We start from the raw sequence: 55,732 nt of genomic DNA on the forward strand, positions 1-55,732 counted from the left end.
CCAGAGCCGCCTCCTGGAGGAGCGTGCTCGCTCGCTGAGGTCGCTGGGCCTCTTCGACCGGATGGCGAAGGAGGACCGGGAGTCGGGCGACTCCAATCTGGCCGCCTACACCGACCACATGGCGGACCAGGGCACCGAGGCGATGGAGCGCGAGAAGGCCGCGCTGTTCGCAACCAAGGAAGGCCGCTATCTCTACCGGATCGAGGACGCGCTTCGCCGACTCTACTCGGATCCGGAGAATTTCGGTCGCTGTCAGGCCACGGGAAAGCCGATCAACTTCCGGCGGCTGGACGCACTGCCGCACGCCCGGTACTGCATCGAGTACAAGCGCGAACTGGAGGCCCGGGGCGAATAGCGAACGCCGGATCCCGGCCGTTCGCCCTCAGGAGGATTCCTCTTCCTCGTCCGTGTCGTGTATCGGGCTGGTGATGCGCCAGAGCCGCTCGATCTCGCTCCGGATCTCCCGAATGCGCCCTTCCAGGGGCTGGTCACTCAAGTGATATCTGGCTGCGCTGAGAGACCGGTAACAGCGCCATAGAGCGGACGATGCGGGAGTCTGCTCGTGGCTGCGACGCCTCTTCCCCTTGAGACGCGCCAGAAGCCATTCCGTCATGTTCTCGTCGAGGAGCATGAGGTTGCCCTCGCCGGACGATTCCTCGCTCAGGTATTTGGCGAGTTTCTTCTTGAAGCTCTTGGGTACTCCGGCGACCACGTAGACGGAGAGATCGTCTCTTTCGAGTAGTTCCGACGTCATCACATCCCCGGCAGAACGAAGCAAGCGTTGGGAAGCACCTGCGCCTCCGGAATCTTGCGATTGTCAGCCATCATTATAGCCGAAATCAGGCGCTTTTCGCCAGTGCGGTCCCACAGACTGGATGCTCAGGCACGCAGAATATCGAGGGCCAGCTGGCCGAGCACCTCGACTTGCCAGGCGCGCACCTGGGGCACCCGGGCGAGCTCCTCCGGTGAAGCCGGATTGGCGCGCACGATCTCCACGATGGTCTTGTTGGGAAGCAGGAGACCCGGGTCCAGTCCGAGTTCGCGGGCCCTTCGGACACGGGCGGCGCGCAGCTCCCGGGCCCGTTCTTCGCCTTCCGGCGCAAGCCGCGGGAGGGATCCTTCACGGCGTCTCCGCCCCGGGGCGATGCGCGCCTCCGGGATGGATTCCGCCCGATCCAGGTGCTCGAAGAGTCTCCCGCCGTCGGCGCGGGCCAGGATGGGCGACACACCGGGCCGGCGAGCGAGTTCCCGGGTCGAGCGGGGCGGGGCCTCGGCCAGCTTCAGCAGGACATCATCGGCGGCCACCCGGAAGGGCGCCCTGTCCTTGCGGCGGGCGACCTCGTCCCTCCAGGTCCACAGCGCACGCAGCCGCTGCAGCGCACGCGGGGCCAGATGGCGCGCGTTCTTCAGTTTCGTCGCCGGATCGGGGTCGGGATCTTCCGGATTGGAGGCGGCTCGCTCGAGCCAGCGGAACTCCTCGCTTGCCCACGCGAGGCGCTCCCTTTCCTCCAGCCGGGCTCGCAGGATGTCCGCGAGGGTCGCCAGGTAGCGCGTGTCGGCAGCGGCGTACTCGAGCATTTCCGCGGGAAGCGGCCGCATCGCCCAGTCGGCCCGCTGGTATTTCTTGGGCAGGCGCACGCCAAGGAAGCGTTCGAGCAGCGGGGACAGTCCCAGCGCGGCTTCCCCGAGCAGCGCGGCCGCTACCTGCGTGTCGAAGATGCCCCGCACCCGGATGCCCAGATCCCGCGACAGCAGGCGCAGATCGAAGCTGGCTCCATGCATGACGATCTCGCGACCCGGATCTTCCAGCGGCGACCTGAGCATCCCGCTTGCGTCGAGGGCCAGGGTATCGATGAGCCAGGTATCCCCTGGTGCGGAGAGCTGCACAAGGCAGAGCCGGTCGGAATAGCGGTGATAGCCGGCCGCCTCGCAGTCGAGGGCAAGCGGCGAGCGGGAATCCAGCTTCTCCGCCACGGAGCGTGCTGCATGCGCGTCGGCGATGTGGTGTAGCTTCATGGGCGCGAAAGGTGGCCCATCTTCCGGTCCTGCGCGAGAGCCCGGCGGTCTGAGGGCCCGGACGCCCCCGCGGCGTGCGCGGACCCCGGATGGGGACCGGTCACTGTGATTTCGGGCGAACCAGACTAGAATAACGGCGCTCCATACATCGAGAACGGCTAATTGGGCGCCGGCCTGCCGGTGCTACAGCGGGGGGAAGTGGGAATCCGATGCTGAGAACCAAGTTGGTGTGCACGATGGGCCCGGCCACGTTTTCGGCCGGGGTGGTCCGCGATCTGGTCGATTCGGGCATGACCATGGCGCGCCTGAACATGTCCCACGGCCTCCGTGAGGATCACCTGGAGGCGGTAGCCCTGATCCGGCGCGCGGCCGAGGAGGCGGGCACGCCGGTATCGATTCTCGTGGACCTGGGGGGCCCCAAGATCCGCGTGGGCAGGCTTGAGTCGCCACTCTTTCTGGCGGAGGGCCAGGAGGTGGTCATCGCCCCGGAGGAGACGGTAGAGGCCGGGGAGATCCCGACGACCTACCGGCACCTTGCCGACGACGTGGTGATCGGCGACCGGGTTCTTCTGGACGATGGCCTGCTTGAGATGCGGTGCGTAGGCAAGGAGGGCGGCAAGGCCCGCTTCGTGGTGGAAACCGGCGGCCAGCTGAAGAGCTTCAAGGGCATGAACGTGCCCGGCGCCAACCTCAGTACTCCCTCGCTCACCGAGCGGGATCTGGACGACCTCGACTTTGCCCTGGAGGCCGGCGTCGAATACGTGGGCCTGTCGTTCGTCCGGGGAAGCGCGGACATCGAGGAGTTGAAGGAGAGGGTCGCGGGCCGCGCGCTCGTGGTGGCCAAGGTCGAACTGGTGCGCGCCCTGGCGTCGATCGAGGAGATCGTGAAGGCAACGGACGCGGTCATGGTCGCGCGCGGAGACCTCGGGGTGGAGGTGCCCTTCGAGCAGGTGCCGCTCGCACAGAAGCGCATCGTCCAGCTGGCCAACTACTCGGGCCGGCCGGTCATCATCGCGACCCAGATGCTCGATTCGATGATCCAGAGCCCGCGGCCGACGCGCGCCGAAGCCTCCGACGTCGCCAACGCGGTGCTGGACGGCACCGACGCCGTGATGCTGTCCGGCGAAACCGCGGTCGGAGAGTACCCGCTTCACGCCGCGCGGGCGATGGTGCGCATCATCCGCGAGATCGAGGGTTCCGGCGTGCTGGCCCAGGGTCCGCGCTACCTCCCGCGCCCCGACAACTGGCAGCGGGGGGGCGCGACCCGCCGCGAACACGCGGTCGCGTCTTGTACGGTGGACGCCGTGCGACAGCTGGATGCTCCCGCGCTGATCGTGATCACCAGCAGCGGCTTCTCCGCGCGCCTGGTCTCATCATACCGCCCCCCGGTCCCGATCTTCGCCGTGTGCACCGAGCCGCGCACCTTCCGCCAGCTCGCGCCTGTCTGGGGCGTGTGGCCCACGCTCGCCACCGACGTGCCGGTCAGCTACTCCGCGCTCTCCGCCTACGGCAAGGAAGCGGTTGTGCGCGCGGGAGTCGGGAGGCCGGGAGATTCGGTCGTGGTGACCGCGGGATATCCCTTCCATGAGAGGGGGTCGACCAACACCATGCTCGTGGAGCAGCTCTAGGAGCCCCATGTCGTTCTCGCTGACCTTCCTGGGCACCGGCACCTCCTACGGCGTGCCGGTCATCGGATGTCGATGCGACACCTGTACCTCGAGCGATCCCCGCGACAAGCGCACGCGGCACGGAGCCCTGCTTCGCTTCGGGAACCGCCGTCTGCTCGTCGACACACCCCCGGAGCTCAGACTCCAGCTTCTCCGCGAGGACGTATCCTCCGTGGACGCGGTGTGGTTCACGCACGCGCACGCCGATCACATCCACGGCATCGACGATCTGCGGGTGTTCACGGCGCTCCACGGTGCGAGGATCAGCGCCTGGATGCACCGGTCGGTCGCCCGCCAGCTGCGGCGCCGCTTTCCGTACATCTTCGACGCGCGACCCCGGGCCTCGGACGGGGTGTTCCTCCCGGAACTCGATGTCTTCACCTTCCGGGAGGGACGGCCGGTAGACATCCTGGACCGCGTGTTTCTCCCGCTCGGAGTACCCCACGGCGGGGTCCGCTCCTACGGCTTCCGCGTCGGGGGCCTCGGGTATGTGACCGATGCCAAACAACTTCCGCGGGCGACGCTGGAAGGGCTCAGGGGCGCGGATCTGCTGGTGCTCAACGCGCTGTGGTACGGGGATCCCCATCCCACCCATTTCAACATCGAGGAAGCCGTCGCCGCGGCGCGGGCGGTCGGCGCCCGGAGGACCTATCTCACCCATCTCACTCACCGCGTGCGGCACGACGACCTGTGCAGGCGCCTCCCGGAGGACATCCGGCCCGCCTTCGACGGCCTCACCCTGAAGGTGGAAGACGGATGTGCGGAGCCCCGGCGGTCTCCGTCGTCGGCGGAACGCGCATGAGCGCTCTCACCGTCGACTACCGGAACCTCCTCGCCATCGACGAAGACGAGGATGGCGTCGATCCCGAACGGCTCACCGGCGACCTGGGTTCGCGCTTCCGCGTGGCGCACCGGGATGTCGAGCGGGCGCGCCGGAGCGGGAGCATGGGCTTCCTCGACCTGCCGCGCGCCGCGCAGTCCGCGGCCCACATCCGTCGCGTGGCAGCCGGGCTGCGGGGACGCTTCGACGACTTCGTGGTCCTCGGCATCGGCGGGTCGGCGCTGGGGACCCGCACCCTGCGGGACGCACTCGCCGCCGGGGACCCCAACAGCGGTGCGAGTGGCGCCGGAGGGCCCCACCCGCGTCTCCACGTGGCGGACAACATCGATCCGCACTCGATCGGCTCCTTGCTGGACCGCCTCGACATGCGCAGGACGTTCTTCAACGTGGTCAGCAAATCGGGCTCGACGACCGAGACGCTGGCCCAGTATCTGGTGGTGGCCGAGCGACTCGCGCGCGAAGTCGGCCAGGATCGGACGCGGGAGCATCTTCTCTTCACCACGGATCCCGGGCGGGGGCCGCTCCGCGCTCTGGCAGAGGCCGCAGGCATCCCCACCCTTCCGGTCCCGGGCAACGTGGGGGGCCGTTTTTCGGTGCTGTCGGCCGTCGGCCTGTTCCCCGCCGCGGCGGCCGGCCTGGACGTGACGGCGGTGCTTCGGGGCGCCGCGCGCATGGAGAGACGCTGCCGGACGGATGAGCTGACCCGGAATCCGGCGGGCGTGGTCGCGACCCTTCTGTACCGCGCCGATGTCGAGTGCGGGCAGCGCGTGCACGTGTTCATGCCCTACTGCGATAGGCTCCGCTCCTTCGCCCTCTGGGTGCAGCAGCTGTGGGGCGAGTCGCTCGGCAAGGCCGCGGGACTCGACGGCGGGCCCGCGGGCACCGGCCCCACCCCGCTCCCGGCAGCCGGGGCAACCGACCAGCACTCGCTCCTGCAGCTCTTCATGGAGGGGCCTGCGGACAAGGTGGTGTGCTTCGTCACCGTCGGCGCGGCCGCGGGTCCGCTTCCGATCGGCAAGGCGTCCGCTTCGCTGCCCGCCCTCGAGTTCCCCGAGGGTCACACGCTCAACCATCTGATCGCCGTCGAGCACGCCGCGACGGCGGCCGCGCTTCGAATGGCCGGGCGGCCCAACCTGACCGTGCGGCTGGCGAGGCTCGACGCCGACGCGCTGGGTGAACTCATCCTGCTCTTCCAGGCCGCGACCGTGTACGCCGGATACCTCTACGGCGTGGACCCACTCACCCAGCCGGGCGTGGAGTTGGGCAAACGGTATGTGAACGGGCTTCTGGGCCGTCCGGGCTACCATCCTCCCCGCATGGAGGAAGCCAATCACCCCTGGCAGGTGTAGAAAGACAGGGGACCGGGGCGGGGACGCCGGTGCAGGGTAGGCATCCCCCCCGGGAAACCCTAGTTTGTATCAGGATGGAACAGTTGCAGCCGGCTGCGGCGGCTGCCGCGTATATCATGGGGGAGCGGGATGGCTCAGGGAGAAGACGGACCGCTCGTCGTAATCGAGCGCGACGGCGGATCGAACACGGGTGCCTTTCTGCTCGGTGCCGTCGTCGGTGCCGGACTCGCGCTGCTGTTAGCGCCCCGCTCCGGCAAGGAGACCCAGGAGCAGCTGAAGGCCCGGGCGCTTGAGTTCAGGGATGTCGCACAGGAGCGGGTGCGCGCGGCCCAGGAGGGCCTCGAGGAGAGGCTCGGGCGAGCCGGCGAACAAGTCCGGGAGCAGATCGAGTCGGTGAAGGGGGCGGTGGACGCGGGTCGGCAGGCGGCGCTGGACGCGCGCGCGGAGTTGCAGGACAGGATCGAGACCTCCAAGGCTGCCTATCGGGCTGCGAGCGATGCCGCTCGGCAAGTCGTCCACGACGCCGGAGCGCAGGAAAACGGGGAACACGATGACGATGCCCGGGACGAGCTGGCGCCACCCTTGGACTGACAGCGCCGCCGCGGCGTGGCTGCGGGGCGCGGTGCTGCTGATCGGTGTCCTCGCGCCCGCGGCGGCGCGGGGCCAGGCACTCGACGGCTACCCGCTGGTTACGGACCGTTCGAGGATGCTGGCGCGCGACGTGGCCGTGGGAACGTCGTTCCTTCCCTCCCATGAGCGCTACGTCGTCGTTCACCTTGTCGAGAATCGGCTCTTCGTCATGGAGGGGGAGCGCGCGATCTGGTCGGCGCCCGTCGGCACCGGGACCGGGTTCAACCTGAACGCCGCCGGCCAGAAGTGGCACTTCTCCACGCCCCGCGGGATCATGAGGGTCCGGTACAAGGAAAAGAACCCGGTCTGGATCGCTCCCGACTGGCACTTCGTCGAGAGGGGAGTTCCGGTTCCCCCGCGGCAGCATCCTTCCCGTTCCATCCCGGGGGCGCTGGGCACCACTGCCATCTACCTGGGTGACGGCATTGCGATTCACGGCACCCACCGGCCCGAGCTGGTGCTCGACCCCGACCCGGAGCGGCGGCGCATCTCCCACGGGTGCATTCGCCTGACCAACGAGGCGGCCCGCGAACTCTACTACCTGATCGACGTTGGCACGCCGGTCCTTATCTACTAGCCTGGCGCGCGATACGTGGTGGGGGCAGGCGACGCGGGGCCTCCGGGCCGACTCCTGATCTCCCGCAACCGAAAGGCCCGGCACGAATACGAGGTGATCGAGACGCTCGAAGCCGGGCTGGTGCTCAAGGGACCGGAAGTCAAATCCGTGCGCGCCGGAAAGGTGGGGTTCAAGGACGCCTTTGCCCGTCTGGAGGGCACCGAAGTGTGGCTCCACAACCTGCACATCAGCCCCTACGAGCCGGCGACTCACTGGAATGCCGACCCGGAGCGCCCACGCAAGCTCCTCCTGAAGCGCGCGGAGATCCGGCGTCTGATCGGCAGGGTCGAGGAGAAGGGGCTGACGCTGATTCCCCTGGACCTCTACATGCGCCGGGGGTACGCGAAGTTGACGCTGGCCCTCGCGCGGGGCCGCAAGCTCTACGACAAGAGGGAAAAGCTGCGGCGCCGGACCCAGGAGCGGGAGGCCCGGCGAGCGATGAGGAGGGGCCGGTGAGGGGGAGCGCGCCCCGGACGACGCCGGCTGCCGGGGCCGCGATTCTGTGCGTGTCCCTGTTGGTCGGCTGTGCGTATTTCAACGCGCTCTACAATGCGCGGCGCGCCTTCGAGGATGCCCAGGCCGCCCGCCTGCGTGACCAGCCGCTCGAGGCTGCTTCGTCGTATCAGGAGGCCATCGACAAGGCCGCTCGCAGCTATCGGTCGGACGAATCCGGACGCTGGGCCGACGACGCCCTCTACATCATGGGCCGCGCCTACTTCCACAGCGGGGACTGGGCACGTTCGCGGGCGGCACTGGAGCGCCTGCTGGCGACTTCGAGCGACTCGAGCCTGCACGCGGGTGCCCGCGTGTACCTCGGCGGCGTGGCGCTGGCCACGGGACGGCGCGACCTCGGAATGCGCCTTCTCGACGAAGCCCTCGAAGAGGTGCCGGACGCGATGCTGCGCGCGGAGGCGCATCTCTGGCGGGCCCGGGCCGCATTCGACGCCGGACGGGCGCAGGAGGGATGGGCGGGCCTGGACCGGTCCGAGGCAGCCTCACGGGAACTGAGGGTCCCGGTTGCTCTGGAGCGCCTGGTGCGCGGGCTGGACAGCGACCACTTCGAGCACGCTCGGGCGGGTGCGACGACTGTGCTCGAGCAGGCGTCCGGAGAGGCTTGGGCCGATACCGTTCTCGCTGCTGCGGAGCGAGCCTCCATGCTCTGGGGGGCGGGATCCGCGGCCGCCATGCTGGCCGCGGCCGAACGCAGCGAGTGGGCGCCTGTGGCGCGTGGCCGGGTCCGCCTCGAGCGGGCACGCCTGCTCGCGCGCGCCGGCGATTCGGTCGCGGCCGGTGAAATGGCCGGGGAATTGGCCCGCGGTGACGACAGAACCGCGCGCGAGGCGCGCATCGCCCTCGCCCGCTGGCGGCTGAACTCCGTCGATCGTCTCGAGCAGCTCGAGGAAGTCCGGGCGATCCTGCTCCCGGCCATCGCCCTCGCCGAAGCAGTGCGGCTGATCGACTACATGGAGTACGTTGGGCTCTTCGTCGAAAGAGCGGCGCTGGCGGCGGACCACCTCGCGCTCTTCGCCGGGGCCGAGCTGGCGCGCGACAGCCTCGGATCACCGCGCCTGGCCCTTCAGCTCTTTACCCTGTACGCCGACCGGGACCGCGGCTCGGCCTGGGAGGCCAAGGCGTTGATGGCGGCGCTCGAGCTGACCGGCGATGCGGAGGAGCGGCAACCGCTCGCCGCCCGCCTGAATCAGCTGGACGACAACATCTACGTCCGGGCGTCCGCCGGAACGGAGGCGCGGCCGTCGGACTACGCCATGGTGGAGGGCCGCCTCGGCACTTCTCTGGCGATCCTGCATCAGCGCGTCGCCGTGGAGGCCGCCAACCGGGACGTCGCGGTACGGGAAGCCGCGCGCACGCTCGACAGCATCCGGGCCGCCGAGGAGCTGGTGCGGCGAATCGCCGCGGGGGACTCGCTGCTGCTCGACTCGCTGAGGCTGGACTCGCTCAGGCTCGACTCGCTGAGGACCGACTCGCTTCGCAGGGACGCCCCGGGCGCGACCTCGACCGACGCATTCTTCGCCCCCGACACCGTCCCGCGGACCGACTCGATCCTCCCGGCCGACTCCGTCCTCCGCAGGGACACGATCCCCCGCAGGGACACTCTGGGACGCGCCCAACCATCGCGTGGACCGAGGCGGCCCGCATCGGAGAGCGAAGCCGGTGCAGCTTGAACAGGAGCTGTTCGGGGCGAGGTTCCAGAATCCGGTGTTGCTCGCGTCCGGCACCTGCGGCTTCGGCAGGGAGCTGGCGGGAGTCATGGAACTCGACCGGCTGGGCGGACTGGTCACCAAGTCCGTGACCCTGGAACCGCGCGCCGGAAACCCGAGACCCAGGGTCAGCGAGGGCGCTGGCCTGATGGTCAACTCGATCGGACTCGCCAATCCCGGGGTGGAGCGGGTCAAGGCCGAGAAGCTGCCCTGGCTTGCGTCGCGGCTGCGGCGCGCGCAGGTCTTCGTCAGCGTGGCGGGACATGCGGTCGATGACTACTGCGAGATCGTCGAACATCTTGAACCGGAGGGCGGATTCCTGGGATTCGAACTGAATCTCTCATGTCCCAACGTCCCGCTGGGCGGCGTGCCGTTCGCGCTCGACACCGGGATGCTGGCCAAGGTGGTTGGCCGCGTGCGCGGGATCACCGGCCGGCCGCTCCTGGTAAAGCTGGCTCCCAATTCGCCCGATGTCGGCGCGGCCGCTGAAGCCGCGGTGGCTGCCGGCGGCGACGGAGTCACCCTGGTGAACACCATGCCCGGAATGGTGATCGATCCGGAGACGCGGCGCCCCCGGCTGGGGGCCGGCGGCGGTGGGCTCAGCGGTCCGGCCCTGCTCCCGGTCGGCGTACACGCCGTGTGGCAGGCGAGCCGTCGGGTCCGGGCCCCGCTGGTCGGCGTCGGAGGTGTCCGCGGGCACCGCGATTGCCTACAGTATCTGCTCGCCGGGGCGTCGCTGGTTCAGGTGGGCACCGCCACCTTCGCCGATCCTCGGAGCGCGGAGCGCGTCGTGCACGGACTGAGTGCCTACGGCCGCCGGAGAAACATCGGCGCGGTCGCGGAGCTGGTGGGCGCGGTCAGGTCGCCCGAGGGACCGGTTCCCTTCGCGAGGCGGGAGGCGTGCGTGTTGTGAGCGGCATCATCCTTGCCTTGGACTATCCCTCGGCCGGCCGGGCGCTCGAACTGGTCGATCTGCTGGCGGGGCGAGTCAACTTCTACAAGGTCGGGCTGGAACTCTTCGCACGCGAGGGTCCCGCGGTCGTCCATCATCTCCGGAACCGCAAGAAACGGGTGTTCCTTGACCTCAAGCTGCACGACATTCCGCGCACCGTGGCGGGCGCCGTGGCCGCCGCCTCGGACATCGGGGCGCGCCTGGTGACCGTGCACACTGCGGGAGGAGCGCACATGATGGAGGCCGCGGCCGAGGCCGCGAAGGACGGGACCCGGCTTCTGGGGGTGACGATGCTTACCTCCCTGGGGACATCGTCGCTTCCGCGCCGCGCCGATGGCGCGCGCGTGACGCTCGAGGACCACGTCCTGCAGCTCGCCGGCGGGGCGCGCGCGGCCGGTCTGGACGGCGTGGTGGCGTCGCCGCTGGAGGCCGCAGCCCTGAGGCGCCGCTTCGGGAACGAACTCCTCGTCGTCACTCCCGGGATCCGCCTCCCGCAGCAGTCTCTCCACGACCAGCGCCGCGTCGCGACGCCCCGCCGCGCCCGCGAGGCCGGAGCCGACTACCTGGTCATCGGGCGGGCAGTTACCGGCGCCCCGGATCCCCGCGCCGCTCTCGACGCCGTCGAGCGCGACCTGGCCCCGGCCCTCCGCGACTCATGATGAAGGCCGGGGGGTTGAAGCGGGCAAACCCTGCGGGCGTCCTGGCCCTGCTGGTCGCCGTGCTCGGTGCCTCCACCCCTGGATCGTCGCCGACTCCGGCGTCCCAGGCGTCCCTGGAAGGGGCCGCAACCAATCTCGCGCGCATGTGGGAGCGCGGCTCCATCGACGTCTTCGTGCAGGTTCTGGTGGCCAGCGGCATCCGCCTGCGGGTGGGAGGCGAAGACCACGTTTCTCTTTCGAGACGGCAGGCGGTCGCCGTGCTGCGCGACTATCTGGCCGGGCACCGGACCGAGTCGACCCGACTCGAGCGGGTTGCCGAAGTCGGGGGATCTCCGCTTCAGGGCTACGCGGCACTCCGCTGGACGGTCGTCCACGAAGGGGCCTCCCAGTTGGTAGAACACAGTATCTACGTCGGCTTCGTGCGCGAGGACGAAGTCTGGCGCGTCTTCGAAGTCCGCGTGCTGCAGTGAGCGCCGGCAGTCCCGTGCGCGACCCTGCCGCGATCCCGTTCCTCTCACGCAACCCGGCATGAGCCTTCACCTCCACGACACGCTGACGCGCTCGCTGCGCCGCTTCACACCGCTCCGGCCGGGGCGGGTGGGCATCTACGGCTGTGGCCCCACGGTGTACGGGCGCGCCCACATCGGCAATTTCCGCGCCTTTGTCGTCTACGATCTGCTCCATCGCTACCTGGAGTGGCTGGGCTACGAAGTCCGTTTCGTGGTGAACCTTACCGACGTCGACGACCGCATCGTCGAGCTCGCCGCCGAGACCGGGCAGTCGATCCGGGAGTTCGCCGCGCCGCATGTTCGGTCCTTCCTCGCCGACGCCGACACCCTGGGCATGCGGCCGTTCGACAGCCACCCCCGGGCCACGGAATACGTCCCCGAGATGACCGCCTTCGTGTCCCGGCTGTTGGAGCGGGGGCTCGCCTACGCCACATCGGACGGCTCGGTCTATTTCCGGATTTCGGGGTTTCCGGAATACGGCAGGCTCTCGCGCATCGATCCGGACGCCCTGCGCCCCGGCGAGCGCGTTGCCGACGACAAGTACGAGAAGGACGACATCCGCGACTTTGCGCTCTGGAAGGCGGCCAGGCCGGAGGACGAGTACGCGGACGCCGCCTGGGAGTCCCCGTGGGGCCGGGGCCGGCCGGGATGGCATCTCGAGTGCTCGGTCATGGCGCTGAGCGAGATCGGCGACACCGTGGACATTCACCTGGGCGGCGAAGACCTGGTGTTTCCTCATCACGAGGACGAGATCGCGCAGTCCGAGGGCGCGACCGGCGAGACGTTCGCTCGCCACTGGGTTCACGTGAAGCATCTTCTGGTGGAGGGCCGGAAGATGTCCAAGTCGCTCGGCAACACCTACACCGTCCCGCAGTTGACCGAGAGATCCGAGCCCGCGGCGATACGGCACCTGCTGCTGTCCGCCCAGTACCGCAGCGAGCTCAACTTCACCTTCGGGGGACTGGAGGCGTCGCGCCGGGCCGTGCAGCGCCTGCTCGATTTCCGCGACCGCCTCGCGCGCACACCGGGCCGTCCCGGCGCTCCGCCCGCGGGAATCGAGGGACTCGCCGGGGAGGCCCTGGCGCGCTTCCGCGAGGCGATGGACGACGATCTCAACACCGCCGGCGCCCTGGCGGCGCTCTTCGTGTTCGTCAAGGAGGCCAACACCGCCCTGGACAGGGCAGCGGGTGCGATCAGCGAGGGCGACAGGGAATCGGCGGAAGCGGCTCTCTCCTCCATGGACGAGGTGCTCGGGGTGCTTGAGCTGGCGCTGGCCGGGCGCGAGGTCGACGAGCCCGAGCGGGAGCGCATCGAGGTCCTTGTCGCGAAGCGCGACCTGGCCCGGTCTCGCCGCGACTTCGCGCAGGCGGACGCCATCCGCGACCAGCTGGCCGGTGAAGGAATCGTGCTCGAGGACTCGCCTGACGGAACCCGCTGGAAGCACGCGAGGTCGAGAGCCGGTTCCACGGCGGCCCGCTGACCGTTGACTTCCGGGGCGAAGCCGGGTAGCAGTAGTCGCGCGCTGGCGTAGCTCAACAGGTAGAGCAGCTGATTTGTAATCAGCAGGTTGGGGGTTCGAGTCCCTTCGCCAGCTTGCCGGCGGACGACCCGGAGCGGCCCCGGTTCGTGCGGGTCGGACGGGTCCCCCGGCGGCGACACCCCCCTGCCGCCGAATCGTCTGGACTACCCTTTACCTCTCGTGATCGAGGAGTTACCTTTCGAGGCTTGATCGTAAAGGCCCGCCTCAGGTGCCCGAGGGCATCCTTGCTCCGCAGCCGGAGGCGCGGAGGGGCGCTCCGAACACAGGAGTTTCGAGAGAAATGCTCGGTGGGGTACCGAAGCGGTCAAACGGGGCAGACTGTAAATCTGCTGGCAATGCCTTCGGAGGTTCGAATCCTCCCCCCACCACTGGGCGTATCGCCCTTCCAACTTGTGAAACGAGAATTCCAGCGGGAGTAGCTCAGTTGGCTAGAGCATCAGCCTTCCAAGCTGAGGGTCGCGGGTTCGAGTCCCGTCTCCCGCTCTTAATCCCGAAGCAGAAGGGAGCAGCGCTCTGGTAGCTCAGGGGTAGAGCGCTTCCTTGGTAAGGAAGAGGTCCCGGGTTCAAATCCCGGCCAGAGCTTGCCCGGGCCTCCGGGGCCCTGAAACCACGATTCACCTGAACCGAACGGAGTGAGGTAGCGGAGAAATGGCAAAGGAGAAGTTCGACCGGACCAAGCCGCACGTGAACGTCGGCACCATCGGGCATGTTGACCACGGGAAGACGACGCTCACCGCAGCGATCACCTTCACCCAGGCCAGGAAGTTCGGTGGCGACGCGGTCGCTTTCGACGAGATCGACAAGGCTCCGGAGGAGCGCGAGCGCGGCATCACGATCGCCACGGCGCACGTGGAGTACGAGACGGAAAACCGTCACTACGCCCACGTCGACTGCCCGGGCCACGCCGACTACGTGAAGAACATGATCACCGGAGCCGCCCAGATGGACGGCGCGATTCTGGTCGTGTCCGCCGCGGACGGCCCCATGCCGCAGACGCGGGAGCACATCCTGCTGGCCCGTCAGGTCAACGTGCCCTACATCGTCGTCTTCCTCAACAAGGTCGACATGGTCGACGACGAGGAGCTGCTCGAGCTGGTGGAGCTGGAGGTGCGCGAGCTGCTCTCCGAGTACGACTTCCCCGGCGACGACATCCCCGTGGTGATGGGGAGCGCGCTCAAGGCCATGGAGGCGATGGGAGAGGGCTCCGACGTCGACTGCATCCAGGAGCTCATGGACGCGATCGACTCCTACATTCCGCTGCCCGAGAGGGACATCGACAGGCCGTTCCTGATGCCGGTCGAGGACGTGTTCAGCATCACCGGGCGGGGCACGGTGGCCACCGGCCGCATCGAGAGCGGCGTGGTGAAGGTCGGCGACCAGGCGGAGATCGTCGGCATGGACAGGGACCGCAAGACGGTGGTGACCGGTGTCGAGATGTTCCGCAAGCTGCTCGACCAGGGCCAGGCGGGAGACAACGCCGGCCTCCTGCTCCGTGGTGTCGGCAAGACCGAGATCCAGCGCGGCCAGGTGCTCGCGCAGCCGGGATCCATCACCCCGCACACCCATTTCAAGGCCGAGGTGTACGTCCTGACCAAGGGTGAGGGCGGCAGGCACACCCCGTTCTTCAACGGCTACCGGCCCCAGTTCTACTTCCGCACCACGGACGTCACGGGCGCAACCAGGCTTCCCGACGGGGTCGAGATGGTCATGCCGGGCGACAACGTGCAGATGGAGGTCGAACTGATCACCCCCATCGCCATGGACAGGGAACTTCGCTTCGCCATCCGCGAGGGTGGACGCACGGTCGGCGCCGGCGTGGTCACCGAGGTGATCGCGTAGTCCCGTGGCCAGAGACCGTGTGATCCTCGCGTGCGAGGAGTGCAAGGAGCGCAACTACACGACGAAGAAGAACAAGCGCCTGCACCCCGGACGGGTGCATTTCCGCAAATACTGCCCGCGCTGCCGCACGCACACCGGGCACAAGGAAACCAAGTAGCGCATCTCCGAGAAGCAGGATGCCCAACATTATCGAGACGTCGGCGGGGTTCGCGCGCGAGTCGTGGACGGAGTTGCAGCGAGTGACCTGGCCCGACTCGGGTCAGCTGCGCAATGCGACGTGGGTGGTGATCCTTTTCGTGATCGCGATCTCGCTCGTCATCTTCGCCATGGACGGCGTCGTGCGCTTCGTCGTGAACTTCATCATGGGCATCTTCGGAGCGTGAGGACTCAATGAGCGAGTCCAGATGGTACGTGGTCCAGAGCTACTCGGGGCACGAGAAGAAGGTGAAGCGGTTCATCGACCGCAAGATCGAGGAAGGCCACAACCCCGAGATCCTGGAAACCCTGGTGCCGACCCAGGAAGTGATGGAGATCCGCAACGGGAAGCGGGTCCAGGTCGAACGCCGCCTCTATCCCGGATATGTCCTGGTGCACATCGAGGTCGGCGAAGATGTGACGCTGGACTCCCGGACCATGCACGCCATCAACGACATCAAGGGCGTCATCAAGTTCGTGGGGGGAGGCAGGAAGCCCCAACCCCTGAGCGAGGAGGAGGTGCGCAAGCTCCTCGGCATCGAGACCGAGGAGGAAAAGGAGGCTCGAGCGGAAGTCCCCTTCCACATCGGCCAGGCCGTGGAGGTGACGCAGGGCCCTTTCACGGAGTTTTCGGGCACGGTCCAGTCCGTGGATGCCGACAAGGGAAAGGTGAAGGTGGAAGTCTCCCTCTTCGGGCGTCCGACTTCGGTGGAGCTCGATTTCGCTCAGCTCAAGGGATACTGAACGGCGGATTCGGGGCCGGAGACGGAACTCCGGCTTCCGAACGCGTCCGAACGGCTGTCGGGCGCGGGCCGGTATATCGACCAGGTAACGTAAATGGCGAAGAAGGTCATCGGATTCATCAAGCTGCACGTTCCCGGAGGGCAGGCCAATCCGGCACCTCCGGTCGGTCCCGCGCTGGGCCAGCACGGCGTGAACATCATGGAGTTCTGCAAGCAGTTCAACGCCAGAACCCAGCAGCAGCAGGGAACGACCATTCCGGTCGAAATCACCGTCTTCGCCGACCGGTCGTTCGGCTTCATCACCAAGACGCCGCCGGCGTCGGTCCTGCTCAGGAAGGCGGCCGGACTGGAAAAGGGATCCGGCGAACCGAACCGCACCAAGGTCGCCCGGGTGACCGTCGACCAGCTGAAGGAGATCGCGGAAACCAAGATGCCCGACCTGAACGCAGGCGACGTGGATTCGGCCGTGCAAATGATCGCCGGGACCGCGCGCTCGATGGGCATCGAGGTAGACTGGTAGATCCGACGAACCACTCCATGCGAGCCGCCAGGGGTGGGAGGGTGTCACAAGCCGGCTCGATTCCATAATGCCAAGACGCGGAAAGAAAATCCGGGCCGCCAGGGCCCGGATCCCGGTGGGAGCCACGCATACCGTGGCGGAGGGCGTGACCCTCGTGAAGACCCTCTCGTTCGCGAAGTTCGACGAATCCATCGAGGTCGCGACCAAGCTGGGTGTCGACCCTCGCCGCGCCGACCAGATCGTGCGCGGGACGGTCGTGCTTCCCCACGGAACCGGCAAGCAGATGCGCGTGCTTGCAATCGCGCAGGGAGAAAAGGCGCAGGAGGCTCGGGACGCGGGAGCCGACTACGTCGGAACCGAGTATCTGGAGCGCATCAAGCAGGGATGGCTCGAGTTCGATGCGGTGGTCGCCACACCCAACATGATGGGCCAGGTGGGTCCGCTGGGTCGCATCCTGGGTCCCCGCGGGCTCATGCCGAATCCGAAGGCGGGCACGGTGACGTTCGATGTCGGGGGCGCCGTCTCGGAGATCAAGGCCGGTAAAATCGAGTACCGCGTGGACCGCACCGGAAATCTGCACGCCCCCATCGGACGAGTTTCGTTCGAGGACAGCAAGCTCTCCGACAACCTGGGCGCCTTCATGGACTCGGTGTTGCGCGCGCGTCCCGCCGCTGCGAAGGGCGCATACGTACGGAGCGTGACGCTCTCCAGCACCATGGGGCCGGGCGTGCCGCTCGACCCCAACCAGTTCGGACGGAGCTGACCGATGGACAAAGCGCGCAAACAGGCCTTTACCGAGGATTTCAGGAATGAGGCGGAGAGCGCCGGCGCACTCTACCTGACCGACTTCACGGGGCTCGACGTCAAGTTGATGACGGTGCTCCGCCGCCGGATCCGCGAAAGCGGGGGTCGTTACCGGGTCGTCAAGAACCGGCTCGCCAAGCGGGCGTTCGACGACCTCGACCTTGCTGGGCTGGAACCCCACCTCTCCGGGCCGACCGGCATCGTGTTCGGCAAGACCGATGCCGTGGAGCCTGCGAAGGTGCTGGTCGATTTTGCGAAGGAGAACGCCGAGCGCCCCGCGTTCAAGGTGGGTGTGGTCGAAGGCAGGATCATCGGCGAGGAACAATTCCGCAAAGTGGCGGCACTCCCGGCGCGCGACGTGCTGATGGCGCAGCTGGCGGGCGCGCTCGAGGGTCCCATGGCGGCCTTCGTGGGCGCGCTCGAGGGCAAGCTGCAGGAATTTGCCGGCCTTCTGGACGCACTGAGGGACAAAATACAGGAAGACTGAGTCCGCGATGGCCGCGCTCGGCGGACGACAGCCGAAATGCGGGCGCGGACACGTGACGAGTCGAGTCACCAACTCCCGGCGGAGGCCGGGACCAATCAGGAGAAAGCAGCGAGATGGCGATCAATCAGCAGGAACTCCTCGATAGCATCGGCAACATGACGGTTCTCGAGCTCTCCGAGTTCGTGGACGCGTTCAAGGAGAAGTTCAACGTCACGGCCGCAGTGGCGGTCGGGCCGGCGGCCGCAGGTCCGGCGGAAGCCGAGGCCGAGGTCGAGGAACAGACCGAGTTCGACGTCGTTCTCGACAGCTTCGGCGCCAAGAAGATCCAGGTCATCAAGGTGGTTCGCGAAGTGACCAGTCTGGGGCTCAAGGAAGCCAAGGCGCTCGTCGACGGGGTTCCCAACGCGGTGAAGGAAGCCGTTTCCAGGGACGAGGCGGAGCAGGTCAAGGCAAAGCTGGAGCAGGTGGGCGCGACGGTCACCGTCAAGTAGGTGCGGTCCCGCTCAAGCCTCCGGGCAGACGGGGTACGGTCGCGGCACGCCGTTCCTGGCGCCGCGCCGCCTGCCCTTCCCTCCGCGCGCGTATCGGCCGTCCCTCCGCGGGGACGTCCGGACGTCGTGAGGTGTTTTCCGTTCGACTTGCCGTGCCCGCCCTCCGGACAGGGTGCGGCCCAAAGGGGGAGTCCAGTTGGATAGTCGCGACGCCGCTCGACCCATCGTCAGTTTCGACAAGCTGGATTCGGTCATGCCGATGCCGAATCTGCTGGATGTGCAGCTCAAGTCCTTCGGCAAGCTGGTGTACGGCGACGCGGTCGCCGAGGATCCCTGGGATTTCTCGCTCGACCGCGTCTTTCAGGAGATTTTTCCGATCTCCGATGTGAACGAGAACTTCAGCTTCGAGTATGTCTCGTCCAAGCTGGGTGCGCCCCGCTATTCGCAGGAGGAGTGCATCGAGCGGGACATGACCTACGCGGCGCCCCTGAAGGCAACGCTTCGCTTCATTGTCTGGGAGGATCTGGACGACGGGGAGCGGCGCGCGCGCGACATCATCGAGAAAGAGGTATACCTGGGGGATCTGCCGCTCCTCACCGATCTGGGCACCTTCATCGTCAACGGCGCCGAGCGCGTCGTGGTGAGCCAGCTGCATCGCTCTCCCGGCGTTGTCTTCGAGGAGAGCATCCATCCCAACGGGACCAAGCTGCACAGCGCCCGCATCATTCCCTTCCGCGGCTCGTGGGTGGAGTTCACGGTCGACATCAACAACGTCTGCTACGTCCACATCGACAAGAAGAAGTTCCCGGCCACGGCGTTGCTGCGCGCCCTGGGCTTCGGCACCGACGAGCAGATCTACGGCCTCTTCTTCCGGAAGAAGGACGCCTCGATCGGCGACCTTGGCGATGCGCTCCAGACGCTGAGCGGGGCGGTGCTGGCGGACGATGTGGTGGACACCGGCACCGGCGAAGTGGTTCTCGAAGCCAGCAGCGAACTCGAGGAAGCGGACATCGAGACGCTGGCGCGCGTGGGCATCGACCGGGTCGTGGTCTACGCCGCCGAGCCCGAGGCGGCGGGGGCCGCAGCCGGCGCAGGGCCGATCAGGGCGGACAGCCCCATCGTGAAGCGCACGCTGGCCAAGGATCCCACCGAGTCGGAGGAGACCGCGCTCTTCCAGATCTACTCGCTCCTGCGCCCCGGAGAGGCGCCCAACGTCGATACGGCGCGCACGGCGCTGGAGAGCGTGTTCTTCAATCCCAGGCGCTACGACCTGGGCCGTGTGGGACGCTACAAGATCAACCAGCGTCTGGAGCTCGAGACTCCCGCCTCCACGACCGTGCTGACGCGCGACGACTTCGTCGAGATCCTGCGCTACCTCGTCGAACTGAGCGAAGGGCACGGACACACCGACGACATCGACCATCTCGGCAACCGCCGGGTGCGCACCGTCGGCGAGCTGATCGCCAATCAGCTTTCGGTCGGCCTGTCGCGCATGGCCCGCCTGGTCAAGGAGCGGATGTCGATCAACACCGATCCGGGCAAGATCAACATCGACGATCTGGTGAACGCCAGAACGGTGTCGGCCGTCATCCAGGCCTTCTTTGGTTCGTCGCAGCTGTCCCAGTTCATGGACCAGACCAACCCGCTGGCCGAAATGACGCACAAGCGGCGTCTGTCGGCACTCGGTCCCGGGGGCCTCACCCGCGAGCGGGCCGGGTTCGAGGTGCGCGACGTGCACTACTCGCACTACGGCCGCATGTGCCCGATCGAGACCCCGGAAGGTCCCAACATCGGCCTCATCACCTCGCTCACCACCTACGCGCGCGTCAACGGGCTGGGCTTTGTGGAGACGCCCTACCGCAAGGTGGTGGACGGGCGCGCCACCGGAGAGATCGAGTGGCTCTCGGCCAACGAGGAGGAGCGCGCGCGCATCGCGCAGGCCAACGCGCCGCTGAATCCGGACGGCACGTTCTGCAATCCGCTGGTGCTGTGCCGGGAGCGCGGTGACTTTCCGCTCCTGGCGCCCGGCGACATCGACTACATGGACGTCGCCCCGGCACAGCTGGTGTCGGTCGCGGCGGCTCTTATTCCCTTCCTCGAGCACGACGACGCCAACCGGGCGCTGATGGGCTCCAACATGCAGCGCCAGGCGGTTCCGCTGCTCTACACGGACGCTCCCCTGGTGGGAACCGGACTTGAGCGCAAGCTGGCGCGCGACTCGGGTGCCGTCGTCACCGCGGCGCGCGGGGGCAGAATCGTCAGCGTCACGGCCGACAAGATCGTCATCGACACGGGTGCCGTGAAGGTGAAGGAGGCCGACCAGCCTCTCATGCGCCTCTCCCAGTTCGACACCTACGTGCTCAAGAAGTACTGGCGCACCAATCAGGACACCGCCATCAACCAGCGGCCGCTGGTAGGGCGCGGCCAGATCGTGGAGGAGGGCGAGATCATCGCCGACGGACCCTCCACCAGCTACGGCGAACTGGCGCTGGGCCGCAACGTGCTGGTCGCCTTCATGCCCTGGTACGGGCACAACTTCGAAGACGCGATCGTCCTCAGCGAGAAGCTGGTCAAGGAAGACGTCTTCACATCGATCCACATCCAGGAGCTCGAACTCCACGTCCGCGACACCAAGCGCGGAGCGGAGGAGATCACCCGGGAGATTCCCAACGTCGCCGACGAGAACCTCACCAACCTGGACGAGCGCGGCATCGTCCGCATCGGGGCCCAGGTCAAGAGCGGGGACATCCTGGTCGGCAAGATCACGCCCAAGGGCGAGACCGAGCTCTCACCGGAGGAGAAGCTTCTGACCGCGATCTTCGGCGAGAAGGCCAAGGACGTGAAGGATTCTTCACTTCGGCTCTCGCCGGGGATGTCGGGGACCGTGATCGACGTGAAGATCTTCTCGCGCCGGATCGACGGTCCGCTTCTGGACAAGGAGCAGGGCCAGCGGATCGGAGAACTCCGCCAGACCGAGCGCGAGGATATCGCCCGCATCACCGAGGTGCGCGACGACGAACTCAGGGCGCTCCTGCACCTTCAGACGATTTCGCTCTGCCTCAGGCGCGGGGTGATCGAACCCCTTCTCGAGGAGGGACGCAAGGTTACCAAGGCGGTGCTGGCGGACCTGAATCTGGGGGAGGTCGAGCTCGACAGCCTCAAGGTGCGCAACAAGTCGATCAACGAGCGCATCCGCTCCGTGGTGGACGAATCCCGCCGCCGCATCGACAAGGTGCACAGCGACACCGAGGAGCACATCGACAAGGTCTTCCAGCCGGACGAGTTGCCGCCGGGCGTGGTCCAACTGGTCAAGGTCTACATCGCCGAAAAGCGCAAGATCGCGGTGGGCGACAAGATGGCCGGGCGTCACGGCAACAAGGGCATCATCGCCCGCATCGTGCCCGAGGAGGAGATGCCCTTCCTCCCCGATGGAACCCGGGTGGAGATCGTACTCAATCCCCTGGGCGTTCCGTCCCGCATGAATGTGGGCCAGATCCTCGAGACCCACCTGGGGTGGGCCGCGTGGGTGCTGGGCTTCGGCGCCAAGACACCCGTGTTCCAGGGTGCGAGCGAAGATGAGGTCGGGCTGCTCCTCAAGATGGCGGGAGTCAGGTGGGGAGCCCAGGCACTGGGAATCAGTGCCGAGCCTCCCGCCACCACGGCTACCGATATCGAGCAGCTCACGGGCGCCTCTCGCACCCTTCCCGCGCAGGTGGGTGCCGCGGGCAACGGTGACCAGAGCTCGACCGGGCTCGGCCGTTCCCTGGACGACTACGCGCGGGTCGAACTGCCGGACGGGGCGCAGGCCTACTTCGACCGGTTGAGGGATTTCCTGGTGGAAGCCGCCGAAGAGCACGCCGGCCGGCTTGCGGTACCGATGGAAAAGGCCTTCCCGGCGATCCACCGGCTCGCCCGCTCCGAATCGCCGGCTTCAGGCGGCATCGACGCGGGGGTGGTGGAGTTCATGGACGCGGCGGGCCTTCGTCCCGACGGCAAGGCGGTGGTCCGCGACGGCCGCAGCGGCCGGCCCTTCGACTTCCCGGTCACCGTCGGCATGGTCTACATGCTCAAGCTGTCGCATCTGGTGGATGACAAGATCCACGCGCGCAGCATCGGACCCTACTCGCTGGTCACGCAGCAGCCGCTGGCCGGCAAGGCCCAGTTCGGGGGACAGCGGTTCGGGGAGATGGAGGTATGGGCGCTGGAGGCCTACGGCGCCGCCCATACCCTGCAGGAGATACTGACCGTCAAATCGGACGACGTCATGGGCCGGTCGCGCGTATACGAAGCGATCGTCAAGGGAGAAAACCTCCCCGAGCCCGGCATCCCGGAGAGCTTCAATGTGCTGGTACAGGAGCTGAAGGCGCTGGGCCTCTCGGTAACGCTCGATCAGGACGACTGAGATCTTGAGCATCGCACTGACACCCGCAACCCACGGGGTGCACGCCATATGATCGATTTTCCCAGGTTCCGCGAGACGAGCGGTACGACCGATTTCGACTTCATCCAGCTCAAGGTCGCCTCACCGCAGGAAATCCGCGGCTGGTCGTACGGAGAGGTGACCAAGCCCGAGACGATCAACTACCGGTCCTTCAAGCCGGAGCGGGACGGGCTCTTCTGCGAGCGCATCTTCGGCCCGGTGAAGGACTGGGAGTGTTCCTGCGGCAGGTTCAAGCGCATTCGCTTCCGCGGGCACGTTTGCGACCGCTGCGGCGTCGAGGTGACGCTCTCCAAGGTCCGTCGCGAACGGATGGGACACATCGAGCTCGCCGTGCCGGTGTGCCACATCTGGTTCTTCAAGACGCTGCCCAGCCAGCTGGGCTACCTGGTCGACATGACGCTGCGCAACCTGGAGAAGCTGATCTACTACGCTTCCTACGTGGTGACCAACCCCGGCGGCCAGGACGTCGAGTTCCTGGAGCTGCTGGACGAGGACGAATACTACGATCTGCGCGTCAAGGCCCGTGAGGAGGGCGACGACGAGTTCGTGGCCGAGATCGGGGCGGAAGCCGTCCGCAGCCTCCTGCGCAAGCTCGACTCGCCGAAGGTCGACATCGGCAGGCGCAACGCGGACGGGAAGGGGCTCGACCGCCTCGCCGACTGGCTGCGCCACGAAATCCGGACCGAGACCTCCCAGCATCGCAAGAAGAAGAAGCTGAAGCGCCTCAAGGTAGTGGACGCCCTGCGCAACTCCGGACTGAGCCCCGAGCAGCGCAACCGGCCCGAGTGGATGGTGATGGACGTGGTTCCCGTCATCCCGCCCGACCTGAGGCCGCTGGTTCCCCTGGACGGAGGCCGCTTCGCGACCTCGGACCTGAACGACCTCTACCGGCGGGTCATCAACCGCAACAACCGGCTCAAGAAGCTGGTGGAGATGCGGGCCCCGGAAGTCATCCTGCGCAACGAAAAGCGCATGTTGCAGGAGGCGGTCGACGCGCTGTTCGACAACGGGCGCCGATCGAAGGCGATCCGCGGGCGCGGCAAGCGGCCGCTCAAGTCCCTTTCCGACATGCTCAAGGGCAAGCAGGGGCGTTTCCGCCAGAATCTTCTGGGGAAGCGCGTCGACTATTCCGGCCGGTCGGTCATCGTGGTGGGCCCCGAACTCAAGCTGCATCAGTGCGGCCTCCCCAAGGCGATGGCGGTCGAGCTGTTCAAGCCGTTCATCATTCACGAACTCGAAAAGCGCGGGGAAGCCGAGACGGTCAAGCGCGCGAAAAAGATCGTGGAGGACGACGACCCCAAGGTCTACGAGGTTCTGGAAGACATCATTCGGGACCACCCGGTGCTGCTCAATCGGGCGCCCACCCTGCACCGGCTCGGCATCCAGGCCTTCGAACCGGTACTGGTGGAAGGGAAGGCGATCCGCATCCACCCTCTGGTGTGTGCGGCTTTCAACGCCGACTTCGACGGCGACCAGATGGCGGTGCACGTGCCGCTCTCGTTCGAGGCGCAGCTGGAGTCGCGGGTCCTGATGCTCTCGTCGAACAACATCCTGCTGCCCTCGAACGGCCGGCCGGTCGCGGCGCCCAGCCAGGACATCGTCATCGGCTGCTACTACCTGACCAAGCCGCCGCTGGCCATCTCGGACCTGGAGCGCGACGCCAACAACGGCAAGGCCGCCGCCGCCATTCGCGACAAGGCGAACCGGGAGCTGAACGAGTTCTACAGGGATGCGCCCCGCTACAGCACCTTCGGCGAAGTGGAGATGGCTGTGGTCACCGACCGCCTGCAATTCCACTCGCTGTGCTGGTTCTGGGTGCCGAAGACGGCTGCGGAGGGCAAGCCTCAGGGCCAGTGGCTGAGGACCACGGCCGGGCGCGTGCTGTTCAACTCGTTCATTCCCCCGGGCATGCCGTTCGAGAACCGGACGCTCGGCAAGGGTCAGCTCGGCGACCTGGTGTTCCGCTGTTTCACGGAAGTCGGGCTGCTCCCCACCACCCGATTCCTGGACGATCTCAAGGACTTCGGGTTCCGGTACGCCACCCTGGGGGGGATCAGCGTCGGCATCAGCGACCTGGAGATCCCGCTCGAGAAGAGCCACATCCTGTCCGAAGCCGACGAGAAGGTGGCGCGCTGGCGAGGCAACTACGAAGACGGCTTCATCTCCCGGGGCGAACTCTACAACAAGGTCATCGACACCTGGACGCATGCCAACAACGATGTCGCCGACGAGATGGCCGAAAACCTGGAGCGCTCCAGGGAAGGCTACAACCCGGTCTACATGATGATGACCTCCGGGGCCCGCGGAAACCGCGACCAGATGCGCCAGCTGGCCGGCATGCGCGGCCTGATGGCCAAGCCGCAGAAGAAGATGACCGGCGGCATCGGCGAGATCATCGAGTCCCCCATCAAGTCGAACTTCCGGGAGGGGCTGAGCGTCGTCGAGTACTTCATCTCCACCCACGGCGCGCGCAAGGGGCTTGCGGACACCGCGCTCAAGACGGCCGACGCGGGCTACCTGACGCGCCGGCTGGTCGATGTCGCCCAGGATGTCACCATCACCGAGGAGGATTGCGGCACGGTGGAGGGCGTGGAGACATCGGCGCTCAAGGAGGGAGAGGACATCATCGAATCACTCGCCGACCGCATCACGGGGAATGTGGCGCTCGAGGACGTGATCGACCCCATCGACGGCAAGCTGCTTGTCGGGAAGGGTAGCCTGATCGAGGAATCCCAGGCGAAGTGGATCGAGGACGACGCGGGAATCCAGTCCGTGCGCATCCGCTCGGTGCTCACCTGCGATGCCAGGCGCGGGATCTGCCAGAGGTGCTACGGCCGCAATCTGGCCACCATGCAGATGGTGGACGTGGGCGAGGCGGTCGGAATCCTTGCCGCGCAGTCCATCGGCGAGCCCGGGACCCAGTTGACCCTGCGCACCTTCCACATCGGCGGAACCGCCGCCCGCATCGCCCAGTTGACGCAGAGGAAGTCGAAGATCGATGGCGTCGTGGCGCTGGAGCGGGTGACGACCGTGGAAACCGAAGAGGGTGCGCGGCAGGGCGAGCGCATCGTGACCTCCCGCGAGGGACAGATCATCCTGAAAACGCCGGCGGGCGCCGTCCGAAGCGAGCTGGCGGTCCCGTATGGCGCCACGCTCGCGGTCCGGGAGGGCGACGTGGTGGAGGAAGGCGGGCTGCTCTTCAGCTGGGACCCGTATTCGGAGCCGATCGTCGCGGACTGCCCCGGCACGCTGAGGTATTCGGACATCGTCGAAGACCAGACCATGAGGGAGGAGCTCGACGAGACGACCGGCCGCCGCCAGATGATCGTCACCGAGGACCGGAACAAGAAGCTCCACCCCGCCATCGAGATCCGGCAGGGCGAAGTCAAGGCGCGGGAGTTCATCATTCCGGCGGGCGCCGAGCTGATCGCGAAGCACGGCGAACAGGTCATGCCCGGACAGACCATCGCCAAGATCAGCCGCGAGGTCTACAAGACCCGCGACATTACCGGCGGACTCCCGCGCGTGGCCGAGCTGTTCGAGGCCCGCCGGCCCAAGGATCCCGCCGTGATCGCCGAGATCGAGGGACGGGTCAGCTTCGGGGACATCAAGCGCGGAAAGCGCAAGGTGGTGGTCACGCCCGAGCACGGAGATCCCCGCGAATACGACGTTCCGGTCGCAAAGCACCTGCGCGCCCACGAGGGCGACCTGGTGCACGCCGGAGACCGGATCTCGGAAGGCCCGATCAACCCGCACGACATCCTGCGCGTGAAGGGTCCCCGCGCGGTTCAGGAGTACCTCCTCAACGAAATCCAGGAGGTGTATCGGCTGCAGGGGGTCAGAATCAACGACAAGCACATCGCCGTCATCGTGCGGCAGATGCTCAAGAAGGTCCGCGTCACCGACTCCGGGGACACCACGTTCCTCGAAGGCGAGAGCGTGGATCGAGCCGAGTTTCTCGCGGTCAACGAGGAGTTGCCGGAGGAAGGGAGGACCGCGCGCTCCGAGCCGCTCCTGCTGGGCATCACGAAGGCCAGCCTCACGACCGAGTCCTTCATCTCCGCGGCTTCCTTCCAGGAGACCACGCGGGTGCTGACGGACGCAGCGGTCAGGGGCGCCCGCGACCACCTCAAGGGGCTGAAGGAAAACATCATCATCGGCCACCTGATTCCGGCGGGCACCGGCATCCACCGGTACCAGCACGTCGAGTTCATGGTCGAACAGCAGTTCTACGACGAAGAGATCCTGCCCCTGGCGGAGCCGGAGGGCCTGCTGGCCGGGTTCACCGCGGAGGAGACGGCGCTCGAGTAGCCCACGGCGCGGCGGTGTGTCCGGCGTTGACACGGGCGGGAACGCTTTCGTATCTTTGAAAGCTGCACAGGAGATGCCTGATGGCTCTCCGGGAGTCCTCCCGGACATGTCCGGGAGGGCCGTGTGGCCGGAAGCAAGCGCTCGTCGTCACGCGGAAACGCCCGACTGCTGAAACCAATCGTATGCCGACCATCAACCAGCTCGTGCGCAAGGGTCGCCGGTCCGTTCGGAAGAAGAACAAATCGCCGGCCCTCCAGAAGAACCCTCAGAAACGGGGCGTTTGCACCCGTGTGTACACCACGACCCCCAAGAAGCCCAACTCGGCGCTGCGCAAGGTCGCGCGCGTCAGGCTGACCAACGGGTACGAGGTGACTTCGTACATCGGTGGCGAAGGACACAACCTCCAGGAGCACTCCATCGTGCTCATTCGGGGAGGCCGGGTGAGGGACCTGCCCGGAGTGCGCTACCACGTCGTGCGCGGCACGCTGGACACTTCGGGAGTGGGCGACCGCCGCCGGGGCCGGTCGAAGTACGGAACCAAGGAACCCAGGTAGGTCATGAGCCGCCGCACGCGCGCCGAAAAGAGGGAGATCGCGGGGGATCCGCGCTACGAGTCGGTTGTGGCCCAGAAGTTCATCAACGGCTTGATGCTGGACGGCAAGAAGTCCACCGCGGAGAGCATTTTCTACGACGCCCTCACGGTAGTCGAGGAGCGTTCGGGACAACCCGGCCTGGGAGTGTTCAACCAGGCCCTGAACAACGCCAAGCCTGCCGTCGAGGTGAAGAGCAGGCGGGTCGGAGGCGCCACATACCAGGTGCCGATCGAAGTCCGCCCCGAGCGACGCCAGGCGCTGGCCATAAAGTGGATGATCGACTTTTCCCGCAAGCGGGGAGAGCGGTCGATGGCGGGTCGTCTCGCGGCCGATATTCTGGCCGCGAGCCGAAACGAGGGAAGCACGATAAAGAAGAAGGAAGACACGCACCGGATGGCAGAAGCCAACAAGGCGTTCGCCCACTATCGCTGGTAGCCGTTTCCCAGCTGCGGCGCGCAGGCTGGCGCCGGGGTAGCGGGGGTTTCCGAAGGTCCGACCCTCGCGGCACAAGGCAGGCGGCTTCCAACCGGCAGGTGGGTTGGCCCGGCCGAATCTGCACTCGTGGCCTCGGAGTTCCTGCGCTTTTTTTGCGTACCGACGACAGAAACACAGGATTTGAAGGAATACATCGGATGCCCAGGCATACACCGCTAGAGCGTCTGCGCAACATCGGCATCATGGCGCATATCGACGCGGGCAAGACCACCACCACCGAGCGGGTTCTGTTCTATACCGGCCGGGTCCACCGCATGGGCGAGGTGCATGAGGGTGCGGCCACCATGGACTGGATGGAACAGGAGCAGGAGCGGGGGATCACGATCACCTCCGCCGCCACGACCTGCGCGTGGCTGCGCAACGGCTCCACCTTCCGCATCAACATCATCGACACCCCCGGGCACGTCGACTTCACGGCCGAGGTCGAGCGTTCGCTGCGGGTTCTGGACGGAGCCATCGCGGTGTTCTGCGCGGTGGGAGGGGTCGAGCCCCAGTCGGAAACGGTATGGCGCCAGGCCGACCGGTATCGCGTGCCCCGCATTGCGTTCGTCAACAAGATGGACCGCGTCGGGGCCGACTTCGAGCAGGTCGTCACGATGATGCGCGAACGCCTCGGAGCCAACGCCCACCCGGTGCAGTATCCGCTCGGCGAGGGCGAGCTCTTCACCGGCGTCGTGGACATCATGACCCGGAGGTCGATCATCTACGAGGACGACCTGGGTTCGCGCTTCAGCTACGGGCCGGTGCCGGACTCGATGGCGGAGGTGATCGCCGCATGCCGGCACGAACTCATCGAGGCCGCGGTCGAGCACGACGACGAGTTGCTGGAGAAGTACCTTGCGGGCGAGGAACTCACCGAGGAGGAACTCCGGCGGGCGATCCGCGAGGCCACCCTGCGGGGCGCCATCTTCCCCGTCTTTTGCGGATCGGCCTTCCGCAACAAGGGCATCCAGGCGCTCCTGGACGGTGTCATCGACTACCTGCCCTCCCCCACCGACATTCCTCCCGTCGAAGGACACTATCGTCCGGCGGGCCGCTTTGCCGAGACCCGGGAGGTCTCGGACGACGCTCCCTTCACCGCGCTGGCATTCAAGATCGCCACCGACCCCTATGTCGGGCGGCTCACCTTCTTCCGCGTCTATTCGGGGTCGCTGCCGAGCGGCAGCTACGTGCTCGACGCCACCCGGGGCAAGCGCGAGCGTGTGGGCCGGATCCTGCAGATGCACGCCAACAAGCGCGAGGAGCGGCAGGAGGTCTTCGCAGGGGACATTGCGGCGGTCATCGGACTGAAAGGGGTTCGAACGGGCCATACCCTGTGTCATCCCGATCATCCCATCATCCTGGAGTCCATGGAGTTTCCGGAGCCGGTGATTGCGGTCGCCATCGAGCCCAAGACCCGGGCCGACCAGGACAAGCTGTCGCAGGGACTGGCGAAGCTCGCCGACGAGGACCCGACCTTCCGGGTGCGCAGCGATCAGGAAACCAACCAGACCATCATCAGCGGGATGGGCGAGCTCCATCTCGAGATCATCGTCGACCGGTTGCGCCGCGAATTCCGGGTTGGCGCCAACATCGGCCGGCCCCAGGTCGCATACCGCGAGACCATCGTCGGTTCGGCCACGAAGGTGGAGGGCCGGTTCGTGCGCCAGACCGGAGGGCGCGGGCAATACGGCCATGTGGTCATCAACGTCGAGCCCGCCCCCAAGGGCGCGGGCTTCGTCTTCGAGGACCGGATCGCAGGCGGCAGGATCCCCAAGGAGTTCATCGGTCCCGTGGAGCGGGGAGTGCGCGACGCGATGTCCAGCGGGGCCGTGGCCGGCTACCCGCTCATCGACATCAAGGTCGAGTTGGTGGACGGCTCGTATCACGATGTCGATTCCAGCGAGATGGCCTTCAGGATCGCCGGATCGCTGGCGCTCAGGGAGGGCGTGAGACGGGCGCGTCCGGTCCTGCTCGAGCCGGTCATGGATGTGGAAGTCGTTACGCCCGGCGACTACATGGGTGATATCATGGGTGACCTTTCTTCCCGGCGCGGGCGAGTCGGCGGCATGACCGAGCGGGCCGGCGCCCGGGTCATCGGAGCCAGCGTTCCGCTGGGAGAGATGTTCGGATATTCGACCTCCCTCCGCTCCATGAGTCAGGGGCGGGCCGTGTACACCATGCAGTTCTCGCACTACGACCAGGTGCCCCGGTCGAAGAGCGAAGAGATTGTGGCAGGCAACGGAGCAGTCTACCAGAAATGAGTGGCCGGATTCGCATCAAGCTGAAAGCCTTCGATCACTGGATCGTCGACCAGACCGCTTCCGACATCGTCCGCACCGCGGAGAAGACCGGAGCCAGCGTGTGCGGTCCGGTTCCGCTGCCCACGCGCCGCGAGCGCTGGACGGTGCTGCGCTCGCCGCACATCGACAAGAAGAGCCGGGAACAGTTCGAGCTGCGCACGCACAAGCGGCTCATCGACATCGTCGATTCCCGGCCCGCCACCATCGACGCCCTCACCAAGCTGGATCTGCCGGCGGGCGTCGATGTCGAGATCAAGGTCGACTAGGCAGCCCATGGACAACTGCCGGGAGGCGGCATGGCGGGATTGATCGGACGCAAGGTCGGGATGACCCGCATCTTCAACGACGAAGGTCTTGTGGTGCCGGTTACCGTGGTGCGCGCCGGGCCATGCCCGGTCGTATGCGTAAGATCCGAGGAGACCGACGGATATCGCGCCGTCCAGGTCGGCTTCGAGGCCCGCAGGGCCCGGCATGCCACGAAGGCCGAAGCCGGCCATGCCGCGAAGGCCGGACTGGAAGCGACGCCCCGCGTTCTGCGCGAGTTCCCGGTCGCGGACGACGAGGCGTTCGAGGCCGGTGACGAACTCACCGTCGAGCTCTTCGCCGCCAACCAGTCCGTCAAGGTGACCGGCAATACCAAGGGCCGTGGGTTTCAGGGCGTCGTGAAACGACACGGCTTCACGGGACGCCCGGCCACGCACGGTCACCCGATGTCGCGCACCCCCGGATCGATGGGAGCGGGCACCGACCCGTCGAGAGTCATCAAGGGCAAGAAGCTCCCCGGCCGGATGGGCAACAATCGCAAGACGTTGGGCAATGTCGAAGTCGTCCGGGTCGATGCCGGGAGGAACCTGCTGTTCCTCAAGGGCGCCGTTCCCGGACCGCGCAGCGGCTACGTCTTCATCAGCCACTAGAGCCATGCACACGGCCCACTACTACCAGTCTGACGGCAGCCCGGACGGCGACCGGACGCTTCCGCCAGTCCCATTCGACGGAGTCGTGAACGAAGGCGTTCTGCACCAGGTGGTGCGGGCCCAACTCGCCAATCGGCGGAGGGGGACGGGGGCCGGCAAGAACCGCTCGGCCGTTTCGGGCGGCTCCCGCAAGCCGTGGAGGCAGAAGGGCACCGGCCGGGCCCGCCAGGGGACGATCCGCGCCGCGCAGTGGACGGGAGGAGGGATGGCCTTCCCCCCTCAACCTCACTCGTGGCGCACGTCCGTGCCTCGCAAGGTGCGCGCGCTGGCCCGGCGATCGGCCCTGAACGCGCGCGCGGAAGAGGGTCGGGTGCTGCTGATCGAGTCCCTGGACTACGAGGCCCCGCGCACCTCGCGCTTGGCAGCCTGCCTCGCCGCCATCGAAGTGTCGGGCAAGGTGCTGCTGCTGACCGCCGGCAACAAGCGCAACGTGTACCTTTCGGCCCGCAACCTGCCGGGTGTCAGCGTGCGTCCCTTCGGGGAGGAGTCGGCCTACGACGTGCTGCGGGCGGCGACCGTCGTGATCGAGGCCGATGCGCTCGGGACCGGGCCGGTGGCTGCGGAGCCCGCGGACTCCACAGACACGGAGAACGGCGATGCGTGAGCCGTGGGATGTAATCGTGCGGCCGGTGGTCACCGAAAAGACGACCGCCCAGATGGAGGCCGAGAACGTCTACTCGTTCATCGTCAACCGGAAGGCCAACAAGATCGATATCGCCCGCGCGGTGGAAGCGCTCTGGGACGTCCAGGTCGACGATGTGCGCACCATGAGATACGCGGGCAAGATGCGCCGCTCGTTCCTCGGACAGATGAGCCGCAACTGGAGCCTCGGCCGCAGGCCGTCGTTCAAGAAGGCGGTCGTCAAGCTGGCCGAAGGCGACCATATCGAACTCTACGAAATGGGCTGAGGAACGGGCCATGGCGATCAAGAAGTTCAGACCCGTTACACCCGGCTCCCGTTTCCGGTCGATCGTGAAGGACACGGTGACCACGCGCAAGGGACCGGAGAAATCGCTGACGGAGCCTCTGCACTCCAAGGGTGGACGCAACCACCATGGCCGCATCACGGTGCGGCGCAGGGGCGGCGGCCACAAGCGCCGGTATCGGCGCATCGACTTCAGGCGCAACAAGATCGGGGTGGCGGGCCGCGTCGCCGAGATCGAGTACGATCCCAACCGCTCCGCGAACATCGCCCTCATCCACTACGCGGATGGCGAGAAACGCTACATCCTGCATGTGCGCGGCCTTGCGGTCGGAGATGAAGTGGTGGCGGGTGGCGATGCCGACATCAAGCCGGGCAACGCCCTCCCGATCGGCCGCATTCCGCTGGGCACGATCGTTCACAACGTGGAGCTGAAGCCCGGGAAGGGCGGCCAGATGGCCCGCTCGGCGGGCGCGGGCGTGCAGATCATGGCCAAGGAAGGCGACTACGTGACGCTCCGTCTGCCCTCCACGGAAGTCCGGCGGGTGCGCATGGAGTGCATGGCCACCGTCGGCCAGGTCGGCAACACCGATCATGAACTGAAATCGCTGGGCAAGGCCGGGGCGGCCCGGTGGCGCGGGCGCCGTCCCAAGGTGCGGGGCGTCGCCATGAACCCGGTGGACCACCCGCTCGGCGGAGGCGAGGGCAAGGCCTCCGGGGGCCGTCCTCCGGTTACCCCCTGGGGCAAGCCGGAGGGGAAGAAGACCCGCAATCCCAGAAAGGAATCCAACCGACTGATCGTCCGGGGACGCAAACGCGGCAAGGCCACCCGGTCATAGACGATTGCGAGACGAGAAGCCAACCAGGAAACCGCCATGCCACGCAGCGTAAGGAAAGGCCCCTACATCGACGAGAAGCTCCTGCGCAAGGTGGAGCTGATGAACGCGCGCGCGGAAAAAAGGGTGATCAAGACCTGGGCGCGCGCCTCGACCATCTCGCCGGACTTCGTGGGCCATACGGTTGCGGTGCACAACGGCAACAAGTTCATCCCGGTCTACATCACCGAGAACATGGTTGGCCACAAACTCGGCGAATTCGCTCCCACGCGGCTCTTTCGCGGGCACGGGGGCAAACTCGCCGACCGGCGCTCCAAGGCTCGATAGAGGCCCGATCAGGTCACCCCCTGCACGAGAACCCGGATGCAAGCAAAGGCGGTTGCCAGGTACATCGGAATGAGTCCCCGCAAGGTAAGGCTGGTCGTGGATCAGATCCGGGGTCTCCCCGTCAATCAGGCCTACGCAATCCTGCGGTTCTCGAAGAAGGCCGCGTCGGTGCCGGTCGGCAAGACGCTCCGTTCCGCGGTCGCGAACGCCGAATACAGGGCAGAGGAGGAAGGGGAAGTGCTCGACGTGGACGAGCTCGTGATCGCGCGGGCATTTGTTGATGGCGGGCGGACCACGAAGCGCTGGCGGGCGGCGGCCATGGGAAGGGCGGCTCCGATCCGCAGGCGCTCGAGTCACATCACGATCGTCGTGGAAAGCGAGGAATAGGGGCGATGGGACAGAAGACACACCCCCACGGGTTCCGGCTCGGCATCGTCAAGGACTGGCAGTCCCGCTGGTACGCGGAGAAGGAGTTCCCCCAGCTGCTCCAGGAGGACGAGACCATACGGCGGTACCTCGACCGCCGTCTGGCGCACGCCGCCATCTCCCGGGTCGAGATCGACCGCAAACCCTCCAAGATCGTGATGACCGTGCACACGGCCCGACCGGGCGTCGTGATCGGCAAGCGGGGCGCGGAGGTCGACAAGCTGCGCGACGAACTGGGCGTGCTGACCAAGTCGGAGGTCTCGGTCAACGTGGAGGAGATCAAGCAGCCCGAACTCGACGCGCGGCTGGTGGCAGAGAACGTCAAGCACCAGTTGCGGCAGCGGATTTCCTTCCGGCGGGCCATGAAGCGCGCGGTTCAATCGGCGCGCCGCGCGGGCGCGGAGGGCATCAAGATCCAGTGCGGCGGCCGCCTGGGGGGCGCGGAAATCGCCCGCACCGAAGCCTATCACGAGGGTCGCGTGCCCCTGCACACCCTGCGGGCGAACATCGACTACGCGAGCGTGAGGGCGGACACCACCTACGGTACCGTGGGCGTGAAGTGCTGGATCTTCAAGGGTGAAGTGGTGGACGACCGGCGGGGCCGGACGTACTCGACGGGATCGTGACGGTGCAGGCGAACGGAACCCGGCCCCCACTGCGGCGGGCCCCGCAAGGACGATAGGAGATGCTGGCACCGAAGCGGATCAAGTACCGCAAGAAGCACAAGGGCAAGATGCGCGGGATTTCCCGTCGCGGAAACCGGGTGAGTTTCGGCGACTACGGGCTCCAGGCGGTGGAGTCCGCGTGGATCAGCAATCGCCAGATCGAGTCGGCGCGCGTGGCCATGACCCGGCACATCAAGAGGGGTGGAAAGGTCTGGATCCGAATCTTCCCGGACAAGCCGGTCACCTCCAAGCCCGCCGAGACCCGGATGGGCAAGGGAAAGGGCAACCCGGAAGGCTGGGTGGCGGTGGTGAAACCGGGGCGGATGATGTTCGAGATGGAGGGTGTCGGTGAGGAGGTCGCGCGCCGGGCGATGCAGCTCGCATCCGACAAGCTCCCCATCAAGACCCGTTTCGTCGCGCGCGAACGGCAGTTGGGAACCTGAGGGAAACCGGGCATGGACATCGAAGAAATCCGCGATATGACCGACCGGCAGATCCGGGAGCGGCTGGACGAACTGAGGGAGGAACGGTTCCGCCTCAAGTTCCGGGCCGCGACCATGGAACTCGAGAATCCACGGCTGCTCTCGCACCTGCGCAGGGATATCGCCCGAGTCCGCACCGTGCAGCGCGAACGCGAACTCGCGGCGGCTCTGGCCATGACCGAGGAGAACGCCTCATGACGGCGACACCGGATGCCGCGAGCGGCGCACGCAACCGGCGAAAGACGCGAACGGGGGTGGTGGTGTCGGACGTGGCGGACAAGACGGTCACCGTCCTTGTCGCGCGCCAGTTCGCCCATCCGCTCTACGGAAAGCAGGTCAAGCGCACCCGCAGGTATCACGCCCACGACGAAACCAACCAGTATCGCATGGGAGACACCGTGCGCATCGTCGAGACGCGGCCCCTCTCCCGCACCAAGCGGTGGAGGGTCGCCGAACTGGTCGACCGCGCGGAAGGATAGGCCGGCGATGATTCAACAGGAATCGATGGTTCGGATCACGGACAACACGGGCGCCAAGAAGGCGCTGTGCATCCGTGTCCTGGGGGGCTCGCGCCGCCGCTACGCCAGCGTGGGCGACCTGGTGGTGCTCACGGTCAAGGATGCCATCCCCAACGCCGGCGTGCGCAAGGGCGATATCGTGCGGGCTGTCGTGGTGCGCACCGCCAAGGAAGTGCGCAGGCGCGACGGCTCCTATATCCGCTTCGACGACAACGCGGCGGTGCTCATCGACACCAACGGCGAGCCGAAGGGCACGCGCATCTTCGGACCGGTCGGGCGGGAACTCAGGGAGAAGCGCTACATGAAGATCGTTTCGCTGGCTCCGGAGGTGCTCTGATGCTGGCGCAGACGGGCGCGCGCCGGAACAGGCCCAAACACCGGATTGCGAAGGGTGACCGCGTGCGCGTGATTCGCGGCAACCACCGGGACGAGCAGGGAACCGTCCTTCGGGTGATTCGCGACCGTGATCAGGTGGTGATCGAGGGCGTGAACATGCGCAAGCGCCACCAGCGGCCCACGGCGGCCAATCCGGAGGGGGGGATCATCACCTTCGAGGCTCCGATCCACATTTCCAACGTGATGTTGATCGATCCGGCCAGCGGAGAGGCCAGCCGCATTCGCATGCGTCTCGAGGAAGGGGGCGTGAAGGAGCGCATCGCCGTGAAGACCGGCAACCCCATCCCGGCGCCGAGGTGACGGATGACGACAACGGACGGATTTGCAAGATGACGGAGACGCACCCCCGGCTTCACCGGCACTATCTGGAGAACGTTCAGCCGAAACTCCAGGAGGAATTCGGCTTCACCAACGTCAACCAGATTCCGCGCCCGGTGAAGGCCGTCCTCAACGTCGGCGTCGGCGAAGCGAGCAGGAATCAGAAGTTCCTCGACAGCGTGGTCGAGGAATTGACGGTGATCTCCGGACAGAAGCCGGTCATCACCCGGGCGCGCAAGTCCATCTCCAACTTCTCGTTGAGGACGGGCATGCCGGTCGGATGCCGGGTCACGCTGCGCCGGCGCCGCATGTACGAGTTTCTCGATCGCCTGGTGAGCGCCACCATACCGCGCATCCGCGACTTTCGCGGGCTGTCCACGAAATCGTTCGACGGGCGCGGAAACTACAGCCTCGGGGTTCGCGAGCAGATCATCTTCCCCGAGATCGACTACGACAGGATCGACCGCATCCACGGCATGGACATCACCGTGGTTACGAGCACCAGCAAGGACGACGAGGCGCTGGCTCTGCTGCGCGAGCTGGGGTTTCCGTTCCGGGGCTCGCTGCCGGTCATCATCGGCCAGAACGGCGCCGCCTGACGCCCCCGCAACCCAGGGAAGAACGGAGGGACGAGACTCGACATGATGACGGACCCGATTGCCGACATGCTGACCCGGCTGCGCAACGCCGGGCAGGCGGGCCACCGCTGGGCGGACATGCCCGTCTCCCGGATGAAGATCGAGATTGCCCGGCTGCTCGGCGAAAACCATTTCGTCTTCGGCTACAAGGTGCTCGACGACGGAGCCCACGGGGTTCTGCGCGTCTACCTGAAGTATCGCGACGAGGGTCGCCCGATCATCCGGCATATCGAGCGCTTCTCGTCGCCCGGAAGGCGGCGCTACGTCGGACGGGAGGATATCCCCAGGGTGAGGAACGGTCTGGGGATGGCGATTCTGTCGACATCCCGGGGTGTGCTCTCCGACCGCACGGCGCGCAAGGAAGGGGTAGGCGGCGAAGTGCTGGCGATCGTGTGGTAGCCAGGATTCCATTAACCACGACGTAAACGTATGTCGCGCATAGGTAAACTGCCGGTCGCCATTCCGGGCGGCGTGACCGTGGACTACAGCGAGCCCGTCCTGAAGGTAAAGGGGCCCAGGGGCGAACTGACCCTCGACGTGCATCCCGCGATGACCGTCCATGTGGGGGAAGGCGAAGTAGTGGTGCGGAGGCCGTCCGACGGTCGCACGCACCGGTCGCTTCATGGTCTGACGCGCGCCCTCATCGCCAACATGGTGCACGGGGTGACGACCGGGTACAGCAAGACGCTGGAGATCGTGGGGGTGGGATACCGGGCGCAGAAGAAGGGCAGGGAACTGGTCCTGAGCCTGGGATTCTCCCACACCATCGACTACCCGGAGCCCGAAGGCATCACGCTCGAGTGTCCCCGTCAGGACATCGTGGTGGTGCATGGGATCGACAAGCAGAAGGTGGGGCAGGTAGCGGCGGAAATCCGGTCGTTCCGGCCCCCGGAGCCGTACAAGGGCAAGGGCGTGCGCTACCAGGGCGAGCAGATCCGACGCAAGGTCGGCAAGACCGCCGCATCGTAGTCGCCCCGCAGAGCGAGGAAACCGTGACCGCAAAGAGTTCGAAGTTGAGAAGGAGCCGGCGCCTGCAGCGCATCCGGCGCCATCGCAGGGTCCGCAAGCGCGTGAACGGGTCCGCCGAACGCCCGCGGCTCGTGGTGTTCCGTTCTCTGAAGCACATGGAGGGACAGCTGGTGGACGACGACCTTGGACGCACCCTGGTCGGGGTCTCCACCCGCTCCGCGGCTCTCCGCGAGCTCGAGACCGAGTCTCGCAACCCGGGAGTCGAGCGGGCGCGGGCGGCGGGCAGGATGCTGGCCGACCGAGCTCGTTCGGAGGGCATCAGCACGGTGGTATTCGACCGTGGCGGCTACCAGTATCACGGCAGGGTGAAGGCCTTTGCCGACGGCGCGCGCGAGGGAGGGCTGAACTTCTGATGGCCAGAAACAGGGGTAGAGGTCGCGACGGAGACCGTTCGCGTGAGAGCGAACTTGTCGAGAACGTCATCCACATCAACCGGGTCGCCAAGGTGGTGAAGGGCGGACGCCGCTTCTCGTTCACCGCGCTGGTCTCGGTGGGCGACCAGAAGGGCAACATGGGCGTCGCGCTGGCCAAGGCGAGCGACGTTGCGGAGGCCATCCGCAAGGCGTTCGAGCGGGCACGGCGGAACATGCAGAAGGTGTCGATCGTTCAAGGCACCCTGCCTCATGAAATCATCGGCCAGTGGGGCGCGGGCCGCGTGCTACTTCGTCCCGCTGCGCCAGGCACCGGGGTGATCGCCGGTGGTCCGGTCCGGGCGGTGCTGGAGGCTGCGGGGGTCACCGACGTCCTGACCAAGAGTCTCGGTTCGAACAACCCCATCAACGTGGTCAAGGCGACGCTGAACGGCCTCACGCGGCTGGCCACGCCCGAGCAGGTCGCGCGTGAGCGCGGCATCAGCGTCGAAGAACTGGGAGGATAGGCCCGTGTCCGACACGCCCGGGAAGATCCGGATCAAGCAGGTGCGCAGCGGCATCGGGAGGCTGAGCACACACCGGCGGACATTGCGCGCCCTGGGGATCCGCAGGCACCAGCAGTCGGTTGTCCACAATGACACGCCGGCCATCAGGGGCATGATCCGCCAGGTCAGCCACCTGGTTGAAGTCACCGAAGTCACCTGAACGACGGAGATCGCACCGATGTCAGAACTTCACCGGCTGAGCCCCGTACCGGGATCACGCAAGGCGCGCAAGCGTGTCGGGCGCGGACCCGGCTCCGGGCTGGGCAAGACGGCCGGCAGGGGACACAACGGTCAGAAGTCCAGGAGCGGCGGCACGGTTCCCGCCTGGTTCGAGGGCGGGCAGATGCCCCTGCAGCGGCGCATTCCCAAGCGGGGGTTCACGAACCGCGGACGCGTCGAGTATGCCGTCATCAACGTCGGCGACCTGAACCGCCTCGACACCGACCGGATCACCCTCGAGGCGCTCGTCCGGGCCGGGGTGGCCGGCGGGGGCCGGAAGCCGGTGAAAGTGCTCGGAACGGGTGAAGCGGAGCGCGCGATGCATGTCGAAGCGCACGCGTTCAGCGCGTCCGCGCGCCGCAAGATCGAAGCCGCCGGGGGCACGGTGACCGTGTCCGGCTCGCGCTGACGTCAATCCGCTATACGGGGTAGGAGATGGCGAACCCGATTCCCAATCTGTTCCGGGTCCCGGAACTCAAGCAGAAGATCCTCTTCACGCTGTTCATCCTTCTCGTCTACAGGCTGGGGGCGCACATCACCGTGCCCGGCCTCGACGTGAACATCCTGCGCCAGCAGTTCGGGCAGCTGAGCAACACGCTGTTCGGGATCTACGACATGTTCGTGGGGGGCGGTCTCAGCCGGGCCACCATCCTGGCGCTCGGCATCATGCCCTATATCTCCGCCTCAATCATGTTCCAGCTGCTTTCCGCGGTGGTTCCCACGATCGAGAAGCTGCAGAAGGAGGGGGAACAGGGGCGCAAGAAGCTCACCCAGTGGACGCGCTACACGACGGTCGTGCTGTCCATCATCCAGGCCTACGGCTACGCGGTGTTCCTGTCCAGCATTCCCGGCGCCGTGCGCACCCCCGGCCTGCTGTTCATGTTCACCACCGTCGTTGCGCTCACCGTCGGCGCCGTCTTCGTCATGTGGCTGGGAGAGCAGATTACCGAACACGGCATCGGCAACGGCATGTCGCTGCTGATCTTCTTCTCCATCATCGAGGGATTCCCGGCGGCGATCGGCCGGACCTGGGAGTCGTTCGTGGTCGGAGAGATCAGCGTGGTCGGCCTCGCGGCGCTGGGTGCCGTGGTCGTGGGGGTGACCGCGGGTGTGGTGGCGATGACCATGGCGTCCCGCAAGATCCCGGTTCAGATACCACGCAAGGTGATGGGGCGCGGGCGCATCCGCGAAGGCCAGAAGAGCTTCGTGCCGCTGCGCGTGAACTCGGCCGGCGTCATGCCGATCATCTTCGCACAGTCGTTCATCATCGTGCCGGGCACGCTCGCGGCCTTCTCGAGCGCCGGCTTTCTGCGCGAGATCTCGGACCTCTTCCAGCCGGGGAGCTGGCTCTACTACGGGAGCTACTCGCTCCTGATCCTCTTCTTCACCTACTTCTACACCGCCATCATCTTCAATCCCGTGGATCTGGCGGAGAACCTGAAGAAGCAGGGGGCCTTCATCCCCGGGGTCAAGCCGGGCGCGCGCACCGCCGAGTACATCGACAGAATCCTGACCCGCATCACTCTTCCGGGCTCGATCTACCTTGCCATCATCGCGCTGCTGCCCTTCTGGATCTTCGACTGGTTCAACATCCAGACCTTCTTCTTCGGGGGCACCAGCCTGCTGATCGTGGTCGGGGTGGGGCTGGACACCGTCCAGCAGGCCCAGCAACACCTGCTTCTTCGCCACTACGACGGCTTCATGAAGAAGGGGAGGGTCAAAATGCGGGGCCGGGGGCGCTACGTCTGATGCGGCTCGCGTGACCGCAGCCGGAGTTCTGTCGCAAGCATCATGATCGCCGTTTTCCTCGGTCCCCCCGGTGCCGGCAAGGGCACGCAGAGCGCGAAACTCATCCGCGATGTGGGCTTTCGCAAGATCGCCACCGGAGATCTGCTGCGCGCCGCGCGCCAGGCGGGCACCGAACTGGGTGAGGCGGCCCGGCGCTACATGGATGCCGGCGAGCTGGTTCCGGACGAGGTCATCGTCGCGCTGGTGGAGGACACTCTCGGGGGGTATCCCGCGGACGCGCCGATTCTCTTCGACGGCTTTCCCCGCACGCTGCCCCAGGCGCGGGCGCTGGACGACGCCCTCGCGCGCACGGGACGGGCCGTGGAGCGCGTCGTCGTCCTGGATGTGCCGGAGCAGGTCGTGCTGCGCAGAATCGGTGGGCGCCGCATCAGCCCGAACGGGCGGGTCTACAACATTCACGACGATCCTCCGCGGGTAGACGGTGTCTGCGACGAGACCGGAGAGCCGCTGATCCATCGGGAGGACGATCGTCCACAGACGATCCTGCGCCGTCTCCGGGTCTACGAGGCGCAGACGGAACCAATCATCGCGTACTACGAGGAAGGGGCGCCGCCGGTGGCGCGCCTGGACGGCACGCAGGGCATCGAAGAGACGTACCGGTCGGTTCGGGCGGCGTTGCGGCGCATGCCGGCGGGTGAGACTGAACCGAGGTGCAACGGAACCAAGTGATTCGACTGAAGAGCGAACCCGAGATCGCCGAAATCGCCCGGGGTGGAGCCATCATCGGCGAACTCCTCGGCGTTCTGGAAGATGTCGTGCGTCCCGGTGTAACGACGGGCGAACTCGACCGCCTGTGCGAGGATTTCATCCGCTCCCACGACGGGGCGGTTCCGGCGTTCAAGGGGCTGTACGGTTTCCCGGGCGCCGTGTGCACGTCGACCAATGCGGAGGTCGTGCACGGGATTCCCAGCCCGCGCCGCGTCCTGCAGGACGGCGACATCGTTTCGGTGGATGTAGGGGTCAGGCTCAACGGGTGGTGCTCCGATTCGGCGAGCACATTCACGGTGGGGGACGTGGACGCGGCGACGCGCCGGTTGCTGGAGATCACGAGGGAGGCGCTGGCCCGGGCCATCGCGGCAGCCGTGCCGGGCAACCATGTCGGTGACATCGGCGCGGCTGTGGAAGGCACCGTTCGCGGGACCGGATTTGCCGTCGTCCGCGACCTGGTGGGCCATGGTGTGGGGCGGGAGGTGCACGAAGCGCCTCAGGTGCCCAACTTCGGACGTCCCGGACAGGGTCCGCGACTGCTCGACGGAATGGTCCTGGCGATCGAGCCCATGCTCACGGCCGGGGCCGGGTCCATCCGCACCCTCGACGACGGATGGACCGTGGTGACGAGAGATGGTTCCCCCTCCGCCCATTTCGAGCACACCGTAGCCGTCACCGGAAGGCGGGCACGCGTGCTGACCGCTTCGCCACACCCGGTGCCCGCCTCCACATGACGGCATCGCCATTGAGCCCCAACGGGCTTTCGGTTATCTTTCAATTTCTGTGCAGTGAAGCAGACCACCCCGTCGCCGAGGAGCAGCCGAAATGAAAGTGCGGAGCAGCGTGAAGGCCATCTGCGAGCACTGCAAGGTGATCCGCAGGCGTGGCGTCGTCCGCGTCATCTGCGCACGCAACCCCCGCCACAAGCAGCGGCAGGGTTAGGGATCTCCCGAGTTTCGGAACACGAGCCGTGGCACGAATCGCAGGTGTCGATCTTCCGCGAAACAAGCGCGTCGCAGTCGCGCTCACCTACATCTACGGGGTCGGACCCACCCGCGCCAGGGAGATTCTGGACGCGACCGGCGTGGATCCCGACAAGCGCACCTTCAACCTCAGCGACGAGGATGTCAGCCGGCTGCGCAGGCAGATCGAGACCGAGCTGAAGGTCGAGGGCGCGCTCAGAACCGAGGTGTCGATGAACATCAAGCGGCTGATGGACATCGGCTGCTACCGGGGATTGCGCCATCGCCGGGGACTGCCCGTTAGAGGGCAGAGAACTCACACGAACGCCCGCACCCACAAAGGCCGCCGCCGGGCCATCGCCGGCAAGAAGAAGGCGCCGAGGAAGTAGGGCCGAGGAAGAACGCGCGTGGCAAAGGGAAAAAAGCCGGCACGGGTTCGGCGTACGAAGAAGGTCGTGGAAGCCGAGGGTGTGGCACACATCAAGGCGACCTTCAACAACACGATCATCACCATCACCGATTCGGCGGGCAATACGGTCGTCTGGTCGAGTGCCGGCAAGGCGGGGTTCAAGGGCTCCAAGAAGTCGACTCCCTTCGCCGCAACGGTCGCTGCCGAGCAGGCCGGCCGGGAGGCCGTGAGCCTCGGAGTCCGGCGCGTCAGCGTGCGCGTCCAGGGTCCGGGCTCGGGCCGCGAGTCGGCCATACAGGCACTCTATGCGGCAGGGCTGCACATCATGGCCATCGAGGACGTCACCCCGCTGCCGCACAACGGCTGCCGGCCACCCAAGAAGCGCCGGGTATAGGAAGAGAAACGGATGGCGCGGTACACCGGACCTGTTTGCAAGCTTTGCCGTCGGGAGGGGCAGAAGCTCTTCCTGAAGGGCCTGAAATGCTACACGGAGAAGTGTCCGATCGAGCGCAGGGCCTATCCGCCCGGCCAGCACGGTCCCTCACAGGCCCGTCGCCGGAAACGGTCCGACTACGCGCTCCAGTTGCGCGAAAAGCAGAAGACCAAGCGAATCTACGGGCTGCACGAAAAGCAGTTCCGCAACCTGTTCAACAGGGCGGCACACCAGTCGGGCGTGACCGGGGAGAACCTGCTGGTGGCCCTCGAGCGACGCCTGGACAACGTCGTCTTCCGGCTCGGTTTCGCAGCGAGTCGCAGCCAGGCGCGTCAGCTGGTCCGTCACCGCCACGTGGAAGTGAACGGCCGCATCGTGGACGTACCCAGCTATGCGGTGGAAGGCGGGGACGATATCGCGATCAAGGCCAGGTCGCGGGACCTGCTCCCGGTTCAGGCCAGCCTCGAGTCGCGCGTCCGTCCCGACACAGCCGAATGGCTGGCGGTCGACGACAAGACGCGGGTCGGGCGGGTGCTGCGGCTCCCAACCCGCCAGGACGTGCCGATGGCCGTTCAGGAGCAGTTGATCGTGGAGCTTTACTCGAAGTGATGCTGTCGAACCTGCCACGGAGGAGCGCGTGGAGATCGATCTGACCGGGCTCGTACTTCCCGAGCACGTCGAAGTGACGGGCTTCAGCGACAACGGAAAGACCGCCGAGTTCGTCATTCAGCCGCTGGAGCGCGGCTATGGCTACACGCTGGGGAATTCCGTTCGGCGGGCTCTGGTTTCGTCGTTGCGGGGTGCGGCCATCTGGGCATTCCGCATAGAAGGCGTCGTGCACGAGCACCAGACCATCCAGGGTGTGGTGGAGGACGTGCATCAGGTCATTCAGAACCTCAAGGCGCTGGTGCTCACCCTCGACGAGGATGTGGACGAAGCCAAGCTCACCGTTCATGTGGATGCCGCGGGACCGGTTTCGGCGGCCGACATCAACGCGCCGGCTGCCGTTGAGATACTCGATCCGGACCAGCACATCCTGACGCTCGAGGGCGACCGCAGCCTGAGCATGGAGCTGTACGTCAACAAGGGCCGTGGTTTCGTGCTCTCCGACCAGCACCCGCGCCCGGAGGGATCTCCCGTCGACCTGGTGCCGATCGATGCGATCTACAATCCGGTGCGGCGTGCCAACTTCACGGTCGAGGAAACCCGGGTCGGCGAGCGCACGGACTTCGACCGGCTGTCGTTCAGAGTGGAGACCGACGGGTCCGTTCGCCCCGAGCAGGCGATGGCCAACGCCGCGGGGCTGGTGCGCAGGTATCTCGAGTACATGCTGAACTTCAGTGTCAATGGGGCTCCCGAGCCGCCCGCGCCCGGGACGGTCCCGTTGCCCGCGCGCATCCGGATGCAACTTGCGCGCCCCATCGAGGAAGTGACGGAAATCTCGGTGCGATCGCGCAACTCGCTGCAGAAGGAGAACCTCCGCACCCTCGGAGACCTCGTGCGGCGCACCGAGAAGCAGATCCTCAACATCGACAACTTCGGCCAGAAGTCGATGGAAGAACTCCTCGCTTTTCTCGACGAACACTCCATCGAACTCGGAATGTCGCTGACGACGGGCCCGGACGGAGAGTGGTTCCTGGCCCAGGAAGAAGCCGCCTCGGGTGGCGGGGAACCGTCCGATGACTAGCCGTCCACGGGCTGCCGACCGTCCACGGCCTGCCGGCATCCGTCATCTGCCGCCGGGCATTGCCAGCTGAACCTCGACGACTCATGCGCCATCGCAAAACCGGACGCAGCCTCTCTCGCACCGCCAGCCACCGGCGGGCGCTTCTGCGCAACATGGCAACCGCGCTTTTCCGGCACGGAAGAATCGAGACCACGACCGCGAAGGCGAAGGAACTCCGTCCCTACGCGGAACGCCTGATCACGCTGGCCAAGCGGGGCGACCTCCACGCCCGCAGGCTCGTTGCGCGAAAGATCTCCGACCGAGATGTTCAGGGAAAGCTGTTCGACGAGATCGCTCCCGGGTTTGCCCGCCGTCCGGGCGGGTACACGCGCATCCTCAAGCTGCGCCACCGCAGGGGCGACGCGGCCGAGATGGCTCTCATCGAACTCGTGGAACGAGACTAACCTCAAACGCAGGGGCACCGGACCATGCTCGATCTCGGATCACGCCGGGGCGCGGCCGAAAAAGCGGCACTTCCACTCATGATCGTGGCCTTCCTGGGCATCGCGGGGTTTCTCTACTGGCTCAACGTGACGGCGGTCGGGACGACCAGCGCTGTGGTGACTGCCCCGGAGGAGGATCCGTTTGCCGACGCCATCCCGATCACGGCGTCGTCGCTGGAGACGAACGCGCTGCAGTTCGAGGGAGCGCTGCTACGGGTTCCGGATATCGAGGTGGTCAGCCGCGTCGGCGACCAGGCCTTCTGGACCCAGCTGCCCAACGAGGACAACTTCTTTATGAAGATGGGGCCCGAGTTGACCGGCGACTCCGTGCCGATGACGGTTTCCTCCGGTGAGACCGCCAGCTTCGTGGTGGGTACGCTGCACATCATGAGCGACAGCACGCTGGATGCATGGGAGAGCCAGGGGGCGTTCGAGAACACCCCAACGGGCCGCCTGGAGGCCGAATTCGCGGACGTGTTCCTGGAATTGGTCCATTTCGAACCGGGTGCCGGGGAGGCGGAGGAGGCTGCTCCGCCGGGAGGCGGGTCCCAGTAGCCCTGGTCGCGCCCGCGACGACGGTTTTGCGACCACAGGAAACGAGAGATTCCGCTACGGCGGTCAACGGATCAGGCGAGCAGATGGCGAAAGTGTGTGAACTGTGCGGCAAGGGGCCCGCGACCGGCAACAACGTGAGCCACGCCCACAACAAGACCCGGCGCCGATGGCTTCCGAACCTCCAGTCCGTTCGCGTCCTCGACGACAGCGGGCGGCGCCGAAGGGCCCGCGTGTGCACCCGCTGCATTTCCGCCGGGAGGGTCAGGAAGGCGCCGCGGTTCCAGCCGAGCGGGAAAGCCTGACCGGGTTCCCGCGCACCGAGCGCCCTCCCGGTCCGGTCCGGGACTCCGGATCCGGCGCATGAACGAGCAAGCGCAGGAACCGATGCTGGAGCACTTCCGTTCCGGCAATCTCACCATGGGGGTAGTCGGGCTCGGCTACGTTGGACTTCCCCTTGCCACCATCGTCGCCGAAGCCGGGATGCGCGTCATCGGGTTCGACATCGACGAGGCCGTCGTGGACGGGGTCAACGCGGGCGCGAGCCATATCGGGGATGTTTCCTCAAGCCGCCTCGCTGCATTTGTGCGGGCGGGCGTGCTCTGCGCGACCGCCGACATGTCGCGCCTCCCGGAGTGCGATGTCATCGCCATCAGCGTCCCGACTCCGCTGTCGAAGACCCGTGACCCGGACATCTCCTTCATCCTGGCGGCCGCCTCCGCCGTTTCCGCGGGTCTGCGCCGCGGCCAGTTGGTGGTGCTGGAATCGACCACCTATCCCGGCACCACCCGCGAAGTGGTTCTCGCAGAGCTGGCGAAGAGCGGATTGGTGGTGGGGGAGGACTTCTTCCTCTGTTTTTCGCCGGAGCGAACCGATCCGGGGAACCAGGTCTGGACGACACGCAACACGCCCAAGGTGATCGGAGGCGTGACGACCCGGTGCACGGCAGCCGGCGCGGCGTGCTACGGCCGCTTCATCGACCGCATGGTGCCGGTGTCCAGCGCCGAAGTGGCCGAACTCAGCAAGATCCTGGAGAACACCTTCCGGGCAGTGAACATCGGGCTGGTAAACGAGACCGCCCTCATCGCCGACCGGCTGGGCGTGGACATCTGGGAGGTGGTCGAGGCGGCCGCCACCAAGCCGTTCGGGTTCATGCGTTTCGTCCCGGGTCCCGGCCTGGGGGGGCATTGCATTCCCGTCGATCCCCACTACCTGTCCTGGAAAATGCGCACGCTCGACTTCCGCACCCGCTTCATCGAGCTGGCGTCGGAGATCAACGCAAGCATGCCTCGATTCGTCGTGGACCAGGTGCGCGACGCCCTGAACGACGAAGGCAAGGCGGTCAGGGGTTCCACCGTGGCCATTCTGGGGGTCGCGTACAAGAAGGACATCGATGACGTGCGGGAATCTCCGGCGCTCTACATCATCGAGCTGCTGGAGGCCGCGGGCGCCGGCGTGGTCTACCACGATCCGCACGTGCCCTTCCTCAACGACGAGCGCACGGGGCTGCGGGAATCGGTTGCGCTGACGCCTTCCCTGCTGGGTCAGGCCGATGTGGTGTTGATCCTTACCGACCACTCCTGCTTCGACATGCGCGAAATAGTCGCGAAGTCGAGGGTGCTGGTGGACGCCCGCAACGCCACGGCGGGCACCAACGCGCGGGCCGCGTCCCGCCGCGGGGTGGGGTGGATCGTGAAGGGTGGCCTCGCCTAGTCGTCTCGGCCGCTGCGGCGAGGCCTCCATCCCGGAACCTGTGGGGCGCGATCCCGGTAGGGGACGCATGTTCGAGCACGGAAGAGACAAGGTCGCCGGGTGGTTGCGGGGGGGCTGCCTGATCGCGGTCGCGGCAGCCGCCTGCGTGACGCGCGCCGCCGAGGACGGCGCCACCCTGCGCGGTGACCAGGCCTGGGCCCATGGCGACTACGAGGAAGCGCTCGCCGAATACCGGTTGGCCGTGCGCCGTGGAGCCGGTTCCGGGGACGCGCATCTGCGCGTGGCGCATGCCTACGCCCGCCTGGGGCGGGTGGACGAAGCCAGGCAGGCCTACCGGCGCGCCATCGAGGCCGAGCCCGGCCTGGTCGACCAGGCGGTCTCCGACCTGGTTCGCCTGGCGCGCACCGCCCAGCAGCAGGCGGATCGCTTTGCTCTGGCGTCCGCGCTCGAAGCCGCCGCGGAGCTCAATCCGGATGTCAACTTTGCCCGTCTGGCCTTCCCTCTGGCTTCGCACTATGCGGCCAACGGGGAACATGCGCGCGCGCTCGTCTTTTTCCAGCGCGCCCTCTCGGGCGACTCGGTGCCGGAGGTGCTCTACGAGACCGCCCTGGCCTACGAGGAAGTGGGGGCCTGCGAGTCCGCCCTCGCCTTCTATCGGCGGTTTGAGGAGATGGTGCCGACGCGGCAGCAGCGCGATGCCGGCTGGCACATCGGCAAGTGCTCCTACGATCTCGCGCAGGAATTCCGGAATGACGGCGACCACGAGGGAGCCCTGACCCTGATTCAGGAAACCGTGGCTCGGGGCGAACCCCGGACCCACCTCGCCCGGGCCTATTTCGAGCTGGGCGAACTGCTGGTGTCCTTCGCCCGCTGCGCCGAGGCCGTGGATGCCTTCGGAGGGGCGGCGCGGGAGGATCCGTCGGCGTCGCGGGCGCTCGCCCGCCGAGCCGAGCAATGGATCGACCAGCTGCGTTTCGGGGTGTCCGCCGGCGACGACAGCGGCCGTGGGGCGATGGAGGGGGAGGAGGGTCGGCGCAGCGGGCCTCCGGGATGGCCGGAAGATCTTGAGTGGGCGTGCTGACACGCACTCCGCTGGTCGACCTGCGGGCACAGTACGACACCATGCGGGCGGAGATCGATCGCGCGCTCACCGAGGTGGTCGAAAGCCAGAGATTCGTGCTGGGACCCGCGGTCGAGGCGTTCGAGGAAGCCGTGGCGGAGCGGGTCGGGGTGCGTCACGCCGTCGGATGCGCCAACGGCACCGACGCCATCTGGCTCGTGTTGCGCGCCCTCGGACTCGGTCGTTCCGACGAGGTGATCGTGCCCGCCTTTACCTTCTTCGGGACGGCCGGAGCGGTATGGAACGCAGGCCTCCGCCCGGTCTTCTGCGACGTGGAACCGGGGACCTTCAACCTGGATGCGGACACCGTGCGCGCGTGCTGGAGCGATCGCACCCGGGTCGTCCTTCCCGTGCATCTGTTCGGGCAGATGGCGCCCATGGCCGAATTGCTCGAGCTCGCGCGCGCTCGGGGTGCCCGGGTGGTCGAAGACGCGGCCCAGGCGCTCGGCGCCCGGCAGCGGACGCCCGGAGGCGAAATCGCCCTGGCAGGGGCTTCCGGAGCGGCGGGGACCGTCAGCTTCTTTCCCACCAAGAACCTGGGAGGATTCGGCGATGGCGGCATGGTCGTCACCGACGACGGCGCGTTGGCCCGGCGGCTTCGCCGGCTGCGCGTGCACGGAGGGATGAGCGGCGGGCGCCATGACGTGGTCGGGGTGAACAGCCGGCTGGATTCCCTGCAGGCCGCGGTGCTGCACGCGAAGCTGCCCCGGCTGACCGGCTGGACGGAGGCCCGCAGGACCAACGCCGCGGTCTACGACGAGATGCTGGCCGGGGTCTCCGGCGTCGTCCGCCCCCGGGTTCGGTCCGGGAACTTCCACACCTACCATCAATACACCATTCGGGCGCGTGAGAGGGACCGGCTTCGGAGCCACTTGCGCCAGAGAGGACTGGAGACAGGGCTTTACTATCCGCGACCGCTTCACCTGCAGCGCTGCTTCGCGGAACTCGGCTATCGCCCCGGCGATCTTCCGGTGGCCGAGGCTGCGTGCCGGGAAGTGGTCAGCCTTCCCGTGTTCCCGGAGCTGGGGAGAGAACGTGCAGCAGGGGTTGCGCGGGCGATTCGGGACTTTTACCGGGCAGGATGAGTCATTCGTTCATGGACGCGCCCGCCTTCTTTCGCGATCCTTCACCATGGGAACGGGCGTTGGTGCTTTTCAGGAGAGTTCGGTGCCGATGATGAGTGGAAGTCGCGCGTACAGAAGCGGGCGCACCTGGGTGCTGTCCGCACTGGTCGTATGCCTGGGTGCCGCCTGCTCATCCACCCCGCCCTATTTCGGATTGACCGCCTCGCAACTCCTCGAGTACTCGCAGGAGGCGTTCGATCGCGAAGACTGGGATGAAGCCGTGACGGCGCTTGAGAGGCTGGTGCAGGGAGCGCCGGGCTTCGATCAGATGGCCGAGGCCCGCATGCTGCTCGCGCAGGCCTATCTCAACAAGGGGGACTACATAACCGCCAACTCCGAATTCGTTCGCTTTTCCAGCACGTATCCGACCCACGAGCTCATGACGGACGCGGCCCTGGGGCTGTGCCGCTCGCACTCGCGCCTGTCGCCGATCCTCGACCGTGACCAGCAGTATACCGTGCAGGCACTGTCATCCTGTCAGGCGGTGACGCTCGACTACCCGGGAACCCAGGAGGCTGCAGAGGCTGATTCGATCCGCAACGTCATGGTGGAAAAGCTGGCGTGGAAGGACGTCAACCGGGGCGAGTTCTACTTCCGGCGCAGCTTGCTGGATTCCGGACTCATCTATTTCGAGCAGGCGCTCGAGGGCTATCCCGATACCACCGCGGCCCCGGCCGCCCTGCTCTTCATCTATCGCACCTACCAGCGCCTGGAGTACGAGGAAGAGGCGACCGAGGCGCGCCAGAGGCTGCTCGACCGGTATCCGGATTCACCGGAAGCGGAGGAGGTCCGTGATGTCGGATGAGCGTGCTTCCGGGGGCGTCGCGCTCTTCGGGGGAACCTTCGACCCGCCCCACATCGGGCACCTGACGGTTGCGCAGGACGCCTACGACGCTCTTCCCGTGCACCGCGTCGTGTGGATCCCGTGCGGGCATCCTCCCCACAAGCGCCCGTGGCGATTGTCGTCCCCCGAGGTTCGCCTGGAAATGACCCGAGCGGCCGTAGCCGGCGACGCACGCTTCCGGGTAAGCGACCGGGAGGTGCGCCGGAAGGGCACCTCCTATACGGTCGACACGCTGCGGGAGCTCGTGGCCGCCGGTGCCGCGACCCGCCTCTTCCTGCTGATCGGCCCCGATCAGGCGGCGGCCTTCCACAAATGGCGGGAACCCGCCGAGATCGCGCGCCTGGCGCGGGTCGTGGTCATGGTCCCCGGTGGCGGCTCCTTCGGACGGGTTCCGTCCCCTGGAGTAAAGCACGAGCAACTGCCCGTCACCCGGATCGACGTCTCGTCGAGCGAGATTCGGACGCGATTCGGCGAGGAACGCCGGCTTCGGTATCTGGTGCCCGACCCGGTCCGCGCGATCGTGAAGCGGGAAGGGCTGTACCCGTACGCGGAACGCCCTTACATCGCGGCCGGGGGAGTGGCTGCCGGCGGTACCGGTGCCGGTCGCCACCGTGCCATGACGCGCGCCACGCGCTGGACGGAACGATGATCAAGGCATTCGCCAGAAAGGTGTTCGGAGACCGGCACGCCCGGGAAGCGCGAAAACTCCAGCCCCTGGTCGACGAGATCAACGAGATCCAGGCGGGACTGGCCGGGATCTCGCGGGATGAGCTGCGCGGCAAGACGGACGAGTTCCGTGCCCGCATACACGAACGGGTGGGTCCCGTTCTCGACCAGGCGCAGGACCTTCGCGAACGCAAGAGCCGGTCTCAGGATCCGTCCGAGCGGGAGAGCCTCGGCCTCAGGATTGCCGAACTCGACAAGGATTATCTCGCCGAACTCGAAGAGGCCCTCGACGACATCCTTCCCGAGGCGTTTGCCGTCGTCAAGGAGGCGTGCCGGAGACTCGTCGGGTCCACGGTGCGGGTGACCGGGCACGACCTGGTCTGGGACATGATCCCCTACGATGTCCAGTTGATCGGGGCGATTGCGCTCCACCAGGGCAAGGCCGCCGAAATGGCCACCGGTGAAGGCAAGACCCTGGTGGCGACGATGCCGCTCTACCTGAACTCCCTCGCGGGGCGGGGAGCACACCTCGTCACCGTCAACTCCTACCTGGCCCGCCGCGACGCCCAGTGGATGGGCTACATCTATGAATCGCTGGGCCTCACCACGGATGTGATCGACGAGCACCAGCCGGGTTCGGAGGAGCGCCGGCAGGCGTACCTGGCGGACATCACCTACGGGACCAACAACGAGTTCGGGTTCGACTACCTGCGCGACAACATGGTCCACGACCTCGCGCAGCGGGTACAGCGCGGGCATCCCTTCGCGATCATCGACGAGGTGGACTCCATCCTCATCGACGAGGCTCGGACGCCGCTGATCATTTCGGGACCGGTCGGTCGCGACACCTCGACGCCGTTCAAGCAGATGGCGCCGCTGGTGGGGAGACTCTATCGGCAACAGTCGAAGATCACGGGTGAGCTGGTGGCCGGCGCGCATCGTGAACTGGAGGCTGGCAACGAGCACGGCGCCGGCGAGAGCCTGCTGGCGGTCAAGCGGGGGACGCCGAAGAACAAGCGCCTGCTCAAGCTCTTCGCCGAGGATCCGGGGATTCAGAAGCTGGTGCAGAAGGTCGAAGGCGACTACATGCGCGAAAAGCGCCTGCACGAGATCGACGAACTCCTGCTGTTCGCGATGGATGAGAAGGGGCACAACGTGCACCTCTCGGACAAGGGCCTGGACACGCTGTCACCGGGAGATCCCGATGCCTTCGTGGTGCCGGATCTCTCCGAGGCAATGGGGGAGCTCGAGCAGGACGAGATGCTCTCGGTGGACGACCGGCGGGAACGCATTCAGGCGCTCGAGGGCGAGTACGCGACCAAGAGCCAGAAGATCCACGTCATTCACCAGTTGCTGAAGGCATACGCGCTCTATCATCGCAACGAGCAGTACATCCTCGGCGAGAACGGCGCCGTGGTGATCGTGGACGAGTTCACCGGGCGGCAGATGCCGGGCCGGCGGTGGAGCGACGGGCTGCACCAGGCGGTGGAGGCGAAGGAGGGTGTGGAGGTGCGGGGCGAGACCCAGACGCTCGCCACCATCACCATCCAGAACTATTTCCGCATGTACGACAAGCTGGCGGGGATGACCGGAACCGCGGAGACGGAGGAGAACGAATTCCACCAGATCTACGGCCTGGACGTGATGGTGATCCCCACCAACCGGCCTGTGATCCGGGACGACCGCGACGACCTCATCTTCCGCACCGTACGCGAGAAGTACAACGCGCTCATGGACGAGATCGGGCATTTCAACCGGCTGGAGCTGCCCGTGCTGGTCGGCACCACCAACGTGGATGTCTCGGAAACGCTTTCCCGCATGCTCAAGCGGCGTGGCATCCGCCATAACGTGCTCAATGCCAAGCAGCACCTCCGCGAGGCGGAGATCGTGGCCGAGGCGGGGCGCCCGGGGGCGGTGACCATCGCCACCAACATGGCCGGCCGCGGCACCGACATCAAACTGGGCGAGGGGGTGAAGGACGCGCGCACCGCAGGCTGGGCGCGCGCCCGCGGGCTCGACCTGGACGAACTCTATCCGGTCGATCCACGCCGGGTCACCGTGGACCTGGAGAGGAAGCCGGACGACTTCGTCATCGAGATCGGCGGCCTTCACATTCTCGGATCGGCGCGGCACGACTCGCGCCGCATCGACCGCCAGCTCAGGGGGCGCGCCGGACGCCAGGGCGACCCGGGAACCTCGCAGTTCTTCCTCTCCCTCGAAGACGACCTGATGCGTCTGTTCATGTCGGACCGCGTGGCGGGGGCCATGGAGAAGCTCGGCGCCGAGGAAGGCGAGGTGATCGCGCATCCCCTGGTTACGCGCTCGATCGGAAGGGCCCAGGTGCGCGTGGAGGGGAACAACTTCGAGGCGCGCAAGCGGCTTCTCGACTACGACGATGTCATGAACCAGCAGCGCGAGGTCATCTACGACCTGCGCCTGTTCGCACTGGAGGGGGGAGAGGATCTCAAGGGCGAGATCTGGGAGATGATCGAGTACGCCCTCGGGAGCACGCTGGACGAGTATGTGCCCGCCTCCAGCCCCGAGGAGGAATGGGACCTGGCCGGACTCAAGCGCCGCCTGCTGCTCGAATTCCTGGTGCTCGTGAACGATTTGCCCGATGGGGACGAGCCGGTCCCGGAACTGGACCACGAGGATCTGGCGACACTTGTCAACGAGGCCGGAAGGGACGCTTTCCAGCGCAAGCTGGAGGGATTCGGCGAGACCGCGGAACGCGTCACCTCCTATATCCTGCTGTCGGTGATCGACCAGAAATGGAAGGATCACCTGTACGACCTCGACCACCTCAAGGCGTCCATCTCGTACCGCAGCTGGGGGCAGAAGGACCCCCTGGTCGAATACAAGAAAGAGGCCTACGACATGTTCGTGGACCTCATGCACGATCTGCGCAAGACGCTGGCGTCGCTCATCCTGCGGGCGCAGGTCGAGCAGCAGCCGATGATGCGGCGGCGCCCGATGGGAGGCCAGCGCCTCACCTATACGGGTCCGCAGGAGACATCGGCCGCCACCACCCGCGCACGGTCGGCTGCTCCGGTCTCCCGCCGGGCGGACGTGCCGGGGCGAGTCGATGCGACCGGCATCGCCCGGAGCGCGCGCGCCGCTGCCGGTCCCGCAACCGACGTGTCCACCCTGGCAACCAACCGCGGGGAGGCGCGCAAGTCCCGGCCGGTCACCGTCGAGGCCCGCCCGGGACGCAACGCGCCCTGTCCCTGCGGCTCGGGAAAGAAATACAAGAAGTGCCACGGGCGCGCCGCCTGACACCCCCCCGCCCGATGCGCGAATGGCCGCGCGGAGACCGCCCGCGCGAACGCCTGCGGGAGGTGGGCGTGCACGGGCTGGCGACCCGCGAGCTGCTTTCGCTCGTGGTGGGCAGCGGAAGCAGGGGCGCGAGCGCGATGGACGTGGCGGATGCCCTGCTGCGGCGCTGCGAGGGATCGCTGGCGCGCATGGGATCGGCCCCCGCCGGGCTCCTGGAGGGCGTTGCGGGCGTCGGAGAGGCGACCGCCGCCAGGGTGCTGGCGGCGCTGGAACTGGGTCGCCGGGGCGTGAGGGAGCGCCTTTCCACCCGCGACCCCATCCGCGGCCCCGGCGACATCTATGCGCGCATGGCCCCCCGGCTGCGCGATCTGCGCCACGAGGAGTTTCACGCCCTTCTGCTCAACAGCCAGCACGGCGTGCTGCGCGAGGTGCTGATCACGCGCGGAATCCTGGACGCCTCCCTCATCCATCCGCGCGAGGTGTTGCGGGAGGCGATCGTGGAAAGCGCGGCAGCGGTGATTCTGGTGCACAACCACCCATCCGGAAACCCGTCACCCTCCGCCGAGGACCGCGAGGTCACCCGGCAGCTGTCGGCGGCCGGCCGCACGGTCGGGATCCCGGTGCTCGACCACGTGATCATCGCGGGCGAAGCGTTTCGCTCGCTGGCCCAGGACGGCCTGATGTAGCGGACCGCTCGTCGGAAACTGCCCGCAGCACCCCGCGTGCGCCCGGTCCCTGCGGATAACCCGGCTGGCGATTATGTTCACTGGTCGAGCGCAGCTCGAACGAGTCCGCACACCGCTGTCTCACCTGCAGAGTCCCGATAATGGCGACTTCGACTGCCACGATTGCCAGGAACGCGGTTCAGAAACTGCCCGCGCATCTTGCTCCGGCCATCGAGGCGTACGCCGACCGCCTGGACGTCAGCCAGATCGAGAGGGCCTACCGGGTCGCAGCGGAAGCACACGCGGGCCAGCGGCGCGCTTCCGGCGCACGCTATGTCACCCACGCCGTCGGTGTCGCCACCATCCTGGCGGAACTGCGCCTGGATACCGCTTCCATTGCCGCGGGCCTGATCCACG

66 protein-coding genes and 4 tRNA genes (2 of these 70 only partly in view) are annotated in these 55,732 nt (G+C 66.9%); 68 read left to right on the forward strand and 2 right to left on the reverse strand.

The features are described 5' to 3' along the window. A protein-coding gene (locus tag OXU32_03315) for a TraR/DksA C4-type zinc finger protein (protein ID MDE0072999.1) crosses the window boundary here: on the forward strand, positions 1–355 show its 3' portion. It extends 35 nt beyond the left edge of the window; the window shows 355 of its 390 coding nt (coding positions 36–390); its start codon lies beyond the left edge, outside the window; the stop codon is at positions 353–355. A 27-nt stretch (positions 356–382) separates the two neighbouring features. On the opposite strand, the gene OXU32_03320 is transcribed toward OXU32_03315, so the two are convergent. Together OXU32_03320 and OXU32_03325 are read right to left on the reverse strand one after the other, a co-directional pair. Further along, positions 383–754: a hypothetical protein gene (locus tag OXU32_03320; protein MDE0073000.1), complete on the reverse strand. Its 372-nt coding sequence runs from the start codon at positions 752–754 to the stop codon at positions 383–385. A gap of 125 nt (positions 755–879) precedes the next feature. Continuing rightward, complete coding sequence (locus OXU32_03325) at positions 880–2,016, reverse strand: HRDC domain-containing protein (protein MDE0073001.1); 1,137 nt, start codon at positions 2,014–2,016, stop codon at positions 880–882. Between the two features lie 209 nt (positions 2,017–2,225). Between OXU32_03325 and pyk the strand changes: the two genes are divergently transcribed. From pyk to OXU32_03660, 67 genes are all read left to right on the forward strand, one after another. Continuing rightward, positions 2,226–3,644, forward strand: a complete 1,419-nt coding sequence (gene pyk, locus OXU32_03330) for a pyruvate kinase (GenBank protein ID MDE0073002.1) — start codon at positions 2,226–2,228, stop codon at positions 3,642–3,644. 7 nt (positions 3,645–3,651) lie between these two features. Beyond that, positions 3,652–4,485, forward strand: a complete 834-nt coding sequence (locus OXU32_03335) for an MBL fold metallo-hydrolase (protein MDE0073003.1) — start codon at positions 3,652–3,654, stop codon at positions 4,483–4,485. Beyond that, complete coding sequence (locus OXU32_03340) at positions 4,482–5,873, forward strand: glucose-6-phosphate isomerase (protein ID MDE0073004.1); 1,392 nt, start codon at positions 4,482–4,484, stop codon at positions 5,871–5,873. Before OXU32_03335 ends, OXU32_03340 begins: the two co-directional genes overlap by 4 nt. Before the next feature lie 129 nt (positions 5,874–6,002). Then, on the forward strand, positions 6,003–6,464 hold the full coding sequence (locus OXU32_03345) for a YtxH domain-containing protein (protein MDE0073005.1): 462 nt from the start codon (positions 6,003–6,005) through the stop codon (positions 6,462–6,464). Next, positions 6,424–7,080, forward strand: a complete 657-nt coding sequence (locus OXU32_03350) for a L,D-transpeptidase (GenBank protein ID MDE0073006.1) — start codon at positions 6,424–6,426, stop codon at positions 7,078–7,080. The genes OXU32_03345 and OXU32_03350 overlap by 41 nt, the downstream gene beginning before the upstream one ends. 18 nt (positions 7,081–7,098) lie before the next feature. Further along, positions 7,099–7,575: an SsrA-binding protein SmpB gene (smpB, locus tag OXU32_03355; GenBank protein ID MDE0073007.1), complete on the forward strand. Its 477-nt coding sequence runs from the start codon at positions 7,099–7,101 to the stop codon at positions 7,573–7,575. Continuing rightward, complete coding sequence (locus tag OXU32_03360; protein ID MDE0073008.1) at positions 7,572–9,302, forward strand: tetratricopeptide repeat protein; 1,731 nt, start codon at positions 7,572–7,574, stop codon at positions 9,300–9,302. Before smpB ends, OXU32_03360 begins: the two co-directional genes overlap by 4 nt. Continuing rightward, entirely contained in the window at positions 9,292–10,251 is a 960-nt protein-coding gene (locus OXU32_03365; protein ID MDE0073009.1) for a dihydroorotate dehydrogenase, read from the forward strand. Before OXU32_03360 ends, OXU32_03365 begins: the two co-directional genes overlap by 11 nt. Further along, positions 10,248–10,949 (forward strand): orotidine-5'-phosphate decarboxylase, encoded by a 702-nt coding sequence (pyrF, locus tag OXU32_03370; protein MDE0073010.1) that lies wholly within the window; start codon positions 10,248–10,250, stop codon positions 10,947–10,949. Before OXU32_03365 ends, pyrF begins: the two co-directional genes overlap by 4 nt. Next, positions 10,946–11,419, forward strand: coding sequence for a hypothetical protein (locus OXU32_03375; protein MDE0073011.1), 474 nt, complete (start codon positions 10,946–10,948; stop codon positions 11,417–11,419). Before pyrF ends, OXU32_03375 begins: the two co-directional genes overlap by 4 nt. Before the next feature lie 58 nt (positions 11,420–11,477). After that, entirely contained in the window at positions 11,478–12,938 is a 1,461-nt protein-coding gene (gene cysS, locus OXU32_03380; protein MDE0073012.1) for a cysteine--tRNA ligase, read from the forward strand. Between the two features lie 41 nt (positions 12,939–12,979). Next, positions 12,980–13,052 (forward strand) — tRNA-Thr (locus OXU32_03385). A gap of 232 nt (positions 13,053–13,284) precedes the next feature. Continuing rightward, positions 13,285–13,366: transfer RNA gene (locus OXU32_03390), tRNA-Tyr, on the forward strand. Positions 13,367–13,407: 41 nt separating this feature from the next. Further along, positions 13,408–13,481, forward strand: a tRNA-Gly gene (locus OXU32_03395). Positions 13,482–13,508: 27 nt separating this feature from the next. Beyond that, a tRNA-Thr gene (locus OXU32_03400) sits at positions 13,509–13,580 on the forward strand. 66 nt (positions 13,581–13,646) lie between these two features. Further along, the gene (tuf, locus tag OXU32_03405) at positions 13,647–14,837 is read left to right on the forward strand and encodes an elongation factor Tu (GenBank protein ID MDE0073013.1); all 1,191 of its coding nucleotides are present in this window, start codon (positions 13,647–13,649) and stop codon (positions 14,835–14,837) included. 4 nt (positions 14,838–14,841) lie between these two features. Beyond that, positions 14,842–14,994, forward strand: a complete 153-nt coding sequence (gene rpmG, locus OXU32_03410) for a 50S ribosomal protein L33 (GenBank protein MDE0073014.1) — start codon at positions 14,842–14,844, stop codon at positions 14,992–14,994. Between the two features lie 19 nt (positions 14,995–15,013). Then, positions 15,014–15,220, forward strand: coding sequence for a preprotein translocase subunit SecE (gene secE, locus OXU32_03415; GenBank protein MDE0073015.1), 207 nt, complete (start codon positions 15,014–15,016; stop codon positions 15,218–15,220). Between the two features lie 7 nt (positions 15,221–15,227). After that, positions 15,228–15,776, forward strand: coding sequence for a transcription termination/antitermination protein NusG (gene nusG, locus OXU32_03420; protein ID MDE0073016.1), 549 nt, complete (start codon positions 15,228–15,230; stop codon positions 15,774–15,776). Between the two features lie 93 nt (positions 15,777–15,869). After that, positions 15,870–16,295 carry a 50S ribosomal protein L11 gene (rplK, locus tag OXU32_03425; GenBank protein ID MDE0073017.1) on the forward strand — a complete coding sequence of 142 codons (426 nt, stop codon included), beginning with the start codon at positions 15,870–15,872 and terminating at the stop codon, positions 16,293–16,295. A gap of 67 nt (positions 16,296–16,362) precedes the next feature. Further along, entirely contained in the window at positions 16,363–17,058 is a 696-nt protein-coding gene (gene rplA, locus OXU32_03430) for a 50S ribosomal protein L1 (protein MDE0073018.1), read from the forward strand. Between the two features lie 3 nt (positions 17,059–17,061). Next, a complete protein-coding gene (rplJ, locus tag OXU32_03435; protein MDE0073019.1) occupies positions 17,062–17,586 on the forward strand; it encodes a 50S ribosomal protein L10 in 525 nt (174 codons plus the stop codon). Between the two features lie 113 nt (positions 17,587–17,699). After that, entirely contained in the window at positions 17,700–18,077 is a 378-nt protein-coding gene (gene rplL / locus OXU32_03440) for a 50S ribosomal protein L7/L12 (protein ID MDE0073020.1), read from the forward strand. Positions 18,078–18,273: 196 nt separating this feature from the next. Further along, entirely contained in the window at positions 18,274–22,479 is a 4,206-nt protein-coding gene (rpoB, locus tag OXU32_03445; GenBank protein ID MDE0073021.1) for a DNA-directed RNA polymerase subunit beta, read from the forward strand. 48 nt (positions 22,480–22,527) lie between these two features. Next, positions 22,528–26,829 (forward strand): DNA-directed RNA polymerase subunit beta', encoded by a 4,302-nt coding sequence (rpoC, locus tag OXU32_03450; GenBank protein MDE0073022.1) that lies wholly within the window; start codon positions 22,528–22,530, stop codon positions 26,827–26,829. A gap of 182 nt (positions 26,830–27,011) precedes the next feature. Next, positions 27,012–27,383 (forward strand): 30S ribosomal protein S12, encoded by a 372-nt coding sequence (rpsL, locus tag OXU32_03455; protein ID MDE0073023.1) that lies wholly within the window; start codon positions 27,012–27,014, stop codon positions 27,381–27,383. Between the two features lie 3 nt (positions 27,384–27,386). Continuing rightward, complete coding sequence (gene rpsG, locus OXU32_03460; GenBank protein ID MDE0073024.1) at positions 27,387–27,857, forward strand: 30S ribosomal protein S7; 471 nt, start codon at positions 27,387–27,389, stop codon at positions 27,855–27,857. Positions 27,858–28,054: 197 nt separating this feature from the next. Further along, entirely contained in the window at positions 28,055–30,160 is a 2,106-nt protein-coding gene (gene fusA, locus OXU32_03465) for an elongation factor G (protein ID MDE0073025.1), read from the forward strand. Further along, positions 30,157–30,465 (forward strand): 30S ribosomal protein S10, encoded by a 309-nt coding sequence (gene rpsJ, locus OXU32_03470; protein MDE0073026.1) that lies wholly within the window; start codon positions 30,157–30,159, stop codon positions 30,463–30,465. Before fusA ends, rpsJ begins: the two co-directional genes overlap by 4 nt. Before the next feature lie 30 nt (positions 30,466–30,495). Continuing rightward, positions 30,496–31,113 (forward strand): 50S ribosomal protein L3, encoded by a 618-nt coding sequence (gene rplC / locus OXU32_03475; protein ID MDE0073027.1) that lies wholly within the window; start codon positions 30,496–30,498, stop codon positions 31,111–31,113. 4 nt (positions 31,114–31,117) lie between these two features. Further along, positions 31,118–31,777, forward strand: coding sequence for a 50S ribosomal protein L4 (gene rplD / locus OXU32_03480; protein MDE0073028.1), 660 nt, complete (start codon positions 31,118–31,120; stop codon positions 31,775–31,777). Further along, positions 31,770–32,081, forward strand: a complete 312-nt coding sequence (gene rplW / locus OXU32_03485) for a 50S ribosomal protein L23 (GenBank protein MDE0073029.1) — start codon at positions 31,770–31,772, stop codon at positions 32,079–32,081. Before rplD ends, rplW begins: the two co-directional genes overlap by 8 nt. 10 nt (positions 32,082–32,091) lie before the next feature. After that, complete coding sequence (rplB, locus tag OXU32_03490; protein MDE0073030.1) at positions 32,092–32,934, forward strand: 50S ribosomal protein L2; 843 nt, start codon at positions 32,092–32,094, stop codon at positions 32,932–32,934. Between the two features lie 36 nt (positions 32,935–32,970). Continuing rightward, positions 32,971–33,258 (forward strand): 30S ribosomal protein S19, encoded by a 288-nt coding sequence (gene rpsS, locus OXU32_03495; GenBank protein MDE0073031.1) that lies wholly within the window; start codon positions 32,971–32,973, stop codon positions 33,256–33,258. Between the two features lie 36 nt (positions 33,259–33,294). Continuing rightward, positions 33,295–33,645, forward strand: coding sequence for a 50S ribosomal protein L22 (gene rplV / locus OXU32_03500; protein MDE0073032.1), 351 nt, complete (start codon positions 33,295–33,297; stop codon positions 33,643–33,645). Between the two features lie 5 nt (positions 33,646–33,650). After that, entirely contained in the window at positions 33,651–34,310 is a 660-nt protein-coding gene (rpsC, locus tag OXU32_03505) for a 30S ribosomal protein S3 (protein ID MDE0073033.1), read from the forward strand. Positions 34,311–34,369: 59 nt separating this feature from the next. Beyond that, entirely contained in the window at positions 34,370–34,792 is a 423-nt protein-coding gene (rplP, locus tag OXU32_03510) for a 50S ribosomal protein L16 (GenBank protein ID MDE0073034.1), read from the forward strand. A gap of 12 nt (positions 34,793–34,804) precedes the next feature. Continuing rightward, entirely contained in the window at positions 34,805–35,029 is a 225-nt protein-coding gene (rpmC, locus tag OXU32_03515) for a 50S ribosomal protein L29 (protein ID MDE0073035.1), read from the forward strand. After that, positions 35,026–35,310 (forward strand): 30S ribosomal protein S17, encoded by a 285-nt coding sequence (rpsQ, locus tag OXU32_03520; GenBank protein ID MDE0073036.1) that lies wholly within the window; start codon positions 35,026–35,028, stop codon positions 35,308–35,310. Before rpmC ends, rpsQ begins: the two co-directional genes overlap by 4 nt. Positions 35,311–35,317: 7 nt before the next feature. Further along, complete coding sequence (rplN, locus tag OXU32_03525; protein ID MDE0073037.1) at positions 35,318–35,686, forward strand: 50S ribosomal protein L14; 369 nt, start codon at positions 35,318–35,320, stop codon at positions 35,684–35,686. Next, entirely contained in the window at positions 35,686–36,045 is a 360-nt protein-coding gene (gene rplX, locus OXU32_03530; GenBank protein MDE0073038.1) for a 50S ribosomal protein L24, read from the forward strand. The genes rplN and rplX overlap by 1 nt, the downstream gene beginning before the upstream one ends. Positions 36,046–36,074: 29 nt before the next feature. Next, the gene (rplE, locus tag OXU32_03535; GenBank protein MDE0073039.1) at positions 36,075–36,662 is read left to right on the forward strand and encodes a 50S ribosomal protein L5; all 588 of its coding nucleotides are present in this window, start codon (positions 36,075–36,077) and stop codon (positions 36,660–36,662) included. A gap of 42 nt (positions 36,663–36,704) precedes the next feature. Beyond that, on the forward strand, positions 36,705–37,100 hold the full coding sequence (rpsH, locus tag OXU32_03540) for a 30S ribosomal protein S8 (protein ID MDE0073040.1): 396 nt from the start codon (positions 36,705–36,707) through the stop codon (positions 37,098–37,100). Positions 37,101–37,130: 30 nt separating this feature from the next. Next, entirely contained in the window at positions 37,131–37,670 is a 540-nt protein-coding gene (gene rplF, locus OXU32_03545; GenBank protein MDE0073041.1) for a 50S ribosomal protein L6, read from the forward strand. Between the two features lie 44 nt (positions 37,671–37,714). Then, positions 37,715–38,083: a 50S ribosomal protein L18 gene (gene rplR, locus OXU32_03550; protein ID MDE0073042.1), complete on the forward strand. Its 369-nt coding sequence runs from the start codon at positions 37,715–37,717 to the stop codon at positions 38,081–38,083. Then, positions 38,083–38,607 (forward strand): 30S ribosomal protein S5, encoded by a 525-nt coding sequence (gene rpsE, locus OXU32_03555; GenBank protein ID MDE0073043.1) that lies wholly within the window; start codon positions 38,083–38,085, stop codon positions 38,605–38,607. The genes rplR and rpsE overlap by 1 nt, the downstream gene beginning before the upstream one ends. Before the next feature lie 4 nt (positions 38,608–38,611). Beyond that, the gene (gene rpmD / locus OXU32_03560) at positions 38,612–38,806 is read left to right on the forward strand and encodes a 50S ribosomal protein L30 (protein MDE0073044.1); all 195 of its coding nucleotides are present in this window, start codon (positions 38,612–38,614) and stop codon (positions 38,804–38,806) included. An 18-nt stretch (positions 38,807–38,824) separates the two neighbouring features. After that, positions 38,825–39,274 carry a 50S ribosomal protein L15 gene (gene rplO, locus OXU32_03565; GenBank protein MDE0073045.1) on the forward strand — a complete coding sequence of 150 codons (450 nt, stop codon included), beginning with the start codon at positions 38,825–38,827 and terminating at the stop codon, positions 39,272–39,274. A 26-nt stretch (positions 39,275–39,300) separates the two neighbouring features. Further along, positions 39,301–40,614: a preprotein translocase subunit SecY gene (secY, locus tag OXU32_03570; GenBank protein MDE0073046.1), complete on the forward strand. Its 1,314-nt coding sequence runs from the start codon at positions 39,301–39,303 to the stop codon at positions 40,612–40,614. 42 nt (positions 40,615–40,656) lie between these two features. Further along, positions 40,657–41,343 carry an adenylate kinase gene (locus OXU32_03575; GenBank protein MDE0073047.1) on the forward strand — a complete coding sequence of 229 codons (687 nt, stop codon included), beginning with the start codon at positions 40,657–40,659 and terminating at the stop codon, positions 41,341–41,343. Further along, a complete protein-coding gene (gene map / locus OXU32_03580) occupies positions 41,340–42,116 on the forward strand; it encodes a type I methionyl aminopeptidase (GenBank protein ID MDE0073048.1) in 777 nt (258 codons plus the stop codon). The genes OXU32_03575 and map overlap by 4 nt, the downstream gene beginning before the upstream one ends. Before the next feature lie 91 nt (positions 42,117–42,207). Then, entirely contained in the window at positions 42,208–42,324 is a 117-nt protein-coding gene (gene rpmJ, locus OXU32_03585; GenBank protein MDE0073049.1) for a 50S ribosomal protein L36, read from the forward strand. Between the two features lie 28 nt (positions 42,325–42,352). Further along, complete coding sequence (rpsM, locus tag OXU32_03590; GenBank protein MDE0073050.1) at positions 42,353–42,733, forward strand: 30S ribosomal protein S13; 381 nt, start codon at positions 42,353–42,355, stop codon at positions 42,731–42,733. Positions 42,734–42,751: 18 nt separating this feature from the next. After that, the gene (gene rpsK / locus OXU32_03595; protein ID MDE0073051.1) at positions 42,752–43,147 is read left to right on the forward strand and encodes a 30S ribosomal protein S11; all 396 of its coding nucleotides are present in this window, start codon (positions 42,752–42,754) and stop codon (positions 43,145–43,147) included. A 12-nt stretch (positions 43,148–43,159) separates the two neighbouring features. Next, complete coding sequence (gene rpsD, locus OXU32_03600; GenBank protein ID MDE0073052.1) at positions 43,160–43,795, forward strand: 30S ribosomal protein S4; 636 nt, start codon at positions 43,160–43,162, stop codon at positions 43,793–43,795. 28 nt (positions 43,796–43,823) lie between these two features. After that, entirely contained in the window at positions 43,824–44,873 is a 1,050-nt protein-coding gene (locus OXU32_03605; protein MDE0073053.1) for a DNA-directed RNA polymerase subunit alpha, read from the forward strand. Positions 44,874–44,956: 83 nt separating this feature from the next. Continuing rightward, positions 44,957–45,316 carry a 50S ribosomal protein L17 gene (gene rplQ / locus OXU32_03610; protein ID MDE0073054.1) on the forward strand — a complete coding sequence of 120 codons (360 nt, stop codon included), beginning with the start codon at positions 44,957–44,959 and terminating at the stop codon, positions 45,314–45,316. 24 nt (positions 45,317–45,340) lie between these two features. After that, positions 45,341–45,910 (forward strand): hypothetical protein, encoded by a 570-nt coding sequence (locus OXU32_03615; protein ID MDE0073055.1) that lies wholly within the window; start codon positions 45,341–45,343, stop codon positions 45,908–45,910. Between the two features lie 83 nt (positions 45,911–45,993). Next, positions 45,994–46,212: a 50S ribosomal protein L28 gene (rpmB, locus tag OXU32_03620; GenBank protein ID MDE0073056.1), complete on the forward strand. Its 219-nt coding sequence runs from the start codon at positions 45,994–45,996 to the stop codon at positions 46,210–46,212. A 58-nt stretch (positions 46,213–46,270) separates the two neighbouring features. Then, positions 46,271–47,620 carry a nucleotide sugar dehydrogenase gene (locus tag OXU32_03625; GenBank protein ID MDE0073057.1) on the forward strand — a complete coding sequence of 450 codons (1,350 nt, stop codon included), beginning with the start codon at positions 46,271–46,273 and terminating at the stop codon, positions 47,618–47,620. A 67-nt stretch (positions 47,621–47,687) separates the two neighbouring features. Next, a complete protein-coding gene (locus OXU32_03630; GenBank protein ID MDE0073058.1) occupies positions 47,688–48,701 on the forward strand; it encodes a tetratricopeptide repeat protein in 1,014 nt (337 codons plus the stop codon). After that, positions 48,695–49,825, forward strand: a complete 1,131-nt coding sequence (locus tag OXU32_03635) for a DegT/DnrJ/EryC1/StrS family aminotransferase (GenBank protein MDE0073059.1) — start codon at positions 48,695–48,697, stop codon at positions 49,823–49,825. The genes OXU32_03630 and OXU32_03635 overlap by 7 nt, the downstream gene beginning before the upstream one ends. An 88-nt stretch (positions 49,826–49,913) precedes the next feature. Then, positions 49,914–50,669 carry an outer membrane protein assembly factor BamD gene (bamD, locus tag OXU32_03640; GenBank protein ID MDE0073060.1) on the forward strand — a complete coding sequence of 252 codons (756 nt, stop codon included), beginning with the start codon at positions 49,914–49,916 and terminating at the stop codon, positions 50,667–50,669. Further along, entirely contained in the window at positions 50,659–51,357 is a 699-nt protein-coding gene (nadD, locus tag OXU32_03645) for a nicotinate-nucleotide adenylyltransferase (GenBank protein ID MDE0073061.1), read from the forward strand. Before bamD ends, nadD begins: the two co-directional genes overlap by 11 nt. Next, positions 51,354–54,650 (forward strand): preprotein translocase subunit SecA, encoded by a 3,297-nt coding sequence (gene secA, locus OXU32_03650; GenBank protein ID MDE0073062.1) that lies wholly within the window; start codon positions 51,354–51,356, stop codon positions 54,648–54,650. Before nadD ends, secA begins: the two co-directional genes overlap by 4 nt. 14 nt (positions 54,651–54,664) lie before the next feature. Then, complete coding sequence (gene radC, locus OXU32_03655) at positions 54,665–55,336, forward strand: DNA repair protein RadC (GenBank protein ID MDE0073063.1); 672 nt, start codon at positions 54,665–54,667, stop codon at positions 55,334–55,336. Positions 55,337–55,476: 140 nt separating this feature from the next. After that, positions 55,477–55,732: the 5' end (the start) of a bifunctional (p)ppGpp synthetase/guanosine-3',5'-bis(diphosphate) 3'-pyrophosphohydrolase gene (locus OXU32_03660; protein ID MDE0073064.1), read on the forward strand. The gene runs 1,955 nt beyond the window's last position; 256 of the gene's 2,211 nt are visible here — the first part of the coding sequence; its start codon is at positions 55,477–55,479; the stop codon falls past the right edge of the window.

It is taken from the genome of Gammaproteobacteria bacterium, from assembly GCA_028819075.1.
Lineage (GTDB): Bacteria > Gemmatimonadota > Gemmatimonadetes > Longimicrobiales > Gaopeijiaceae > BD2-11.

Coding starts and splice junctions, on each gene's coding strand:
- OXU32_03320 (MDE0073000.1), bottom strand. CDS start 754: ATGACGTCGGAACTACTCGAAAGAGACGATCTCTCCGTCTACGTGGTC.
- OXU32_03325 (MDE0073001.1), bottom strand. CDS start 2,016: ATGAAGCTACACCACATCGCCGACGCGCATGCAGCACGCTCCGTGGCG.
- pyk (MDE0073002.1), top strand. CDS start 2,226: ATGCTGAGAACCAAGTTGGTGTGCACGATGGGCCCGGCCACGTTTTCG.
- OXU32_03335 (MDE0073003.1), top strand. CDS start 3,652: ATGTCGTTCTCGCTGACCTTCCTGGGCACCGGCACCTCCTACGGCGTG.
- OXU32_03340 (MDE0073004.1), top strand. CDS start 4,482: ATGAGCGCTCTCACCGTCGACTACCGGAACCTCCTCGCCATCGACGAA.
- OXU32_03345 (MDE0073005.1), top strand. CDS start 6,003: ATGGCTCAGGGAGAAGACGGACCGCTCGTCGTAATCGAGCGCGACGGC.
- OXU32_03350 (MDE0073006.1), top strand. CDS start 6,424: ATGACGATGCCCGGGACGAGCTGGCGCCACCCTTGGACTGACAGCGCC.
- OXU32_03375 (MDE0073011.1), top strand. CDS start 10,946: ATGATGAAGGCCGGGGGGTTGAAGCGGGCAAACCCTGCGGGCGTCCTG.
- cysS (MDE0073012.1), top strand. CDS start 11,478: ATGAGCCTTCACCTCCACGACACGCTGACGCGCTCGCTGCGCCGCTTC.
- tuf (MDE0073013.1), top strand. CDS start 13,647: ATGGCAAAGGAGAAGTTCGACCGGACCAAGCCGCACGTGAACGTCGGC.
- secE (MDE0073015.1), top strand. CDS start 15,014: ATGCCCAACATTATCGAGACGTCGGCGGGGTTCGCGCGCGAGTCGTGG.
- nusG (MDE0073016.1), top strand. CDS start 15,228: ATGAGCGAGTCCAGATGGTACGTGGTCCAGAGCTACTCGGGGCACGAG.
- rplK (MDE0073017.1), top strand. CDS start 15,870: ATGGCGAAGAAGGTCATCGGATTCATCAAGCTGCACGTTCCCGGAGGG.
- rplA (MDE0073018.1), top strand. CDS start 16,363: ATGCCAAGACGCGGAAAGAAAATCCGGGCCGCCAGGGCCCGGATCCCG.
- rplJ (MDE0073019.1), top strand. CDS start 17,062: ATGGACAAAGCGCGCAAACAGGCCTTTACCGAGGATTTCAGGAATGAG.
- rplL (MDE0073020.1), top strand. CDS start 17,700: ATGGCGATCAATCAGCAGGAACTCCTCGATAGCATCGGCAACATGACG.
- rpoC (MDE0073022.1), top strand. CDS start 22,528: ATGATCGATTTTCCCAGGTTCCGCGAGACGAGCGGTACGACCGATTTC.
- rpsL (MDE0073023.1), top strand. CDS start 27,012: ATGCCGACCATCAACCAGCTCGTGCGCAAGGGTCGCCGGTCCGTTCGG.
- rpsG (MDE0073024.1), top strand. CDS start 27,387: ATGAGCCGCCGCACGCGCGCCGAAAAGAGGGAGATCGCGGGGGATCCG.
- fusA (MDE0073025.1), top strand. CDS start 28,055: ATGCCCAGGCATACACCGCTAGAGCGTCTGCGCAACATCGGCATCATG.
- rpsJ (MDE0073026.1), top strand. CDS start 30,157: ATGAGTGGCCGGATTCGCATCAAGCTGAAAGCCTTCGATCACTGGATC.
- rplC (MDE0073027.1), top strand. CDS start 30,496: ATGGCGGGATTGATCGGACGCAAGGTCGGGATGACCCGCATCTTCAAC.
- rplD (MDE0073028.1), top strand. CDS start 31,118: ATGCACACGGCCCACTACTACCAGTCTGACGGCAGCCCGGACGGCGAC.
- rplW (MDE0073029.1), top strand. CDS start 31,770: ATGCGTGAGCCGTGGGATGTAATCGTGCGGCCGGTGGTCACCGAAAAG.
- rplB (MDE0073030.1), top strand. CDS start 32,092: ATGGCGATCAAGAAGTTCAGACCCGTTACACCCGGCTCCCGTTTCCGG.
- rpsS (MDE0073031.1), top strand. CDS start 32,971: ATGCCACGCAGCGTAAGGAAAGGCCCCTACATCGACGAGAAGCTCCTG.
- rplV (MDE0073032.1), top strand. CDS start 33,295: ATGCAAGCAAAGGCGGTTGCCAGGTACATCGGAATGAGTCCCCGCAAG.
- rpsC (MDE0073033.1), top strand. CDS start 33,651: ATGGGACAGAAGACACACCCCCACGGGTTCCGGCTCGGCATCGTCAAG.
- rplP (MDE0073034.1), top strand. CDS start 34,370: ATGCTGGCACCGAAGCGGATCAAGTACCGCAAGAAGCACAAGGGCAAG.
- rpmC (MDE0073035.1), top strand. CDS start 34,805: ATGGACATCGAAGAAATCCGCGATATGACCGACCGGCAGATCCGGGAG.
- rpsQ (MDE0073036.1), top strand. CDS start 35,026: ATGACGGCGACACCGGATGCCGCGAGCGGCGCACGCAACCGGCGAAAG.
- rplN (MDE0073037.1), top strand. CDS start 35,318: ATGATTCAACAGGAATCGATGGTTCGGATCACGGACAACACGGGCGCC.
- rplX (MDE0073038.1), top strand. CDS start 35,686: ATGCTGGCGCAGACGGGCGCGCGCCGGAACAGGCCCAAACACCGGATT.
- rplE (MDE0073039.1), top strand. CDS start 36,075: ATGACGGAGACGCACCCCCGGCTTCACCGGCACTATCTGGAGAACGTT.
- rpsH (MDE0073040.1), top strand. CDS start 36,705: ATGATGACGGACCCGATTGCCGACATGCTGACCCGGCTGCGCAACGCC.
- rplF (MDE0073041.1), top strand. CDS start 37,131: ATGTCGCGCATAGGTAAACTGCCGGTCGCCATTCCGGGCGGCGTGACC.
- rpsE (MDE0073043.1), top strand. CDS start 38,083: ATGGCCAGAAACAGGGGTAGAGGTCGCGACGGAGACCGTTCGCGTGAG.
- rplO (MDE0073045.1), top strand. CDS start 38,825: ATGTCAGAACTTCACCGGCTGAGCCCCGTACCGGGATCACGCAAGGCG.
- secY (MDE0073046.1), top strand. CDS start 39,301: ATGGCGAACCCGATTCCCAATCTGTTCCGGGTCCCGGAACTCAAGCAG.
- OXU32_03575 (MDE0073047.1), top strand. CDS start 40,657: ATGATCGCCGTTTTCCTCGGTCCCCCCGGTGCCGGCAAGGGCACGCAG.
- rpmJ (MDE0073049.1), top strand. CDS start 42,208: ATGAAAGTGCGGAGCAGCGTGAAGGCCATCTGCGAGCACTGCAAGGTG.
- rpsD (MDE0073052.1), top strand. CDS start 43,160: ATGGCGCGGTACACCGGACCTGTTTGCAAGCTTTGCCGTCGGGAGGGG.
- rplQ (MDE0073054.1), top strand. CDS start 44,957: ATGCGCCATCGCAAAACCGGACGCAGCCTCTCTCGCACCGCCAGCCAC.
- OXU32_03615 (MDE0073055.1), top strand. CDS start 45,341: ATGCTCGATCTCGGATCACGCCGGGGCGCGGCCGAAAAAGCGGCACTT.
- rpmB (MDE0073056.1), top strand. CDS start 45,994: ATGGCGAAAGTGTGTGAACTGTGCGGCAAGGGGCCCGCGACCGGCAAC.
- OXU32_03625 (MDE0073057.1), top strand. CDS start 46,271: ATGAACGAGCAAGCGCAGGAACCGATGCTGGAGCACTTCCGTTCCGGC.
- OXU32_03630 (MDE0073058.1), top strand. CDS start 47,688: ATGTTCGAGCACGGAAGAGACAAGGTCGCCGGGTGGTTGCGGGGGGGC.
- bamD (MDE0073060.1), top strand. CDS start 49,914: ATGATGAGTGGAAGTCGCGCGTACAGAAGCGGGCGCACCTGGGTGCTG.
- nadD (MDE0073061.1), top strand. CDS start 50,659: ATGTCGGATGAGCGTGCTTCCGGGGGCGTCGCGCTCTTCGGGGGAACC.
- secA (MDE0073062.1), top strand. CDS start 51,354: ATGATCAAGGCATTCGCCAGAAAGGTGTTCGGAGACCGGCACGCCCGG.
- radC (MDE0073063.1), top strand. CDS start 54,665: ATGCGCGAATGGCCGCGCGGAGACCGCCCGCGCGAACGCCTGCGGGAG.